51 protein-coding genes and 1 riboswitch (2 of these 52 running past the window's edge) are annotated in these 56,988 nt (G+C 72.2%); of the genes, 34 read left to right on the top strand and 17 right to left on the bottom strand.

All coding sequences use genetic code 11. The features are described from left to right. On the bottom strand, positions 1 to 278 hold the 5' portion of the coding sequence (gene idi, locus ACIQF6_RS25255; RefSeq protein WP_400898743.1) for an isopentenyl-diphosphate Delta-isomerase. Its footprint begins 334 nt before the window's first position; 278 of the gene's 612 nt are visible here — the first part of the coding sequence; the start codon lies at positions 276 to 278; its stop codon lies off the left edge, out of view. A 420-nt stretch (positions 279 to 698) separates the two neighbouring features. Between idi and ACIQF6_RS25260 the strand changes: the two genes are divergently transcribed. The 15 genes from ACIQF6_RS25260 (at position 699) to ACIQF6_RS25330 (ending at position 17,850) form a co-directional block, all read left to right on the top strand. Continuing rightward, positions 699 to 1,454, top strand: coding sequence for a sugar phosphate nucleotidyltransferase (locus ACIQF6_RS25260; RefSeq protein ID WP_400898745.1), 756 nt, complete (start codon positions 699 to 701; stop codon positions 1,452 to 1,454). Beyond that, a complete protein-coding gene (locus tag ACIQF6_RS25265; RefSeq protein WP_400898747.1) occupies positions 1,442 to 2,503 on the top strand; it encodes an iron-containing alcohol dehydrogenase family protein in 1,062 nt (353 codons plus the stop codon). The genes ACIQF6_RS25260 and ACIQF6_RS25265 overlap by 13 nt, the downstream gene beginning before the upstream one ends. Before the next feature lie 70 nt (positions 2,504 to 2,573). Next, positions 2,574 to 3,311 (top strand): CDP-alcohol phosphatidyltransferase family protein, encoded by a 738-nt coding sequence (locus ACIQF6_RS25270; RefSeq protein ID WP_400898870.1) that lies wholly within the window; start codon positions 2,574 to 2,576, stop codon positions 3,309 to 3,311. Continuing rightward, positions 3,308 to 4,192 carry a glycosyltransferase family 2 protein gene (locus ACIQF6_RS25275; protein ID WP_400898749.1) on the top strand — a complete coding sequence of 295 codons (885 nt, stop codon included), beginning with the start codon at positions 3,308 to 3,310 and terminating at the stop codon, positions 4,190 to 4,192. The genes ACIQF6_RS25270 and ACIQF6_RS25275 overlap by 4 nt, the downstream gene beginning before the upstream one ends. 121 nt (positions 4,193 to 4,313) lie before the next feature. Then, positions 4,314 to 5,255 carry an ABC transporter permease gene (locus tag ACIQF6_RS25280; protein WP_400898751.1) on the top strand — a complete coding sequence of 314 codons (942 nt, stop codon included), beginning with the start codon at positions 4,314 to 4,316 and terminating at the stop codon, positions 5,253 to 5,255. Continuing rightward, entirely contained in the window at positions 5,248 to 6,063 is an 816-nt protein-coding gene (locus tag ACIQF6_RS25285) for an ABC transporter ATP-binding protein (protein WP_400898753.1), read from the top strand. Before ACIQF6_RS25280 ends, ACIQF6_RS25285 begins: the two co-directional genes overlap by 8 nt. A gap of 189 nt (positions 6,064 to 6,252) precedes the next feature. Continuing rightward, the gene (hpnC, locus tag ACIQF6_RS25290) at positions 6,253 to 7,173 is read left to right on the top strand and encodes a squalene synthase HpnC (RefSeq protein ID WP_400898755.1); all 921 of its coding nucleotides are present in this window, start codon (positions 6,253 to 6,255) and stop codon (positions 7,171 to 7,173) included. 41 nt (positions 7,174 to 7,214) lie between these two features. Beyond that, positions 7,215 to 8,072: a presqualene diphosphate synthase HpnD gene (hpnD, locus tag ACIQF6_RS25295; protein ID WP_400898872.1), complete on the top strand. Its 858-nt coding sequence runs from the start codon at positions 7,215 to 7,217 to the stop codon at positions 8,070 to 8,072. Positions 8,073 to 8,166: 94 nt separating this feature from the next. Continuing rightward, on the top strand, positions 8,167 to 9,564 hold the full coding sequence (gene hpnE, locus ACIQF6_RS25300; RefSeq protein ID WP_400898757.1) for a hydroxysqualene dehydroxylase HpnE: 1,398 nt from the start codon (positions 8,167 to 8,169) through the stop codon (positions 9,562 to 9,564). Positions 9,565 to 9,650: 86 nt separating this feature from the next. Further along, positions 9,651 to 10,724, top strand: a complete 1,074-nt coding sequence (locus ACIQF6_RS25305) for a polyprenyl synthetase family protein (RefSeq protein ID WP_400898759.1) — start codon at positions 9,651 to 9,653, stop codon at positions 10,722 to 10,724. A gap of 7 nt (positions 10,725 to 10,731) precedes the next feature. Beyond that, positions 10,732 to 12,690: a squalene--hopene cyclase gene (gene shc, locus ACIQF6_RS25310; protein WP_400898761.1), complete on the top strand. Its 1,959-nt coding sequence runs from the start codon at positions 10,732 to 10,734 to the stop codon at positions 12,688 to 12,690. Further along, positions 12,687 to 13,367 (top strand): 1-hydroxy-2-methyl-2-butenyl 4-diphosphate reductase, encoded by a 681-nt coding sequence (locus ACIQF6_RS25315; RefSeq protein ID WP_400898763.1) that lies wholly within the window; start codon positions 12,687 to 12,689, stop codon positions 13,365 to 13,367. The genes shc and ACIQF6_RS25315 overlap by 4 nt, the downstream gene beginning before the upstream one ends. Before the next feature lie 3 nt (positions 13,368 to 13,370). After that, complete coding sequence (hpnH, locus tag ACIQF6_RS25320; RefSeq protein WP_400898765.1) at positions 13,371 to 14,396, top strand: adenosyl-hopene transferase HpnH; 1,026 nt, start codon at positions 13,371 to 13,373, stop codon at positions 14,394 to 14,396. Between the two features lie 126 nt (positions 14,397 to 14,522). Next, positions 14,523 to 16,439, top strand: coding sequence for a 1-deoxy-D-xylulose-5-phosphate synthase (gene dxs, locus ACIQF6_RS25325; protein ID WP_400898767.1), 1,917 nt, complete (start codon positions 14,523 to 14,525; stop codon positions 16,437 to 16,439). A 19-nt stretch (positions 16,440 to 16,458) separates the two neighbouring features. Continuing rightward, positions 16,459 to 17,850, top strand: a complete 1,392-nt coding sequence (locus tag ACIQF6_RS25330; protein ID WP_400898769.1) for an aspartate aminotransferase family protein — start codon at positions 16,459 to 16,461, stop codon at positions 17,848 to 17,850. A 3-nt stretch (positions 17,851 to 17,853) separates the two neighbouring features. Here the strand turns inward: ACIQF6_RS25330 and ACIQF6_RS25335 are convergent, their stop codons facing one another. From ACIQF6_RS25335 to fabG, 4 genes are all read right to left on the bottom strand, one after another. Then, positions 17,854 to 18,129: a DUF6343 family protein gene (locus ACIQF6_RS25335; RefSeq protein WP_400898771.1), complete on the bottom strand. Its 276-nt coding sequence runs from the start codon at positions 18,127 to 18,129 to the stop codon at positions 17,854 to 17,856. An 81-nt stretch (positions 18,130 to 18,210) separates the two neighbouring features. Beyond that, positions 18,211 to 19,170 carry a phosphatase PAP2 family protein gene (locus tag ACIQF6_RS25340; protein ID WP_400898773.1) on the bottom strand — a complete coding sequence of 320 codons (960 nt, stop codon included), beginning with the start codon at positions 19,168 to 19,170 and terminating at the stop codon, positions 18,211 to 18,213. A gap of 344 nt (positions 19,171 to 19,514) precedes the next feature. Further along, positions 19,515 to 19,706 (bottom strand): hypothetical protein, encoded by a 192-nt coding sequence (locus tag ACIQF6_RS25345; protein WP_400898775.1) that lies wholly within the window; start codon positions 19,704 to 19,706, stop codon positions 19,515 to 19,517. Positions 19,707 to 19,812: 106 nt separating this feature from the next. Beyond that, complete coding sequence (fabG, locus tag ACIQF6_RS25350) at positions 19,813 to 20,598, bottom strand: 3-oxoacyl-ACP reductase FabG (protein ID WP_400898777.1); 786 nt, start codon at positions 20,596 to 20,598, stop codon at positions 19,813 to 19,815. A gap of 508 nt (positions 20,599 to 21,106) precedes the next feature. Between fabG and ACIQF6_RS25355 the strand changes: the two genes are divergently transcribed. Continuing rightward, a complete protein-coding gene (locus ACIQF6_RS25355; RefSeq protein ID WP_400898779.1) occupies positions 21,107 to 21,907 on the top strand; it encodes a MarR family winged helix-turn-helix transcriptional regulator in 801 nt (266 codons plus the stop codon). Between the two features lie 210 nt (positions 21,908 to 22,117). Here the strand turns inward: ACIQF6_RS25355 and ACIQF6_RS25360 are convergent, their stop codons facing one another. Then, a complete protein-coding gene (locus ACIQF6_RS25360) occupies positions 22,118 to 22,993 on the bottom strand; it encodes an aldo/keto reductase (protein ID WP_400898781.1) in 876 nt (291 codons plus the stop codon). 273 nt (positions 22,994 to 23,266) lie between these two features. Between ACIQF6_RS25360 and ACIQF6_RS25365 the strand changes: the two genes are divergently transcribed. From ACIQF6_RS25365 to ACIQF6_RS25395, 7 genes are all read left to right on the top strand, one after another. Then, positions 23,267 to 23,512 (top strand): LapA family protein, encoded by a 246-nt coding sequence (locus ACIQF6_RS25365; RefSeq protein ID WP_400898783.1) that lies wholly within the window; start codon positions 23,267 to 23,269, stop codon positions 23,510 to 23,512. Positions 23,513 to 23,553: 41 nt separating this feature from the next. After that, a complete protein-coding gene (locus ACIQF6_RS25370; RefSeq protein ID WP_400898874.1) occupies positions 23,554 to 24,282 on the top strand; it encodes an amino acid ABC transporter ATP-binding protein in 729 nt (242 codons plus the stop codon). Between the two features lie 9 nt (positions 24,283 to 24,291). Next, positions 24,292 to 25,209, top strand: coding sequence for a glutamate ABC transporter substrate-binding protein (locus ACIQF6_RS25375; RefSeq protein WP_400898785.1), 918 nt, complete (start codon positions 24,292 to 24,294; stop codon positions 25,207 to 25,209). A 13-nt stretch (positions 25,210 to 25,222) separates the two neighbouring features. Then, the gene (locus tag ACIQF6_RS25380; RefSeq protein WP_400898787.1) at positions 25,223 to 25,867 is read left to right on the top strand and encodes an amino acid ABC transporter permease; all 645 of its coding nucleotides are present in this window, start codon (positions 25,223 to 25,225) and stop codon (positions 25,865 to 25,867) included. After that, positions 25,864 to 26,718: an amino acid ABC transporter permease gene (locus ACIQF6_RS25385; RefSeq protein ID WP_400898789.1), complete on the top strand. Its 855-nt coding sequence runs from the start codon at positions 25,864 to 25,866 to the stop codon at positions 26,716 to 26,718. The genes ACIQF6_RS25380 and ACIQF6_RS25385 overlap by 4 nt, the downstream gene beginning before the upstream one ends. A gap of 80 nt (positions 26,719 to 26,798) precedes the next feature. Further along, positions 26,799 to 27,626, top strand: coding sequence for a spermidine synthase (locus tag ACIQF6_RS25390; protein WP_400898791.1), 828 nt, complete (start codon positions 26,799 to 26,801; stop codon positions 27,624 to 27,626). Positions 27,627 to 27,721: 95 nt separating this feature from the next. Continuing rightward, positions 27,722 to 28,045 (top strand): hypothetical protein, encoded by a 324-nt coding sequence (locus ACIQF6_RS25395; RefSeq protein ID WP_400898793.1) that lies wholly within the window; start codon positions 27,722 to 27,724, stop codon positions 28,043 to 28,045. 112 nt (positions 28,046 to 28,157) lie between these two features. On the opposite strand, the gene ACIQF6_RS25400 is transcribed toward ACIQF6_RS25395, so the two are convergent. The 5 genes from ACIQF6_RS25400 to ACIQF6_RS25420 all read right to left on the bottom strand — a co-directional run bounded on the left by ACIQF6_RS25400 (position 28,158) and on the right by ACIQF6_RS25420 (position 34,163). Further along, entirely contained in the window at positions 28,158 to 28,571 is a 414-nt protein-coding gene (locus tag ACIQF6_RS25400) for a DUF4259 domain-containing protein (protein ID WP_400898795.1), read from the bottom strand. A gap of 69 nt (positions 28,572 to 28,640) precedes the next feature. After that, positions 28,641 to 29,378 (bottom strand): dienelactone hydrolase family protein, encoded by a 738-nt coding sequence (locus ACIQF6_RS25405; RefSeq protein WP_400898797.1) that lies wholly within the window; start codon positions 29,376 to 29,378, stop codon positions 28,641 to 28,643. Between the two features lie 324 nt (positions 29,379 to 29,702). After that, positions 29,703 to 32,591, bottom strand: a complete 2,889-nt coding sequence (locus tag ACIQF6_RS25410; RefSeq protein ID WP_400898799.1) for a hypothetical protein — start codon at positions 32,589 to 32,591, stop codon at positions 29,703 to 29,705. Positions 32,592 to 32,780: 189 nt separating this feature from the next. Next, entirely contained in the window at positions 32,781 to 33,572 is a 792-nt protein-coding gene (locus ACIQF6_RS25415) for a TetR/AcrR family transcriptional regulator (RefSeq protein WP_400898801.1), read from the bottom strand. A 51-nt stretch (positions 33,573 to 33,623) separates the two neighbouring features. After that, positions 33,624 to 34,163, bottom strand: coding sequence for an NUDIX hydrolase (locus ACIQF6_RS25420; protein WP_400898803.1), 540 nt, complete (start codon positions 34,161 to 34,163; stop codon positions 33,624 to 33,626). 90 nt (positions 34,164 to 34,253) lie between these two features. On the opposite strand from ACIQF6_RS25420, the gene ACIQF6_RS25425 reads away from it, so the two are divergent. Continuing rightward, entirely contained in the window at positions 34,254 to 35,474 is a 1,221-nt protein-coding gene (locus ACIQF6_RS25425) for a serine hydrolase domain-containing protein (protein WP_400898805.1), read from the top strand. A gap of 364 nt (positions 35,475 to 35,838) precedes the next feature. Here the strand turns inward: ACIQF6_RS25425 and ACIQF6_RS25430 are convergent, their stop codons facing one another. Further along, positions 35,839 to 36,165, bottom strand: coding sequence for a nuclear transport factor 2 family protein (locus ACIQF6_RS25430; RefSeq protein WP_400898807.1), 327 nt, complete (start codon positions 36,163 to 36,165; stop codon positions 35,839 to 35,841). Positions 36,166 to 36,425: 260 nt separating this feature from the next. Further along, positions 36,426 to 37,469 carry a terpene synthase family protein gene (locus ACIQF6_RS25435; protein ID WP_400898809.1) on the bottom strand — a complete coding sequence of 348 codons (1,044 nt, stop codon included), beginning with the start codon at positions 37,467 to 37,469 and terminating at the stop codon, positions 36,426 to 36,428. A 276-nt stretch (positions 37,470 to 37,745) separates the two neighbouring features. Here ACIQF6_RS25435 and ACIQF6_RS25440 point away from each other — a divergent pair, with 276 nt between their 5' ends. From ACIQF6_RS25440 to ACIQF6_RS25470, 7 genes are all read left to right on the top strand, one after another. Further along, positions 37,746 to 40,700 carry an ATP-binding protein gene (locus tag ACIQF6_RS25440; RefSeq protein ID WP_400898811.1) on the top strand — a complete coding sequence of 985 codons (2,955 nt, stop codon included), beginning with the start codon at positions 37,746 to 37,748 and terminating at the stop codon, positions 40,698 to 40,700. Positions 40,701 to 40,851: 151 nt separating this feature from the next. After that, positions 40,852 to 41,922: an aldose epimerase family protein gene (locus ACIQF6_RS25445; RefSeq protein ID WP_400898813.1), complete on the top strand. Its 1,071-nt coding sequence runs from the start codon at positions 40,852 to 40,854 to the stop codon at positions 41,920 to 41,922. A 313-nt stretch (positions 41,923 to 42,235) separates the two neighbouring features. Further along, positions 42,236 to 43,516, top strand: a complete 1,281-nt coding sequence (locus ACIQF6_RS25450) for an extracellular solute-binding protein (protein ID WP_400898815.1) — start codon at positions 42,236 to 42,238, stop codon at positions 43,514 to 43,516. A 113-nt stretch (positions 43,517 to 43,629) separates the two neighbouring features. Further along, positions 43,630 to 44,580 carry a carbohydrate ABC transporter permease gene (locus ACIQF6_RS25455; RefSeq protein WP_400898817.1) on the top strand — a complete coding sequence of 317 codons (951 nt, stop codon included), beginning with the start codon at positions 43,630 to 43,632 and terminating at the stop codon, positions 44,578 to 44,580. 50 nt (positions 44,581 to 44,630) lie between these two features. Further along, positions 44,631 to 45,530, top strand: coding sequence for a sugar ABC transporter permease (locus ACIQF6_RS25460; RefSeq protein WP_400898876.1), 900 nt, complete (start codon positions 44,631 to 44,633; stop codon positions 45,528 to 45,530). Positions 45,531 to 45,571: 41 nt separating this feature from the next. Beyond that, entirely contained in the window at positions 45,572 to 47,290 is a 1,719-nt protein-coding gene (locus ACIQF6_RS25465) for a glycoside hydrolase family 13 protein (RefSeq protein WP_400898819.1), read from the top strand. Positions 47,291 to 47,315: 25 nt separating this feature from the next. After that, on the top strand, positions 47,316 to 48,338 hold the full coding sequence (locus ACIQF6_RS25470; protein ID WP_400898821.1) for a LacI family DNA-binding transcriptional regulator: 1,023 nt from the start codon (positions 47,316 to 47,318) through the stop codon (positions 48,336 to 48,338). A gap of 140 nt (positions 48,339 to 48,478) precedes the next feature. Here ACIQF6_RS25470 and ACIQF6_RS25475 read toward each other — a convergent pair whose 3' ends face one another. Then, positions 48,479 to 50,419, bottom strand: coding sequence for an AMP-dependent synthetase/ligase (locus tag ACIQF6_RS25475; RefSeq protein WP_400898823.1), 1,941 nt, complete (start codon positions 50,417 to 50,419; stop codon positions 48,479 to 48,481). A 163-nt stretch (positions 50,420 to 50,582) separates the two neighbouring features. Next, the gene (locus tag ACIQF6_RS25480; protein ID WP_400898825.1) at positions 50,583 to 51,854 is read right to left on the bottom strand and encodes a transglycosylase family protein; all 1,272 of its coding nucleotides are present in this window, start codon (positions 51,852 to 51,854) and stop codon (positions 50,583 to 50,585) included. 7 nt (positions 51,855 to 51,861) lie between these two features. Next, positions 51,862 to 52,035: riboswitch (cyclic di-AMP (ydaO/yuaA leader) on the bottom strand. A gap of 108 nt (positions 52,036 to 52,143) precedes the next feature. Here ACIQF6_RS25480 and ACIQF6_RS25485 point away from each other — a divergent pair. Both ACIQF6_RS25485 and ACIQF6_RS25490 read left to right on the top strand, forming a co-directional pair. Continuing rightward, on the top strand, positions 52,144 to 52,347 hold the full coding sequence (locus tag ACIQF6_RS25485; RefSeq protein WP_400898826.1) for a hypothetical protein: 204 nt from the start codon (positions 52,144 to 52,146) through the stop codon (positions 52,345 to 52,347). Between the two features lie 166 nt (positions 52,348 to 52,513). Continuing rightward, positions 52,514 to 54,592 (top strand): hypothetical protein, encoded by a 2,079-nt coding sequence (locus ACIQF6_RS25490; protein ID WP_400898827.1) that lies wholly within the window; start codon positions 52,514 to 52,516, stop codon positions 54,590 to 54,592. Positions 54,593 to 54,673: 81 nt separating this feature from the next. Here ACIQF6_RS25490 and ACIQF6_RS25495 read toward each other — a convergent pair whose 3' ends face one another. Beyond that, positions 54,674 to 55,573 (bottom strand): sirohydrochlorin chelatase, encoded by a 900-nt coding sequence (locus ACIQF6_RS25495; protein ID WP_400898829.1) that lies wholly within the window; start codon positions 55,571 to 55,573, stop codon positions 54,674 to 54,676. A 348-nt stretch (positions 55,574 to 55,921) separates the two neighbouring features. Here ACIQF6_RS25495 and ACIQF6_RS25500 point away from each other — a divergent pair, with 348 nt between their 5' ends. Next, positions 55,922 to 56,158, top strand: a complete 237-nt coding sequence (locus ACIQF6_RS25500; protein ID WP_400898831.1) for a DUF397 domain-containing protein — start codon at positions 55,922 to 55,924, stop codon at positions 56,156 to 56,158. Positions 56,159 to 56,697: 539 nt separating this feature from the next. Here ACIQF6_RS25500 and ACIQF6_RS25505 read toward each other — a convergent pair. Beyond that, a protein-coding gene (locus ACIQF6_RS25505; RefSeq protein ID WP_400898833.1) for an ATP-binding protein crosses the window boundary here: on the bottom strand, positions 56,698 to 56,988 show its 3' portion. 234 nt of this gene lie beyond the right edge of the window; 291 of the gene's 525 nt are visible here — the last part of the coding sequence; its start codon lies off the right edge, out of view; it ends in the stop codon at positions 56,698 to 56,700.

The following is a 56,988-nucleotide window of genomic DNA, read 5'->3' on the forward strand; positions in this document are numbered from 1 at the left end:
TGCCCGCAGCAGGTGTTCGACCAGACGCCCGGCGAGTGGTACTTGCTCAGCGCCCGGCGCTGGAGCAGCATCCGTCCCTGCCGGTCGAACAGGAACACCGAGAAGGCGCGGTGGAGTCGGCCCGGCTGCTGGTGGGCCCAGTGCTTCTCGCCGGTCCCGATGGTCACGCCGTGGTCGTCGACCAGCTCCAGCATGATCTCGCCGGGCGCGGCCGCGGACGGGGCGGCGAGCTCGGGGGAGAGGTCGTCGGTCGGGCTGACAGCAGGGCTCATGGGCACAATGCCCCTTTCGGCACGTGGACCGGGGGCGGCCAACGGGCCGCCCACCCCGGTCCTTGAGGTCGGCTGCGCGCACGGCGGGACCGGACCGGCCCGGCCCGGCCGCCGACGGCGTCGGGTCCCAAGTCTGCCGCATGCCCCGGTGGGCCCGGGGCCGCGACGCACACCGCCGGGACCGCGGACCGGATGTTCGACAGAACTGTTCGATCCGTGATCGTCAGGCTTCGCCGGACGTTCACGCAGTACCCGTAGTTGATCACCCGGCCCGCCCGGGGCGCGTTCTGGCAGGTGGTCGGGGTCGCCTACCATCAGTGGAGCCGGGCGGTCCGCAGGACGCGCCCGCACGGCGCGCCGCAGCCGCGGTCGCGTCCCGGCCGGCCCGCACCGCGCCGGACGGCACCCGAGACCCTGGAGTCCCGCATGATCGGCCTCGTCCTGGCCGCCGGCGCAGGCCGCCGGCTTCGTCCGTACACCGACACCCTGCCCAAGGCGCTGGTGCCGGTCGACGGGGAGCGGACGGTGCTCGACCTGACCCTGGGGAACTTCGCCGAGGTCGGCCTGCGGGAGGCCGCGATCGTGGTCGGCTACCGCAAGGAAGCGGTGTACGACCGCAAGCAGGCGCTGGAGCAGAAGTACGGCGTCAAGCTCACCCTGGTCGAGAACGACAAGGCCGAGGAGTGGAACAACGCCTACTCCCTGTGGTGTGCCCGCGACCTGTTCGGCGAGGGCCTGCTGCTGGCCAACGGCGACACCGTCCACCCGGCGTCGGTGCAGCGCACCATGCTGGACGGCAACGACCGGCGGATCAAGGAGGGCAAGGCCCCCGGCATCCTGCTGGCGCTGGACACCGTGAAGAAGCTCGCCGACGAGGAGATGAAGGTCGTCGTCGACCCGGAGCTCGGGATGCGCCGGATCACCAAGTTGATGGACCCGCTGGACGCCACCGGCGAGTACATCGGCGTCACGGTGATCAACCCGTCCGCCGGCCCGGCCCTCGCCGACGCCCTCAAGGCGGTCTTCGAGCGCGACCCGCAGCTGTACTACGAGGACGGCTACCAGGAGATGGTCGACCGCGGCCTGGTCGTCGACGTCCAGCCGATCGGCGAGGTCTCCTGGGTCGAGATCGACAACCACGACGACCTGGCCAAGGCCCGGGAGATCGCGTGCCGGTACTGACCCGACTGGTGCCCTCGCCGGTCTTCGTCGAGGTGCGGGCCGGCGCGCTGGACGCGCTCGGCGGGATCCTCGCCGACCAGCGGCTGTCCACCGCGGGCCGGATCGCGGTGGCGATCAGCGGCGGCTCCGGCGCCCTGCTGCGCGAGCGGCTGGAGCCGGCGCTGCCCGGAGCTGACTGGTACCAGGTCGACGACGGCACCCTGGACAGCGCGGTCCGGCTGACCGACGAGATCCGCCGCGGCCACTACGACGCCCTGGTGGGCCTCGGCGGCGGCAAGATCATCGACGTGGCCAAGTACGCGGCGGCCCGGGTCGGCCTGCCGGTGGTCGCGGTCGCCACCAACCTCGCCCACGACGGCATCTGCTCCCCGGTCTCCACTCTCGACAACGACGCCGGCCGCGGCTCCTACGGGGTGCCCGGCCCGATCGGCATCGTGGTCGACCTGGACGTCATCAGCAAGGCGCCGAAACGGTTCGTGGCGGCCGGCATCGGCGACGCCGTCTCCAACATCTCCGCCTGCGCGGACTGGGAGCTCTCGCACGCCGTCACCGGCGAGCCGGTCGACGGACTGGCGGTGGCGATGGCCCGGGCGGCCGGCGAGAACCTGCTGCGGCACCCGGGAACCCTGGAGGACCCGGACCTGCTGACGACGCTCGCGGAAGCCCTGGTACTGTCCGGCATCGCGATGAACATCGCGGGCAGCACCCGGCCCAGCTCGGGTGCCTGCCACGAGATCTCGCACGCCCTGGACGTGCTGTACCCCAAGCGATCCGCCCAGCACGGTGAGCAGGTCGGTCTCGGCGCGGCCTTCGCCTGCTTCCTGCGGGGCGAGCAGGACCTGTCCGGACTGATTGTGGAACGCCTGCGCTTCCACGGCCTGCCGGTGACAGCCGATCAGATCGGCTTCACCGAGGCGGAGTTCACCGAAGCGGTGCACTACGCTCCGAACACCAGACCGGGGCGCTTCACCATCCTCGAACACCTCGACCTCTCCGCCACAGACATCAGGGACGCGTACGCCGACTATGTCCAAGCCGTCAACAGCTGAACGCCCGCCGGTTGACCTCACCCGCCGCCCGTCGATCGAGGAGCTCCGGGCGGTCATCCACCCCGAGGGCATGCTCCAGCGACGCAGCGCCGAGCACTGGGCCGGCCGCCTCTACATGCGGAAGATCTCGCTGCGGATCACCCGCATCCTGTCGACCGTCACCGCCATCACGCCCAACGGCCTGACCTACCTGATGATGCTCACCGGCATCCTGGCGGGCATCGCCCTGGTGGTCCCGGGCCTGACCGGCGCGGTCCTCGGCGCCCTGCTGATCCAGATCTACCTGCTGCTGGACTGCGTGGACGGCGAGGTCGCCCGCTGGCGCCGGCAGACCTCGCTCACCGGCGTCTACCTGGACCGGGTCGGCCACTACATGTCCGAGGCCGCGCTGCTCACCGGCCTCGGCCTGCGGGCCACCGACCTGCTGCACCGGGAGGGCTCGCACTCCGCCTGGCAGTGGGCCTTCCTCGGCACGCTGGCCGCGCTCGGCGCGATCCTGATCAAGTCCGAGACCGACCTGGTCGACGTCGCCCGGGCCCGCTCCGGGATGACCGCCGTCCTGGACGAGGCCTCGGTGCCGCGTTCGAACGCCGTCGCCAAGGCCCGCCGGGCCGCCTCGCTGCTGAAGTTCCACCGCCTGGTCGGCGCCGTCGAGGCCTCGCTGTTCATCCTGGCCGCCGGCATCGCCGACCAGGTCCACGGCGGCCTGTTCTTCACCCGCCTCGCCGTGGTGGTGCTCGCCGCCATCGCGATGCTGCAGACCGTCCTGCACCTGCTGTCCATCGTGCTCTCCAGCAGGCTGCGATGAGCGACGACTTCCGCCTCGGCGCGGTCATCATCACGATGGGCAACCGGCCCGCCGAGCTGAACGCGCTGATCGACTCGGTCCGGGCCCAGCAGGGCCCGCCGGTCGAACTCGCCGTGGTCGCCAACGGCGCCCCGCTGCCCCCGCTGCCGGAGGGCGTGCGGAGCGTCGAACTGCCCGAGAACCTGGGCATTCCCGGCGGCCGCAACGTCGGCATCGAACTGTTCGGCCCGGACGGCCGGGACGTCGACGCGGTGCTGTTCCTGGACGACGACGGCCTGCTGCCGAACACCGACTCCGCCGAACTGCTCCGGCAGGCGTTCACCGCTGACCCGTCGCTGGGCATCGTCTCGTTCCGGATCGCGGACCCGGAGACCGGCACCACCCAGCGCCGCCACGTGCCCCGGCTGCGCGCCTCCGACCCGATGCGCGGCTCCCGGGTCACCACCTTCCTGGGCGGCGCCAGCGCGGTGCGCAGCGCGGTCTTCCCGCAGGCGGGGCAGCTGCCCGCAGAGTTCTTCTACGCCCACGAGGAGACCGACCTGGCCTGGCGGGCGCTGGACGCCGGCTGGTCGATCGACTACCGCCCGGACGTGGTGCTGTACCACCCGGCGACCTCCCCGGCCCGGCACGCGGCGTACTTCCACAACGTCGCCCGCAACCGGGTGTGGCTGGCCCGGCGGAACCTTCCGGCCCTGTTGGTGCCTCTCTACCTGGGGACCTGGTTCCTGCTGACGGTGGCCCGCCGACCCGCCCGAGCGGCGCTCAAGGCGTGGCTCGGCGGCTTCCGGGCCGGCTGGAGCGAGCCCTGCGGTCCGCGCCGTCCGATGAAGTGGTCCACCGTCTGGCGCTTGACCAGGCTCGGCAGACCGCCAATCATCTGATCGCAACCGGTCGGCGCTTCCCCGCGCCGACCGGTTGCAAACCCGAGCTCCTTGCGGTTACACCCCGGTTCCGCGACCCGTCCCCCCGGTCCGCGGAATTTCGACCCCCTGAAGGACGAATGTGTCGACACTGAGTGACCCGGTCAACCTCTCCGCACCGAGGGGCACCGATGCGGGTCTGACCCCGAAGCAACTGGCGGACAAGTACGGGCTGACCGTCAGCGGCAAGCGGCCGAGTCTGGCGAAGTACATCGGCCAGCTGTGGGCCCGGCGTGCCTTCATCAGCGCGTTCGCGACCGCCCGCCTGGTCGCGCAGTACACCACCGCGAAGCTCGGCCAGCTCTGGCAGGTGCTCACCCCGCTGCTCAACTGCGCGGTGTTCTACCTGGTCTTCGGTGTGATCATGCAGAGCCGGGACTCGGTCCCGGTGTACATCGCGTGGCTGTGCGTCGGTGTCTTCGTCTTCCAGTTCTCGCAGAGCGCGATCCAGGCCGGCACCCGGTCGATCTCCGACAACCTGGGCCTGATCCGGGCGCTGCACTTCCCGCGCGCCTCGCTGCCGATCGCCTTCACCGTGATCCAGCTCCAGCAGCTGCTGATCTCGATGGTGGTGCTGGTCGCCATCGTGCTGATGAACCACGTCACGCCCGGCATGACCTGGCTGCTGATCATCCCGGCGCTGCTGCTGCAGTCGCTGTTCAACACCGGCCTGGCCATGGTGATGGCCCGGATCGGCGCCAAGACCTCGGACATCTCGCAGCTGATGCCGTTCCTGCTGCGCACCTGGATGTACGTCTCCGGCGTGATGTACAGCGTCTCCGGCTACATCAAGCACTGGCCGACGCTCTGGCAGACGATCTACTCGTGGAACCCGGCGACGGTCTACATGGACCTGATGCGCTACGCGTTCATGCCGGACAGCTTCGACAAGCACATCTACGGGAGCAAGGCGCTGACGCTCCCGCACCACATCTGGATCATGGCCGGCACCTGGGCGGTCGTCGCGTTCGTGATCGGCTTCGTGTTCTTCTGGAAGTCCGAGGAGGAGTACGGCCGTGGCTGACGCAACACTCGACACCGTGAAGGAGGCCGCGGTCGTGAGCGGCAACGAGGCCCAGGTCCCCACCGTGGTGGTGGACGACGTGCACATCGTCTACAAGGTGCACGGCGCGGGCTCCGGCAAGGGAAGCGCCACCTCGGCGCTGAGCCGGATCATCTCCCGCAAGAACTCGCCCTCGATCCGCGAGGTGCACGCGGTGCGCGGCATCAGCTTCACCGCGTACAAGGGCGAGGCGGTCGGCCTGATCGGCTCCAACGGCTCCGGCAAGTCGACCATGCTGGCGGCCATCGCCGGCCTGCTGCCGACCGCCAAGGGCGCGATCTACACCAACGGCCAGCCGTCGCTGCTGGGCGTCAACGCGGCGCTGATGAACGACCTGACCGGTGAGCGCAACGTGGTGCTGGGCTGCCTGGCGATGGGCATGTCCCCGGCCCAGGTGCGCGAGCGCTACCAGAGCATCGTGGAGTTCTCGGGCATCAACGAGAAGGGCGACTTCATCTCGCTGCCGATGCGCACCTACTCGTCCGGCATGGGCGCCCGCCTCCGGTTCTCCATCGCCGCGGCGAAGACCCACGACGTGCTGCTGATCGACGAGGCCCTCGCCACCGGCGACCAGGGCTTCCAGCAGCGCTCCAAGGCCCGGATCAACGAGCTGCGCAAGGAGGCCGGCACGGTCTTCCTGGTCAGCCACGACAACAACGCGATCCGTGAGACCTGCGAGCGCACCATCTGGATCGAGCACGGCGAGCTGATCATGGACGGGCACACCGACGAGGTGGTCCGGCGGTACGAGAAGGGCGAGCGCCCCTGACCGGGGCGCGGCCGACGGTCGCAGGGCCGGTGCCGGGGAGCGCTCCCCGGCACCGGCCCTGCGCCGTGCGGCGGGTGAAGGCGTGGAGACGGAAGCGTGTCCGAGCCGCGATGGCGGCCGGGACCGGTGTAGAACGGGGGAGTGACGGCAGTGTCGGCTTCAACCAAATCAGATAACCAGACAGCGGCGGTGACGCTGGACAAGGCGGACCTGGAGAACTTCCCGGTCGCCCCGGCCTTCCTGCCCGCCGCCTGGCGCGGCGACCTGCTGGCGGTCTACGGCTTCGCCCGGCTGATCGACGACGCCGGCGACGGCGACCTCGCCGACCCTGCCTCCGTCGCCCAACTGCTCGACGTCCCCGGCGCCCCCGGTGACCAGGGCTTCCGGCTCGCCCTGCTGGACGGCCTGGAGCGGGACCTCGACCGGGCCTTCGCCACCGCCCTCGGCGACGACCGGGCCCAGGGCGGCACCGTGCTCGGCACCGCCGCCGGCGAGCCCCGGCACCCGCTGATCCGCCGCCTGGTCCCGCTGATCGAACAGCACGCCGTCACCCCGGAGCCGTTCCGCCGGCTGATCGAGGCCAACCGGGTCGACCAGACCGCCACCCGCTGGTCGACCTGGGACGACCTGCGGCACTACTGCACGCTCTCCGCCGACCCGGTCGGCCGCCTGGTGCTCGCCCTGGCCGGCCGCGCCACCCCCGAGCGGATCGAACTCTCCGACGCGATCTGCACCGCGCTGCAGATCGTCGAACACCTGCAGGACGTCGCCGAGGACCTCGACCGCGGCCGGATCTACCTCCCGCAGGAGGACCTCGCCACCTTCGGCGTCACCGAGCAGGACCTCGCCGCCCCCGCCGCCTCGCGCGAGGTCCGGCAGCTGATCGCCTGGGAAGCGAGCCGGGCCCGGACCCTGCTCGACCACGGCGCGCCGCTGGTAGGTACGGTTCACGGGAGGCTCCGACTGCTGCTGGCGGGATTCACCGCCGGCGGGTACGCGGCCCTGGACGCCATCGCGGCGGCCGGGTACGACGTGCTCGCGCACCGGGCGAAGCCGGACAAGCGCCGTCTGGCCGGCCGGGCGGCGGCACTTTTCGCGAAGGGAAGGTGAGCGCCCGCGTGGGGGCATCACCACTGGCGTCCGCGCCGGTCATGGCGGCCTACCGGTACTGCGAGGCGGTCACCGCCCTGCAGGCCCGCAACTTCAGCTACGGCATCCGGCTGCTGCCCGAGGCCAAGCGGCTGGCGATGTCGGCGCTGTACGCGCTGGCCCGCCGGGTCGACGACATCGGCGACGGCGAGCTGCCCGCCGAGCAGAAGACCGAGGCGCTGGCCCGCACCCGGGCCCTGCTGGACGAGATCCGGGCCGGCGCGGTCGGCGAGGACGACACCGACCCGATCAAGGTCGCGCTGGCCGACGCCGCCCGCCGCTTCCCGATCCCGCTCGGCGGCTTCGACGAGCTGATCGACGGCGTCGAGATGGACCTCAAGGGTGTCGAGTACCAGACCTTCGACGAGCTGAAGGTGTACTGCCGCTGCGTGGCCGGCTCGATCGGCCGGCTCTCGCTCGGCGTGTACGGCTGCGACGACTGGGAGCGCGGCGCCGCCCACGCCGACACCCTGGGCCTGGCCCTGCAGCTCACCAACATCCTGCGCGACCTGCGCGAGGACGCCCTGAACGGCCGCACCTACCTGCCCGCCGAGGACCTCGCCCGGTTCGGCTGCCAGCAGGGCTTCGCCCTCCCGCAGCTCCCGCTCGGCGCGGACTTCACCGGCCTGGTCGCGTTCGAGGCCGAGCGCGCCCAGCAGGCCTTCACCGAGGGCCTGCAACTGCTGCCGATGCTCGACCGCCGCAGCCGCGCCGCCACCGCCGCGATGGCCGGCATCTACCACCGCCTGCTCGGCCGGATCTCCGCCGACCCGCACTCGGTGCTCCGCGGCCGGGTCTCGCTGCCCGGCTGGGAGAAGGCGTACGTGGCACTGTCCGGGCTCGCCGGAGGGCGTTCTTGATTCTCACGCCAGTTATGTCACGCTGTGTCAACAGGGAATCACGACGCACGCGCTCGTTGTTGTGCCCACAGTCCACTGCCGCCCGGGAGGACCGATGAGCACGCCGGCTCCGCAGCGGGAGCGCACCGCCGTGGTGATCGGCGGCGGCCTGGCCGGCATCACCGCCGCGCTCCGCCTCGCCGACGCCGGCGTGCGCACCACCCTGGTCGAGGCCCGCCCCCGGCTCGGCGGCCTGGCGTTCTCCTTCAAGCGCGGCGACCTGACCGTCGACAACGGGCAGCACGTCTACATGCGCTGCTGCACCGCCTACCGCGGCCTGCTCGACCGGCTCGGCGCCCAGGCCCTGACCGACCTCCAGGACCGGCTCGACGTCCCGGTGCTGGGCCTCGCCGCCGACGGCGCCCGCAGCCTCGGCAGGCTGCGCCGCTCCGCGCTGCCCGTCCCGCTGCACCTGGCCGGCAGTCTCGCCGGCTACCGCCACCTGAGCCCGGCCGACCGGCTGCGGGTGGTGCGCGGCGCGCTCGCCCTCAAGGGCCTGGACCTGGACGACCCGGCGCTCGACGAGATCTCCTTCGGCGAGTGGCTGCGCCGCCACGGCCAGACCCCGGCCACCGTCGAAGCGGTCTGGGACCTGGTCGGCATCGCCACCCTGAACGCCACCGCCGACCGCACCTCGATGGCACTGGCCGCCAAGGTGTTCAAGACCGGCCTGCTGTCCGACCCGGGCGCCGCCGACCTCGGCGTCGCCCGCGTCCCGCTCGGCGAGATCCACCACGACCGGGCCGCCGCCGAACTCGAACGCGCGGGCGTCCGGGTGCTGCTGCGGGCCAAGGCCGCCGAACTGAAGGCCGCCGAGCCCCACGCCGTCCGGCTGGAGAGCGGCGAGCTGCTCACCGCCGACACCGTGGTGCTGGCCGGCGCGCAGGACACCGCGGCCGCGCTGCTGCCGGCCGGCGCGATCCCCCGGCAGCAGCGGCTCGCCGAGTTCGGCACCGCGCCGATCCTCAACGTGCACGTGATCTACGACCGGCCGCTGATCCGCCGCCCGTTCTTCGCCGCGATCGGCTCCCCGGTGCAGTTCGTCTTCGACCGCACCGCGCACTCCGGCCTGGCCGTCCCCGGCGCCCAGTACCTGGCGGTGTCGCAGTCCGCCGCCGAGGACGAGATCGACCTGCCGGTCGCCGAGCTGCGCGCCCGCTACCTGCCGGAGCTGGCCCGGCTGCTGCCCGCCGCCCGGGACGCCCGGGTGCTGGACTTCTTCGTCACCCGGGAGCGCACCGCCACCTTCGACCCGGCGCCCGGCACCGCCCGGCTGCGCCCCGGCGCGCGCACCGACGTCCCGGGCATCCTGCTCGCCGGGTCCTGGACGGCCACCGGCTGGCCCGCGACCATGGAGGGCGCGGTGCGCAGCGGTCACGCCGCGGCCGACGCCGCCCTGGCCGGCACCGGTCGGCTGCCCGTCGACCGGGCGGACGGGCGGTGGCCCCGATGACGGCGACCCGGCAGTCCCCGACCACCGACATCGCACCCGGCCGGCCGCCGTTCGCGGCCGGTCAGACGTACCGAGAGGGAACACACGTGGAGGCACGCACCGGCTCGACGGTCAGGGACACCCCGACGGTCCTGGACCTGCTGGCGCGCGGACGCACGCTCTGCACGCCGCCGATGCGCGCGGCCGTCGCCCGTCTGGCCGCGCCGATGGACACCGTCGCGGCCTACCACTTCGGCTGGATCGACCGCGACGGCAGTCCCGCCGCGGGCGACGGCGGCAAGGCGGTGCGCCCCGCGCTGGCCCTGCTGTCGGCCGAGGCGGCGGGCGCGGACGCGCAGGTGGGCGTACCGGGCGGCGTGTCGGTGGAACTGGTCCACAATTTCTCCCTTCTCCATGATGATCTGATGGACGGTGACGAGACACGTCGGCACCGGGCCACCGCCTGGACGGTGTTCGGCCCGGCGCAGGCCGTGCTGGTCGGCGACGCGCTGGCCACCCTCGGCACCGAGGTCCTGCTGGACGCCGCGGTGACCGGCGGGGCCACTCCGACCGATGCCGCCCGCGCGGTCCGTCTGATCACCACCGCGACCCGGCGGCTGATCGACGGTCAGGCGCTGGACGTCTCGTTCGAACAGCGGGACGTGGTGACGGTCGAGGAGTGCCTGACCATGGAGGGCGGCAAGACCGGCGCCCTGCTGGCGGCCTCCGCGGCGATCGGTGCGGTACTGGCCGGCGCCGACGACCGGATCTCCGACGCGCTCCAGCGGTACGGCTACCACCTGGGCCTGGCCTTCCAGGCGGTGGACGACCTGCTGGGCATCTGGGGCGCCACCGAAGTGACGGGCAAGCCGCACTGGAGCGACCTCCAGTCGCGCAAGAAGTCACTGCCGGTGTGCGCCGCGCTGGCCGAGGGGGGCGCCGCCTCCCGCGAGCTGGCCGCACAGCTGGCCGACCCGACCGGCCGCGGCGAGGAGAGCGAGCAGCAGCTCGCCGCCCGCGCCGCGCTGATCGAGCAGGCCGGCGGCCGGGCCTGGACGCAGGAAGAGGCCCGCCGCCAGTACGACACCGCCCTCGCCGCGCTCGGCGAGGTGCCCATGGCCGACGAGGTGCGCGAGCACTTCGTCGCACTCGCCGAATTCGTGGTGGTCAGAGAGAGGTGACGTAAGAGTGACAGCAACCGCGGGTGGAAGGCTCGGACCCCAAACCTCAGTTGCAGTAACACGATCTGACGATTCCTCACCCGCGGCGGCGCTCAGCCGGGCCACCGCACACCTGCTGTCACTCCAGCACGCCGACGGCTGGTGGAAGGGCGACCTGGAGACCAACGTCACCATGGACGCCGAAGACCTGCTGCTCCGCCAGTTCCTCGGCATCCGCACCGAGGAGCAGACCCGGGCCACCGCGGCCTGGATCCGCTCCCGGCAGCGGGAGGACGGCACCTGGGCCACCTTCCACGGCGGCCCGCCCGAACTGTCCACCACCGTCGAGGCGTACGTCGCCCTCCGGCTCGCCGGGGACGCCCCGGACGCCGCACACATGCGGGCCGCCGCCACCTTCGTCAGGGAGAGCGGCGGCATCGCCGCCACCCGGGTCTTCACCCGGATCTGGCTCGCCCTGTTCGGCTGGTGGCCCTGGGAGAAACTCCCCGAACTGCCCCCCGAAGTGCTGTTCCTGCCCAGTTGGGCGCCGCTGAACATCTACTCCTTCGGCCAGTGGGCCCGCCAGACCATCGTCCCGCTGACCGTGGTCTCCGCCCACCGCCCGGTCCGCCCGGCCCCGTTCGGCCTCACCGAACTGCACACCGACCCGGCGGACCCGTACCCGAACCGGCCGCTCGCCCCCGCGCACAGCTGGGACGGCCTCTTCCAGCGCCTCGACCAGCTGATGCACCGCTACCACCGGCACGCCATCCGGCCGGTGCGCCGCCTCGCGCTGCGACAGGCCGCCGCCTGGATCATCGAACGGCAGGAGGCCGACGGCTGCTGGGGCGGCATCCAGCCGCCCGCCGTGTACTCGCTGATCGCCCTGCGACTGCTCGGCTACCGTCTCGACCACCCCGTCATGAAGGCCGGACTGGCCGCCTTCGACGGCTTCACCGTGCACACCGAGGACGGCAAGCGCTGGATGGAGGCCTGCCAGTCCCCGGTCTGGGACACCTGCCTGGCCGCCATCGCGCTGCGCGACGCCGGACTGCCCGGCGACCACCCCGCCCTGGTCCGGGCCGGCGAGTGGATGCTCGGCGAGGAGATCACCACCCGCGGCGACTGGGCGGTCAAGCGCCCCCGGCTCGCCCCCGGCGGCTGGGCGTTCGAATTCCAGAACGACACCTACCCCGACGTCGACGACACCGCCGAAGTGGTGCTAGCACTGCGCCGGATCGACCACCCCGACCGGGCCCGACTGACCGGCGCCGTCGGACGCGCCGTCGACTGGAGCCTCGGCATGCAGTCCAAGGACGGCGCCTGGGGGGCCTTCGACGCCGACAACACCAGCCGGCTCCCCAACAAGCTGCCGTTCTGCGACTTCGGCGAGGTCATCGACCCGCCCTCCGCCGACGTCACCGCGCACATGGTGGAGATGCTCTCCGAGACCGGCCGCACCCGCGACCCCCGCACCCGGCGCGGCGTCGCCTGGCTGCTGGAGCACCAGGAGGCCGACGGCTCCTGGTTCGGCCGGTGGGGCACCAACTACATCTACGGCACCGGCTCCGTGGTGCCCGCCCTGATCGCCGCCGGACTCACCCCCGGCCACCCCGCGATCCGCCGCTCCGTCCGCTGGCTGACCGGCCGACAGAACACCGACGGCGGCTGGGGCGAGGACATGCGCTCCTACGAGGACCCGGCCACCTGGGCCGGCCGCGGCGACTCCACCGCCTCGCAGACCGCCTGGGCCCTGATGGCGCTGCTCGCCGCCGGTGAACGCGACACCGAGGCGGTCGAACGCGGCATCGCCTGGCTGACCCGCACCCAACGCCCCGACGGCAGCTGGGACGAACCGCAGTTCACCGGCACCGGGTTCCCCTGGGACTTCTCCATCAACTACCACCTGTACCGCCTGGTGTTCCCGGTCACCGCCCTCGGCCGGTACCTGCACGACGCGCCGCTCGGCCGGGGCGGCCACCGATGACCGCCCCCCTGCTGGTGCTCTGCGCGCTCGCCCCCGAGGCCTGGGCGCTGCGCGGCGGCGACTGGTCCGGCTCGGCCGGCGGCCCCCCGGTGCTGGCCCGCACCGGCATGGGCCGCCGGGCGGCCGGCCGCCGGGCCGCCGTGCTGCTGGAGGTCGGCGGCTACGGGGCGCTGCTGGTCGCCGGGTTCGGCGCCGCGGTCGGCCCCGGGGTGCGCCCCGGCGAGGTGATCGTCGCCGACCAGGTCACCGACGCCGAGGGCCGCGTCCACCCGCTGGTCGCCGCGCCCGCGCTGGCCACCGCCCTGGAGGAGGCCGGGCTCCGCGCCCACCTGGGCACCCACCGCACCGCCGACCGGGTGGTGCGCGGCGCCGAACGGGCCCGGCTGCACGCCGAGGGCGCGCTCGCCGTCGACATGGAGGCCGCCGCGGTGCTCGCCGCCCGCGCCGAACACGCCCCCGACCTGCCTGCCGCGGTGCTGCGGGTGGTGGTCGACACCCCCGAGCGGGAACTCGTCCGCCCCGGCACCCTGCCCGCCGGGTTCCGCGCCTGGCGGGCGCTGCGGGCCGCCGTCCCCGCCCTCACCGCGTGGCACCGGCAACTGAACGCCGCCCCCCGTCCGCCGACCGCCCCACCGCCCTCGACACAGCCCTCGACGCTCCCTCAGGAGGCGAGCTAAGCCATGGCCATGCCGCTGCGTCAGACCCTCCGCGTATCCACCTACCTCATGCAGCAGAAGCTGAAGCGCCGGGACAAGTTCCCGCTGATCGTCGAGCTGGAGCCGCTGTTCGCCTGCAACCTGAAGTGCGAGGGCTGCGGCAAGATCCAGCACCCGGCCGGGGTGCTCAAGCAGCGGATGCCGGTCGCGCAGGCGGTCGGCGCGGTCCTGGAGTGCGGCGCCCCGATGGTCTCCATCGCCGGCGGCGAACCGCTGATGCACCCGCAGATCGACGAGATCGTCCGGCAGCTGGTGGCCCGCCGCAAGTACGTCTTCCTGTGCACCAACGCACTGCTGATGCGCAAGAAGCTCGACCTGTTCACCCCGTCCCCGTTCTTCACCTTCGCCGTGCACATCGACGGCCTGGAGCAGCGGCACGACGAGTCGGTGGCCAAGGAGGGCACCTTCGCGGAGGCCGTCGAGGCGATCAAGGAGGCCAAGCGGCGGGGTTTCCGGGTCACCACCAACTCGACGTTCTTCAACACCGACACACCGCAGACCGTGGTCGAGGTGCTGGACTTCCTGAACGACGAACTCAAGGTCGACGAGATGATGATCTCCCCGGCCTATGCGTACGAGAAGGCCCCCGACCAGGAGCACTTCCTCGGCGTCGAACAGACCCGCGAACTCTTCCGCCAGGCCTTCTCCGGCGGCAACCGGCGCCGCTGGCGGCTCAACCACAGCCCGCTGTTCCTGGACTTCCTCGAAGGCAAGGTCGACTTCGAGTGCACCGCCTGGGGCATCCCCAACTACTCGCTGTTCGGTTGGCAGCGCCCCTGCTACCTGATGGCCGACGGCTACGTCCCCACCTACCGGGAACTCATCGAGAAGACCGACTGGGACAAGTACGGCCGCGGCCGCGACCCCCGCTGCGACAACTGCATGGCCCACTGCGGGTACGAACCCACCGCGGTGCTCGCCACCATGGGCTCGCTCAAGGAGACGATCCGCGCCGCCCGGGAGACCCTCGCCGCGCCCAAGGCGGTCTGAAGCACCGTCACCGGCCGCCCGCAAGCCACCGCGCGGGCGGCCCCGCGCCGACAGGCGACCGCGACCGCAGGGCCGCAGGCTGGACACCGACCGTCCACCCACCCGAACAGCCGTGAGGGGTACGCCATGCCACTGCTGAGCCGGATCACCGGGCCCGCCGACCTGCGCCGACTGCACCCCGAACAGCTCCCGCCGCTCGCCGCCGAGATCCGCCACTTCCTGATCGACAACGTCACCCGCACCGGCGGCCACCTCGGACCCAACCTCGGCGTCGTCGAACTCAGCATCGCCCTGCACCGGGTCTTCGACTCCCCGCACGACCGCATCCTGTGGGACACCGGCCACCAGGCCTACGTGCACAAACTGCTCACCGGCCGACAGGACTTCGGCCGGCTGCGCGCCAAGGACGGACTGTCCGGCTACCCCTCGCGCGCCGAGTCCCCGCACGACCTGATCGAGAACTCGCACGCCTCCACCGCGCTCGGCTATGCCGACGGCATCGCCAAGGCCAACCAGCTGCTCGGCGTCGACCGCTGCACCATCGCCGTGATCGGCGACGGCGCGCTCACCGGCGGCATGGCCTGGGAAGCCCTCAACAACATCGCCGAAGCAGAGGACCGCCCGCTGATCGTCGTCGTCAACGACAACGAACGCTCCTACTCGCCCACCATCGGCGGCCTCGCCCACCACCTCGCCACACTGCGCACCACCAAGGGCTACGAACGCTTCCTCGCCTGGGGCAAGGACGCCCTGCAGCGCACCCCCGTGGTCGGGCCGCCGCTGTTCGACGCGCTGCACGGCGCCAAGAAGGGCTTCAAGGACGCCTTCGCCCCGCAGGGCATGTTCGAGGACCTCGGCCTGAAGTACCTCGGCCCGATCGACGGCCACGACATCGCCGCCGTCGAACAGGCCCTGCGCCGGGCCCGCAACTTCGGCGGGCCGGTCATCGTGCACTGCCTGACCGTCAAGGGCCGCGGCTACCGGCCCGCCGAACAGGACGAGGCCGACCGGTTCCACGCCGTGAACCCGATCGACCCGTACACCTGCCTGCCGATCTCGCCGTCCGCCGGCGCCTCCTGGACGTCCGTGTTCGGCAAGGAGATGCTCGCGCTCGGCGCCGAACGCCCCGAGCTGGTCGCCGTCACCGCCGCCATGCTGCACCCCGTCGGACTCGGCCCGTTCGCCAGGGCCTACCCCGGGCGCACCTTCGACGTCGGCATCGCCGAACAGCACGCCGTCGCCTCTGCCGCGGGCCTGGCCACCGGCGGGCTGCACCCCGTGGTCGCGGTGTACGCGACGTTCCTGAACCGGGCGTTCGACCAGGTGCTGATGGACGTCGCCCTGCACCGGCTCGGCGTCACCTTCGTGCTCGACCGGGCCGGCGTCACCGGCAACGACGGGGCCTCGCACAACGGCATGTGGGACCTGTCGGTGCTGCAGGTCGTCCCCGGGCTGCGGATCGCCGCCCCGCGCGACGCCGCCCGGCTGCGCGAACAGCTGCGCGAAGCCGTCGACGTCGAGGACGCCCCCACCGTGGTGCGCTTCCCCAAGGGCGAACTCGGGCCCGAGGTGCCCGCGATCGACCGGACCGGCGGCACCGACGTGCTCGCCCGCACCGGCCCCGCCCCCGACGTGCTGCTGGTCGCCGTCGGCCCGATGGCCCTCGCCTGCCTGGACGCGGCCGCACTGCTCGCCGCCGACGGCATCACCGCCACCGTCGTCGACCCGCGCTGGGTCAAGCCCGTCGACCCCGCCCTGGTCGAGCTGGCCGCCGCGCACCGGATGGTGGTCACCGTCGAGGACAACGGCCGCACCGGCGGCGTCGGCGCCGCCCTCGCGCAGGCCATGCGGGACGCCGAGGTCGACACCCCGCTGCGCGACCTCGGCATCCCGCAGGAGTTCCTGGCGCACGCCTCGCGCGGCGAGATCCTGGAGGAGATCGGACTCACCGGCACCGGCGTCGCCGCCCAGACCGCCGCCCACGCCCGCCGCCTGCTGCCCGGGACCGGAACCCGCCCCGGCGACCGGGTCCCCCGGGTGTGACCGATTGGAGTGAACCCGCGTGACCCAGGCCGAACCGCTCGACCTCGCCGCCCTGCTCGCCGCCCGCGGCGCCGAACGCTACGAGCTGCACGCCCGCCACCTCAATCCGCAGCTGCCGCGGATGCTGCACACCATCGGCTTCGACCGGTTCTACGAGCGCGCGAAAGGCCCGTACTTCTACGACGCCGAGGGCAACGAGTACCTCGACATGCTGGCCGGCTTCGGCATCTTCGCGCTCGGCCGCCACCACCCCGCCGTCCGGGCCACCGTCCAGCAGGCGATGGACCTGGAGACCGCCGACCTCACCCGCTTCGACTGCTCCCCGCTGCCGGGCCTGCTCGCCGAACAGCTGCTCGCCCACGCACCCGGCCTGGACCGGGTGTTCTTCGGCAACAGCGGCACCGAGGCGGTCGAGACGGCGCTCAAGTTCGCCCGGTACGCCACCGGGAAGCGCCGCGTCCTGTACTGCGAGCACGCCTTCCACGGCCTCACCACCGGCTCGCTGTCCGTCAACGGCGAGAGCGGCTTCCGCAAGGGCTTCGACCCGCTGCTGCCGGACACCGCGATCCCGCTCGGCGACCTGGACGCGCTGAAGCGGGAGCTGAAGAAGGCCGACGTCGCCGCGCTGATCGTGGAGCCGATCCAGGGCAAGGGCGTGCTCGCCCCGCCGCCCGGCTGGCTGGCCGCCGCCCAGCAGCTGCTGCACGACCACAGGGCGCTGCTGATCTGCGACGAGGTGCAGACCGGCGTCGGCCGCACCGGCACCTTCTTCGCCCACCAGGCCGAGGACGGCGTGCAGCCCGACCTGGTGTGCGCCGCCAAGGCGCTGTCCGGCGGCTACGTCCCGATCGGGGCGACCCTCGGCAAGTCGTGGATCTTCGAGAAGGTGTACTCCTCGATGGACCGGGTGCTGGTGCACTCCGCCAGCTTCGGCTCCAACGCGCAGGCGATGGCCGCCGGCCTGGCCACCCTGCACGTGATGCGGCAGGAGCAGGTGGTGGAGAACGCCGCGCGCGTCGGCGAGCTGTTCAAGGCCCGCCTCACCGCGCTGGTCGACCGCTACGAACTGCTCGCCGAGGTGCGCGGGCGCGGGCTGATGATCGGCATCGAGTTCGGCCGGCCCAAGTCGCTCAAGCTGCGCACCGGCTGGACAGCCCTGCAGGCCGCCCGCAAGGGCCTGTTCGCGCAGATGGTGGTGGTCCCGCTGCTGCAACGGCACCGGATCCTCACCCAGGTCTCCGGCGACCACCTGGAAGTGATCAAGCTGATCCCGCCGCTGATCATCACCGAGAAGGACGTCGACCGCTTCATGGACGCCTTCACCGAGGTGATGGACGACGCCCACCGCGGCAGCGGCCTGATGTGGGACTTCGGCCGCACCCTGGTCAAGCAGGCCGTCGGCTCCCGCTGACCGCTACAGCTCGGTACGGCGGCGGCGCACCACGACCCACAGGTCCGCCGCCGCCACCAGCATCAGCACCCCGCAGGCCACCGCGAACACGGTCAGCGTCCCGCTGCTCGGCGCACCGTCGGGCGACGCGAAGCACGCCCAGAGCGCGAAGCCCGCCGTGCACAGCGCGAAGAACGGCAGGAACAGCATCGACAGCAGGAAGCGCAGCTTCAGATCGCTGCGCGCGGTGGCCGGCTCCGTCCCGCTCCGCCAGACCCTCGGAGTCTTCGTCCGCCGCATGCGCCACCGCCTCCCTCGTACCCTTCCAGCGTAGGACTGTCGGGTTCGGGGAGGCGGAGTGATGGACGACCTGCTGGACGACTACCTGGGGCTGCCGGTGGAACGCGCCCGGGCGCTGGCCGTCGAACGCGGCTGGCGCACGGTGCGGGAGCTGGCGCCGGAGGCGCTGCTGACCATGGAGTACCGGTCGGACCGGCTCAACCTGACCGTCCGGGGCGGGGTGGTGGAACGCGCCTGGGCGGGCTGAGGGCGCACCGACAGCGGCCGGCCGGCCCAGTGCGCGGTGGCCGGCTTCGGCCGGCGCACGGGGGCGGGGCGGGCGAAGCGGCCCTCGCGGTGCCAGACCGCGAGCACCCGTTCGTCCAGCGCGGCGATCGCCGGCTCGGCCAGCGGCAGCGACAGCAGCACCAGCGCTCCCGCCGCCCAGCCGGCGAACACGTCGGAGATCCAGTGGGTGCCCAGGTAGACGGTGGTCAGCCCGATCGAGGCAGCGGTCAGCGCGGCCAGCACCGTGCCCGTCCGCCGCCAGCGCACCGCGAGGTAGGCCAGCACGCCCCAGGTGACCACGGCGTTGGCGGTGTGCCCGGACGGGAAGATGGTGCCGCCGGAGAACAGCTCGGGCGACCCTATGTAGTGCGCGTAGTGCGGACCGAGCCGGCCGGTCAGGATCTTGACCCCGCCCACCGTGACGTTCAGCAGCAGCAGCGCCATGCCCATCACCAGCAGCGGCCGCGACGAGTGCGTGCGGTAGCAGCGCCAGCCCAGCCACAGACAGGCCGCGATCGCGGTCGGGCCGCGCTGCCCGGCGATCACCCAGATGTCCAGGTACGGCAGGGCCTGCGGCCACTGCTTGTACGGGCGCAGCTGTTGCAGTGCCCAGTCGAGGTCGACCAGCGGCGAGTCGCACATGATGGCGAGCACCACCGCCAGGTAGAGCACCGCCGTGATGCCGAAGAGCAGGGCGTGCCGCCGACTGATCGAGGAGAGTGCGGATTCGGTCGTTTCGGTGACGGAATCGCGCTCGGACTGGATCGGAATCATGCGCGACGCGGTCGATATCCGCGGCGCGGGGGATTCGGGCTTGGCTGGCACGCCTTCGACATTACCGGCTGGCCCGGAGCGGCCCGGGCTATTCGGAGTATCTGTCACCCGCCGGTGATCGGTTGTCCGCACTTTCCCCATACGGGCAGTTCAGCGGCTGCGGGGCGGGCGGGAAAGCCTCGGGGAGTGGGCCAAATCACCCTCCCGCGCGCTCCCGGGGGCCGTTTCCGGAGAGATTCTCCAATTGCCGGACGGGTGGTGCGGGAACGAAAGAGGCGGCCGATTTCCCGTGACGCAGGTCACTTCCGGGAAATCGGCCGCCGGGTCGGGCGGCGCCGGACGGCTCAGGGCAACACCTTCTCGACGGCTGCCGCGCCGTGCTCCTCCATGTCCTTCTTCGCCTTCGCGAGCCGCTCCTCCGTGACGTCGCGCCCCGAGGCCATCACCAGGTCCTCGGGGTCGACCGGGTGCTCGGCCCCGGTGTGCAGCAGCTTGTCCGGAGTCGGCTTGGAGTCGCTGTCCGTGGAATCGGTCATCAAGATCCTCCGTGGGTGCGCCCGCTGCCGGGGGACGGCGGCGGGAGGTCTGCACGTCGAGTCTGGACCCGCGCCGTGGGCGGCGCACCACGAACCCGCCGCCCGACTAGTCGAGCGGGCCGCCCGCCACGTAGATGACCTGGCCGGAGACGAAGCCGGCGCCCTCGGAGGCGAGGAAGGAGATGGTGTGCGCGATGTCGTCCGGCACGCCGACCCGCTGCACGGGGATCGCCGAGGCGGCGGCCTGCTTGAACGCCTCGAACTCCATGCCGACCCGGGCCGCGGTGGCCGCGGTCATGTCGGTGGCGATGAAGCCGGGGGCGACGGCGTTGGCGGTGATGCCGAACTTGCCGAGCTCGATCGCCAGGGTCTTGGTGAAGCCCTGCAGGCCGGCCTTGGCCGCGGAGTAGTTGGCCTGGCCGCGGTTGCCCTGCGCGGAGGAGGAGGACAGGTTGACGACCCGGCCGAAGCCGGCGGCCACCATGTGCTTCTGCACCGCGCGGGTCATCAGGAAGGCGCCCTTGAGGTGCACGTTCATGACGGTGTCCCAGTCGGACTCGGACATCTTGAACAGCAGGTTGTCGCGGAGCACGCCCGCGTTGTTCACCAGCACCACGGGGGTGCCCAGTTCGGCGGCGATCCGGTCCACCGCGGCCTGCACCTGCTCGGCGTTCGAGACGTCGGCGCCGACGGCCAGCGCGCGGCCGCCCGCGGCGACGATCGCCTCGGCGGTGCCCTTGGCGGTGGACTCCTCCAGGTCGACCACGGCGACCGCGTAGCCGTCGGCGGCCAGCCGGAGCGCGGTGGCGGCGCCGATCCCACGGGCCGCACCCGTCACCACGGCCACCCGCACCGGAACATCGGCGGTCACGGACGTGCTCTGCTCGGTCATCTTCGTACTCGTCTCTCTCGAAATCGGACGACGGGACCGGACCGGGCCGGTGACCCGCGGATGAGAATTGAATGAGGTGCGCTGGGCGCAGCGCGGCAACCCTACCGGCGAGTAGAAATTCCGACCAGAGGCAGCGCCGCAGGTGACAGAGGGTGAGGGGGAGCGGCGGCCGAGCGGGTGAACCAGGTTGGTCGTGGTCCCGACATACGGGGGAAATATGCCAACTTTGCCGAACCTGCGACTACTCTGCGCCCCTACCTGCCGGTCCAGGCCGACCGTTTGTATAGTGTGCGCCAGCAGCCACCGGCTGCACGGCCGACACATCCTTACTCACAGCAGGATGCTCACTCGCCGTTACTGCCCCGCTCGGGTGTCCCACACACACCCCGAGCGTGACACCGGGACGGATTTCATGGTGCTGGGGGAGATCCCGACAACCCGTGTGCCCGGCCGACTGCAGCAGTCGCCCGGGCACCTCATCCGCGTGGCCCAGCAGGTTCACACCCGCTTGTGGTCCGAATACGTCGGTACCGAGCTGACGGCCCCGCAGTTTGCGGTGCTGCTGGTACTGGCACTGGAGCCCGGAGCCGACCAGCGCACGGTCGGTGAACGGGCTTCGCTCGACAAGGCGACGATGGCCGAGATGGTCGCCCGGCTGGTCCGGCGGGGCCTGGTGCTCCGGCGCCGGGACCCGGCCGACGGCCGTCGCAAGCTGCTGGCGCTCTCGCAGAGCGGCGCTCAGGCGGTGCGCGAGGCGACCGGCGGCGTGGTCCGGGTCCAGCGGACCCTGTTCGAGTCGCTCAGTCCGGACGAACAGCTGGAACTCGTCCGGACCATGGCACGGATCGCCCGGCTGGAGCCGGCCGCCGTCGCCGTGATGGCCGACGCCCGGCCGACGCTGGACGCCCAGCGGGCCATCGGCTACCTGATCCGGGTCGCCCAGCAGGTGCACACCAAGCTCTGGTCGGAGAAGGTCGGCACCGAACTGACGGCCCCTCAGTACGCCGTGCTGGACGCGCTGGAGACCGAACCGGGCGCCGACCAGCGCACGGTCGGCGAGCTCGCCTCGCTCGACAAGGCGACGATGGCCGAGATGGTCAGCCGGCTGGTGCGGCGCGGCCTGGTGCTGCGCCGCCGCGACCCCTCGGACGGGCGCCGCAACCTGCTCTCGCTCTCCCCGACCGGCCAGGAGCTGCTGCACCGCTCCACCGCCGGGGTCCGCGAGGTCCAGGAGGCACTGCTCGCTCCGCTGGAGCCGCACGAGCACGCGCCGGCGCTGGCGTTGCTCGCGAAGGCGGCTCGGCTGTAACGATTCTGCAAAGCGCCGACCAATTTTCGGGCGGCGATCGCGCCCCGGCGGGCACGCGGCACCGCTCGGGACGCTCCGGAAGGGGCCGACACCACCTCAGGTGTCGGCCCCTTCCGGGTTGTTGTGGCTTGTTCCGGTCGTCACGCTCCGTACTGACGAAGCGTCAGTTCACGCCGACGCGGGGCCGGCGACGGAGCGCTTGACGGACCGTCAGTTCCAGTCGAAACCGGCCGGGTCGGGGCCGATCCGCTTGCCGGTGTCGACGGTGGCGATCGCCGCGAGGTCCTCGGCGTCCAGCTCGAAGCCCGTCACGTCCAGGTTCTCCCGGATGCGGGCCGGGGTGACCGACTTCGGGATGGCGATCACGCCGCTCTGCAGGTGCCAGCGGAGCACCACCTGGGCCGCCGAACGGCCGTGCTTCTCGGCGATCTTCAGCAGCGCCGGCTCGGCGAGCAGGTCGCCGCCCTGGCCCAGCGGGCTCCACGCCTCGGTGGCGATGCCGTGCTCCGCGTGGAAGGCGCGCAGCTCGGCCTGCGGGAAGTACGGGTGCAGCTCGACCTGGTTCAGCGCCGGGACCACCGAGGTCTCCTTGAGCAGCAGCTCCAGGTCCGTGACGTGGAAGTTGGAGACGCCGATCGCGCGGACCCGGCCGTCGGCCTGCAGCTGCTCGAAGGCGCGCCAGATGTTCAGGAACGACGGGCCGTGCATCGTCCGCGGCCAGTGGATCAGGTACAGGTCCAGCTGCTCCAGGCCGAGCTTGGCCATCGACTCGTCGAAGGCGCGCAGCACCCGGTCGCGGCCCTGGTCGCCCGACCAGTCGACGGTGCCGGAGTTCCACAGCTTGGTGGTGACGAACAGTTCGTCCCGGGCCACGCCGGACTCGGCGATCGCCTGGCCGGTGCCCGCCTCGTTCTCGTAGATCGCGGCGGTGTCGATCGAGCGGTAGCCCGCCTCGATCGCGGTGCGCACCGCGGGGACCGCCTCCGCGTCCGGCACCTGCCAGACGCCGAAGCCGAGCTGCGGGATCCGGACGCCGTTGTTCAGCGTGATCGAGGGGATCGGGGGAACTGCGGAGGTGCTGGTCACGAGAGAGGGGTGCCCTTCGGTCGATCATGGTGGGTTACTGCACAGATGTGTCCAAGAGGGCGGCAACCGGGGCGAACGGCGGAGTATTCCCGAGGGGACTCCCGAGGGGACCGGGATCGCCCAATGGACAGAACGCCGTGGGGGCGGGGTTAAGTGTCACGGAGGGCCCTGTGATCTGCGTCACGGACGGGTGTCGGGGCCGAACGGGTGAATGGGCTGGTCCGGCGGTGGTGGTGCGGGGGAGGGCGTGCGGGCCGGGCGCAGACTGCCAGGGTGACAAAGACTTCAGGTTCCCCGTCCAGCGGGCAGCGCGGTGAGATCGGCGGCGTTCCGACCCGCTGGATCGGCATCGGCGTCATCGTGGTGCTGGCGCTGTGGTTCCTGTTCGCCAACCTGGACAAGGTGAAGATCCAGTTCTGGGTCTTCACCGTCACCTGCCCGCTGTGGATCGCGCTGCTGGCGACGCTGATCGCGGGAACCGCGCTCGGCTGGCTGCTGAAGGGCCGGCGCAACCGGTGACGGCGTCGCAGGAGGCCGCCGGGCGGCCGGCCGGAGAGCCGCTGATCGAGCTGCGCCGGGTGAACAAGCACTACGGGCAGCTGCACGTGCTCCAGGACATCGACCTGACGGTGGGTCGGGGCGAGGTCGTGGTGGTGATCGGCCCGTCCGGGTCGGGGAAGTCCACGCTGTGCCGGGCGATCAACCGGCTGGAGCCGGTGGAGAGCGGCGACATCCTGATCGAGGGTCAGCCGCTGCCCGCCGAGGGCAAGGGCCTGGCGAAGCTGCGCGCCGAGGTCGGGATGGTGTTCCAGTCCTTCAACCTGTTCGCGCACCGGACGGTGCTGCAGAACGTCACGCTCGCCCAGATCAAGGTCCGCAAGCGCGGCAGGGCGGAGGCCGAGTCCAAGGGGCGGGCGCTGCTGGAGCGGGTCGGGCTGGCCTCGCAGGCGGACAAGTACCCGTCGCAGCTGTCCGGCGGGCAGCAGCAGCGGGTGGCGATCGCCCGGGCGCTGGCGATGGACCCGAAGGCGCTGCTGTTCGACGAGCCGACCTCGGCCCTCGACCCCGAGATGATCAACGAGGTGCTGGAGGTGATGCGCTCGCTGGCCGCCGAGGGGATGACCATGGTGGTGGTCACCCACGAGATGGGGTTCGCGCGCTCCGCCGCCAACCGGGTGGTGTTCATGGCGGACGGGCGGATCGTCGAGGACCGCGTCCCCGAGGAGTTCTTCGCGGACCCGCGCAGCGAGCGCGCCCGGGACTTCCTGTCCAAGATCCTGAAGCACTGAGGCGGCGCGGTGAACCAGCGGTACATCCTGCGCGCGCCCGCGCTGTTCGCCCTGGCCGTGACGGTCGCGCTGGCGGCGCTGTCCGGCTGCGGCAAGGAGGGCACCCCGCCGCCGAAGGGCCCGCAGCCCAGCGCGCTGCCCAGCTACCCGGTGCGGACCGACGACATCACCGGCTCGCCGACCCTGGACGCGGCCCGGTCGCGCGGACACCTGGTGGTCGGCGCCAAGGAGGACCAGCCGTACCTGGGCCAGAAGAACCCGGCCACCGGCGAGTACTCCGGCTTCGACATCGAGATCGCCAAGATGGTCGGCGCCTACCTGGGCTTCGGACCCGGACAGATCGAGTTCCGCACCATCGCCTCCGCCAACCGGGAGACCGCGCTGCAGAACGGCCAGGTCGACTACTACGTGGGCACCTACACCATCAACGACAACCGGAAGAAGCTGGTCGGCTTCGCCGGCCCGTACTTCATCGCCGGGCAGGCGCTGATGGTCCGCAAGAACGAGACGAAGATCAACGGCCCGCAGGACCTGGCGGGGCGGAAGGTCTGCTCGGCTGCCGGGTCCACCCCGTACCAGCGGATCCAGACCGACTACCCGAAGGCCAAGCTGGTCGGCTACGACACCTACTCGGCGTGCGTGGACAACCTGATCAGCGGTCAGGTCGACGCGGTCACCACCGACAACGCCATCCTCCAGGGCTATGTGGCCAAGGTCCCCGACGAGTTGAAGATGGTCGGCGAGCCGTTCTCCACCGAGCCGTACGGCATCGGCGTCCCGAAGAACGACACCGTGCTGCGGATGGCGATCAACGACGCGCTGCAGCTGAACATGGACAACGGCAACTGGAAGAAGGCCTACGACGCGACGCTGGGCCTCTCCGGGGTGCCCGCGCCGCCGCCCCCGGCCATCGACCGGTACAAGTGAACAGGGGGCGCGGATGAACGTCCTGACCAGCAACTGGTCCACCTACTGGCACGGCTTCCTCGGCACCCTCTGGCTGACCCTGGTCAGCGCCGCGATCGCGCTGGTGCTCGGGGTGGTGATGGCGGGCTTCCGGGTGTCGCCGGTGAAGCCGCTGCGGGCGATCGGCACCGGGTGGGTGACGGTGCTCCGGAACACCCCGCTGACCCTGCTGTTCTTCATCGTGGTGCTGGGCCTGCCCCGGTTCCACATCACGCTGCCGTTCTTCACCTTCGCGGTGCTGGCGCTGGGCTGCTACACCTCGGCGTTCGTCTGCGAGGTGCTGCGCTCCGGCGTGAACACCGTGCCGACCGGGCAGGGCGAGGCGGCCCGCAGCCTGGGCCTGACGTTCGGGCAGACGCTGAGCCTGGTCATCCTGCCGCAGGCGTACCGCTCGGTGGTCGCCCCGCTGGGCAGTGTGATGATCGCGCTGGCGAAGAACACCGCGATCGCCGGCTCGTTCAGCGTGATCGAACTGCTCGGCACCTACCGGACCATCAACGAGCTGGGCTACAGCATCATCTGGACCTTCGTCTGGATCGCGGTCGGCTACCTGATCATCACGCTGGCGATCAGCGCCGTGTTCAACGTACTGGAGCGACGGGTGGCGGTGTCCCGATGACGGTGGAGTCCTCCGCGCTGTACGACATCCCCGGCCCCAAGGCGCTGGCCCGGCACCGGCTGTACGGCATCCTGACGCTGGTGCTGCTCGCCGCGCTGGTCGGCTGGGTGATCTGGATGCTGTTCCACACCGACCAGTTCACCTACCAGAAGTGGATGGCCTTCGAGTACAAGGGCGTTCAGGAGCTGCTGCTGCGCGGCCTCGGCAACACCCTGAAGGCGTTCGGCTGGACGGTGCTGTTCGCGCTCCCGTTCGGCGCGCTGTTCGCCGCCGGACGGCTCTCCGACCACCGGGCGGTGCGCTGGGTGTCCACCGTGGTGGTGGAGTTCTTCCGGGCCATGCCGCTGCTGGTGATGATCTTCTTCATCTTCGTCGCCCTCAAGGTCGAACCGCTGTGGGCGCTGGTGGCCGGCCTCACCCTGTACAACGGCTCGGTGCTGGCCGAGGTGTTCCGGGCCGGGGTGCTCGCCGTCCCCAAGGGGCAGCGGGAGGCCGCGTACGCGCTCGGGCTGCGCAAGACCCAGGTGATGTCGTACGTCCTGGTGCCGCAGGCCGTCCGGTCGATGCTGCCGACCATCGTCAGCCAGCTGGTGGTGGCGCTGAAGGACACCTCGCTGGGCTTCCTGATCACCTTCGAGGAGTTCCTGCACGCCGGGAAGCTGATCGCCACCAACCTGGACTACGACCTGCCGTTCATCCCCGTGGTGATGGTGATCTCCCCGATCTACATCGGCATGTGTCTGCTGCTGTCCTGGCTGGCCAAGTGGCTGGAGCGGCGGGCCCGGCGCAGCCCGCGCGAAGGGGCGACGCCGGTCGCCGCGGCCGCGCCGGTGCCCGACGCGCAGGGGTAGCGAAAACCGATCGGCCCCGGCCGGGGTGATCGGCTAGGGTCGGATCGCCCTGTGACCGTGCGCACACCAGGAGTTGCCGGATGTCCGTGCTGCCCAGCCGTCAGAACCTGCCCGAGGCCGAAGTGATCGACCGCCGGGAAGGGCCGTACGGCGAGGTGGTGCTGCGGCGGCGCGGCGAGCAGTACGAGATCATCGCGAACGGCTGCTTCCTGATGGACACCGCCGACGGGCGCTCCGAACGGCTGCTGATCCGGGCCGCGTTGGACGAGCTGGCGGTGGACGGGCTGGCGCTGGACGGGGCAGCGGACGGAGTGGCGGGCAGGGCGGCGGACGGAGTGGCGGCGGGCAGGGCGGTGGGCGAATCGGCCGGGGGAGCGTCTGTCGGGGGAGGGCCGGCAGGGGGAGTGTCCGTCGGGGGTGGCCCGAGTGTGCTGATCGGGGGGCTCGGGGTCGGCTTCTCGCTGGCCTGTGCCGCGGCCGAGCCGCGGTGGGGGCGGATCGCCGTGGCCGAGCGCGAGGGCGCGATCATCGACTGGCACCGGACGGGCCCGCTGGGCGCGTTCTCCGCCGGTGCGCTGGACGACCCGCGGGTCGAGGTGCTGCACACCGACCTGGTGGCGTACCTGGCCTCCGCCGCCGAGCGCTACGACGCGCTCTGCCTCGACATCGACAACGGCCCCGACTGGACGGTCACCGAGGAGAACGACGCGCTGTACGGCCCCACCGGCCTGGCCAACGCCGCTGCCCGGCTCCGGCCCGGCGGCGTCCTCGCGGTGTGGAGCGCCCAGCCGTCCACCGCCTTCGAACAGGCGCTCCGGGACGCCGGGTTCACCGACGTCCGCACCGAGGAGATCGCCGTCGAACGCGGCGTGCCCGATGTGGTGCACCTGGCCCGCCGCGCCGGCTGACCCGGGGCTCGGCCCCGGCCCGACTGCCGGAATCGTGTCGAACATGTGTGCGTGAAGCGTTCACAGCGGCGCTTCAGTGCGGCATGATCATCATCATGGCGGACGAGAAGACCGACCTCCTGGCGTGCCTCTGGGACGAGTTCAGCGCCATGCGGTTCCCCACAGGCTGGTACGACCAGGAGCCCGAAGGCACCTGTCTGGTCACCCTGAACACCGTCCTCACCGGCTTCGCCGCCAACGTCCTCGACGGCCCGGCCCTCGGCGCCCGCCACCGCGAGCACCTGCGCAGCCGCATCGCCCTCCTCGCCGACCTCCTGCCGGTCTTCGGCACCGACAGCTACGCCTCCCGGTATTTCGTCACGCTGTACCGGATGGCCGCGCTGGCCGAGGAGGTCGACGCCGAACGAGGACCCGCCTGAGCCGGTCGCCTCTCGGCCTGAGCCGGTCGTTTCTCGGCCCGGGTCGGTCGTTTCTCGGCCCGGGTCGGGTCGTCGCCCGCCCGGGTCGGTCGCCGTTCGGACCGAGTGTGCGTCAGGCCGCGGACAGGACGGCGCGGAGCCGCTTCACCTCGGCGCGCCAGGCCGGGCCCTCGTCCGACTCGTCCCAGAGCTCGGCGAGTTCGGAGTCCTCGGAGAGCACTCCCGTCAGTGCGGTCACGGCGAGTCGGCGGGTCTCCGGGCCGAACAGCGGCAGCGGCTGCTCCGGCCCGTACGCGGTGTCGATCGGCGTGCCGCCCGGGCACTGCGCGGCCACCAGCGCCGCCGCGGCGATGATGCGGTCCCCGTCCTCGGCGTCCAACTCGTCGAACTCGCCGTCCTCGTCGACGGCAGTGCCGAACACGGCGCGGACCAGGTCCTCGCGCTGCTCAGGGGCAGTGTCGTCCAGCTCGCCGGCGAAGTCGGCGGCGTTGTCGTTGCCGAACGGACCGATGTCCCAGGCACCCATGATGATCTCCTTCGGATGGGGTGATGGAGATCTTGACACGGGGTGCCGACAGCCCAGGTCGGCCAGTGCTCAGAGCGTGCGGGCGAGGAGGGCGAGCAGGCGGTCCCAGTGGAGCTGGAGAGCCGCGGCGTCGAAGGCGTAGGTGTCGGCCATGGTGAAGCCGTGGACGGTGTCGGGGTAGATCTCCGAGGTGTGGGTGACCCCGGCGGCGTCCAGGCCGCGGTTGAGCCCGGCGAGGGTCTCGGGGGTCAAGTCGCTTGCGGCATGGCCGAAATGGACCTCGGCGGTGAGATCGGCGAAGAGCTCGGGCCCGTCCGCCGCCACCGGGGCGTGGAACGCGGCGAGGGCGGCGACCCGGTCCGGGTGGGCGGCGGCGGTGCGGACGGCCTGGAGGCCGCCGATGCAGTAGCCGGTCACCGCGACCGGTCCGGCGGCGACCTCGGGCCGGGCGGTGAGGAACCGCAGGTACGCGTCGGCGTCGAGCAACGCGCGGTCGCGGGTGTGCGCCGAGATCAGCGGCATGACCCGGCCGAAGACCTCGGAGCGGGTCTCCGCCCCGATGTACGCGGGGAGTTCGACCACCGGGGCCGGGCCGTGCCGGTAGAAGATGTTGGGGACGAGCACGTAGTACCCGTGAGCGGCCAGCTCACAGGCCAGCTCGCGCAGCACGGGCCGGAGCCCGAACCCGTCCGGGTACATCAGCACACCCGGGTGGCGCCCGCCCCCGGCGGGGAAGGCGACGAGAGCGTCGGCGGTGCCGTCCGGGGTGGGGATCGTCAGCGATTCGGTACGTGACTGAGTGGACATCTGTTCCTCCGGCCGTGGTTGACGTTGTCGATGCGGTGGTCAACGCGACGGAGGCGGAGCCCGCGCGGTCGGCGGAAGGCCGGCTGCGGGTCGGGCGGCGCTCAGCGGAGCGCCGGGTCGCCGATTCGTGAGTGGCGCAGGGCCGCCGTCCCGGTCGTCATGGTCCAACAACCTAGTTCATCGGTGGAGTCGGAACCAGTTGTCGGTGCTTTGGGCTGGCGGCAATTAGCGGGTTGGGTGCGGGAGTTGACGATGCATGGGGCGCGGTTCGAGAAATGCCGAACGGCGAGCCCGGGGCCGGGCTCGCCGTTCGTGGGGTGCGGGTCAGCCGAAGGGGCTGGCGGCCGGCGGGGGCGGTGAGGCCTGGGGGGCCGCCGCCGGGGCCGGTGCGCCGAAGGGGTTGAAGTCGGCCGGGGGGACCTTGACCAGGCGGCCCTTGGTGGGGTCGGCCGCGTCCGCTTCGGGCTCCGCGTCGGCGGTGGTCTGCGCGGGCGGGGCCGGGGGCGCGAACGGGTTGAAGTCGGCCGGGGGCACGTTGACCAGGCGGCCCTTGGTCGGATCGGCCGCCTGCGGCGGATCGGCCGGGGCGGGAACCACCGGCGGAGCGGTGGGCCGGGGCGGAATGTTGGAGGACTTGCTGGTCACGGTGCCGAACGGGTCGGCCGGCTCGGAGGACAGCGTCGTCCCGAACGGGTCTGCGGCGGCCGCCCGGGCGGGTGCGGGTGCGGCGACCGGGGCGGGGGCCGGTGCGGCTGCGGCGGGGGCGGGGGCCGGGGCGCCGAAGGGGTTGAAGTCGGCCGGGGGGACCTTGACGAGGCGGCCCTTGGTGGGGTCGGCCGCGTCCGCTTCGGGCTCCGCGTCGGCGGTGGTCTGCGCGGGCGGGGCCGGGGGCGCGAACGGGTTGAAGTCGGCCGGGGGCACGTTGACCAGGCGGCCCTTGGTCGGGTCGGCCGCCTGCGGGGCCGGTGCCGGTGCGGGGGCTGCCGGGGCAGCGGGGGCGGCGGCGAAGGGGTCCGGGGCGGCGAAGGGGTCGGGTGCGCCGAAGGGGTCCGCCGCGGGTGCGGCGGGTTGGGCCGGTGCGGCTGCGGCGGGGGCCGGGGCCGGGGCGCCGAAGGGGTTGAAGTCGGCCGGGGGGACCTTGACCAGGCGGCCCTTGGTGGGGTCGGCGGCTTCCGGTTCGGGCTCGGGTGTGGGCGCTGCGGCGAAGGGATCGGGTGCGCCGAAGGGGTCCGCCGCGGGTGCGGGTTCGGCCGGCGCGGCTGCGGCGGGGGCCGGGGCCGGTGTGCCGAAGGGGTTGAAGTCGGCCGGGGGCACGTTGACCAGGCGGCCCTTGGCCGGGTCCGCCTGCGGCGCGGGTGTGGGCTCGGGCGCGGGCGCTGCGGCGAAGGGGTCCGGGGCGGCGAAGGGGTCGGGTGCGCCGAAGGGGTCCGCCGCGGGTGCGGCCGGTGCGGCTGTGGCGGGGGCGGGGGCCGGTGTGCCGAAGGGGTTGAAGTCGGCCGGGGGGACCTTGACGAGGCGGCCCTTGGTGGGGTCGGCGGCTTCCGGTTCGGGCTCGGGCTCGGGTGTGGGCGCTGCGGCGAACGGGTCGGGTGCGCCGAAGGGGTCCGCCGCGGGTGCGGCCGGTGCGGCTGCGGTGGCGGGGGCAGGGGTCGGTGCGCCGAAGGGGTTGAAGTCGGCCGGGGGCACGTTGACCAGGCGGCCCTTGGTCGGGTCCGCCTGCGGGGCAGGTGCGGGTGTGGGCGTGGCCGTAGGTGCGCCGAACGGGTCGGCGGGCGCAGCGGGTTGGGCCGGGGCGCCGAAGGGGTCGGCGGGTGCCGCGGCTGTGGCGGTGGCCGGGGCCGGTGCGCCGAAGGGGTTGAAGTCGCTCGGGGGAACCCGGACCGCGGTGCCCTTGGTGGGCTGCGCCGGGGTGGCCGGCGTCTGGGCCGGTGCGCCGAACGGGTCGGCGGAGGCCAGTACCGGGGACGGCTGCTGGGCCGGCGGGTCGGCGGGCGCCGGGGTGGCGAAGGGGTTGAAGTCCGAGGGCGGGACCCGCACCGAGGTGCCGGACGGGTCGGGCGCCGTGGCCGGCATCGGCGGGACGACGGGCACGGACGGCGCGGCGGACTGCGCCGGAACGCTCGGGGCGTGCGCGGGGACGGCCCGGCCGACCGGCACCGGCGCGGGGATCACGGCCACGCCGTCCCAGGCGAGTTGGACCGAGCAGAGCAGGTCGGCGAAGACCGAGGTGTAGAGATCCCAGTCCTCGGTGTCGGAGGTGGTCAGCTGGACCGTCAGGACCGTCGCCCCGTCCGGCATCGGCACGAACGCCTCGACCACCGAACTGTGCACCACGCCGCCGGGGCGGTCGTCGCGCAGTTCCTTCAGGGCGGGCATCGCCCGGTTCTCCACCAGCACTGCGGCCGGGCCGGCCGGCAGCAGCACCGTCCAGACCTCGGAGGACGGGCGCTCGGTGGAGAGCTCCACCGCCAACTCCTGGATCGGCTGCGCGCACGGCACGGTCGACACCACCAGCGAGACCCGTGAACGGCGGCCGTTCACCAGCAGCGCGGCGACACCCGCGTAGGAGATGTTCGCGGCGGCGAACTGCTCCGCCAGCAGGGCCGCCACCACGGCGAAGTCGTTGCGCTCGGCCGGGGACGTGCCGGAGAACAACTCCTCGGCGGTCTCGGCGAGATGGGCCGAGAGGGCGTTGCCCGAACCACGCACCGTCAGGGTGTGGAAGGCGGGCGGGACCACCATGCGAGCCTCGACGCCGGAGCCGGTCGACAGCTCGTCCGGGGCGACCGTGGCGCGGGGTTCGGCCAGCTCCGCGAGGGCCTGGGTGAAGCCGGCCAGCGGCCCGCTGTCCACCGCGGTCGGTTCGGCGTGCACCCGCAGCGCGGAAGCTGACGGGACGTCGGTCAGGCCCAGGACGGAGGCGGCGAAACGCTGCGTCAGAACGGGGACGGCCTCGCGGCCGGCGCCCGCGTTCGGGCGGCGGTTGGCGGAGACCTCTATGACCGTGCCGAGCTTCGGGACGGAGAGCAGGCCGGGGCCGATCTGGCTGATCCGCAGGCCGAACAGGGCCTTGGCGGCCGGGTGTTGGGGCCGGCGGAACGCGGTGAGCGCGTCGGCGGGGTAGTGGGTGGCGCGGCTGCCGAGAAGTGCGGCGGACGCCGCGTCCAGCGTGGCCGTGATCCGGTCTGCGGCGGCGAAGCCTTCCTGCGTCATTCGCCGAGCCCCCTCGTTCTCGGGTGTGGACAGTTCAGGCACTTTTTATCAGACGTGAACGACGCAGGAAGAAGGGTCGTTCGGGGTCGGGCGGTTGGTGGTGCGGGTGGTGCGGGTGGGGCGCGGGGGAAGGGCCTGCGGCGGGGGTGTCGGGGGAGGGGTGTGTCCGTGGGGTGGGGTGAGGGTGGGTCAGGAGTTCGGTGGGGTGGCGAGGTGGAGGAGGGTGGTGGCGAGGGCGGGGTTGGCGAGGGTGGTGGTGAGGTCGCGGACGAGGCGGGCGGTGGGGCCGTCGGGTTGTTCGGTGGAGAAGAACTCGGTGAGGAGGGGGGCGAGTTCGGGGTCGCGGGTGGCGGCGACGGCGAGTGCGGCGACCAGGTCCTGGACCAGGTGGAGTTGCAGGGTCTCGGCGGGGACGGGCTTGTCGGCGAGCCAGTCGAGGGAGCTGATCTCGGCGTTGGCGATCCAGGCGCGGACGGTGCGGCGCAGGGTGGGGCTGGGGTCGGCGAGGCCGAGGTGGCAGAGGATCTGTTCCTGGGCGGCGTGCCGGACCTGGTCGATGACGGCGTCGGCGTCGGCGCTGGCGGCGACCGAGCCGCCGCGCAGCAGCGCGGTGAAGCCGGCCTCGTGGGACTGGACGAAGTCCAGGTAGCGGCCCATGACGCGGAACAGGCGCTCGGAGACCGGGCCGTCGGCGGCCTCCTCGAAGCGTCCGGCGAGCTCCTGGCCGGCCCGGCGGAGGGCCTCTTCGTAGAGCGCCTGCTTGCCGGGGAAGTAGTGGTAGACCAGCGGGCGGGAGGCTCCGGCGGCGGCCGCGATGTCGTCGATGGAGACGTCCTCGGGGGCCCGGTCCGAGAACAGTTCCAGGGCGACCGCGATGAGTTGTTCGCGGCGTTCGTCGACGGTGAGCCGCCGCCGGGGGGTGCGGGCGGCGGGCTGCTGTTCCTCCGCGCGGGGTGCCACGGACGGCATACGGGAAGCCATGCGGCCCACCCTAGTTCGTCGGGGTGGCACGGGACAGTACGAACCGGGTGGTCAGCCGGTGGTGCGCAGTTCGAGATAACGGCGCCAGGCCTCCCGGCCGTCGGGGACGAACTCCCAGGTGGTGAGGCGGTCGGCGAGTTCGTCCTCGGTGAGCCAGGTGTGCCAGGCGACCTCCTCGGCCTGCGGGGAGACCGGGCCGTCCCAGTCGGCCTCGTGGACGTCGGACCACCAGCTGAACCGTTCGCCGTCGGTGTAGCGGAAGCGGAACAGCGGGCGGGTGCGGATGCCGGTGACGCCGAGTTCCTCCTCGGCCTCCCGGACGGCGGCGTCCAGGTAGCTCTCGCCGGCGCCGACCACGCCGCCGACGAAGCAGTCGTAGGCGCCGGGGGCGAACACCTTGGTGTCGGTGCGGCGGTGGGTGAAGATCCGGCCCTGCGGGTCGCGGACCAGCACGAAGACGCAGCGGTGCAGCAGGTTGTCGCGGTAGACCTCGGAGCGGGGCGCGCTGCGCAGCACCCGGTCGTGCTCGTCGACCACGTCGACGAGTTCGTCCGAGGGGGAGGCGGCGGAGTCGGGGGCGGGAGTAGTCATGTCCGCCATTCTGGCCCGGGTCGGCCGGGGGGACCCGGGAGCTGCCGCTCCGGCGGCAGGCCCGCGGAGGGCGGTGCTTAAGGTGGGTGGGTGGAGATCCAGGGATTCACGGCGGACGGATTCGCGCCGGTCAGGGCGGCTTTCGAGGGCAACTTCCGGCAGTACGGGGAGCTGGGTGCGGCGTTCGCGCTGTACCTGGACGGCCGGAAGGTGGTCGACCTGTGGGGCGGTGACGCCCGACCGGAGGTGGGCGGCAGGCCCGCTCCGGCGGTGGCCTGGGAGGCGGGCACCGCGCAGGTGCTGCGGTCGGTCACCAAGGGGCTGACGGCTGCGACGGCGCTGCTGCTGGTGCAGCGCGGGCTGCTCGACCTGGACGCCCCGGTGGCGGCGTACTGGCCGGAGTTCAAGCAGGCCGGCAAGGAGCGGATCCCGGTGCGCTGGCTGCTGTCGCACCAGGCGGGGCTGCCCGCGCTGGACGTGCCGCTGCGGATCGAGGACGTGCTGGCGTGGGACCCGGCCGCGGCGGCCGTCGCCGCGCAGGCCCCGGCGTGGGAGCCTGGCACCGCGCACGGCTACCACCCGCTGACGTTCGGCTGGCTGGTCGGCGAGGTGGTGCGGCGGGCCGGCGGGCGCAGCGTCGGGCAGTACTTCGCGGAGCAGATCGCCGCGCCGCTCGACCTGGACCTCTGGATCGGGCTGCCCGCCGCCGAGTCCGGCCGGGTCGGCCGGCTGGTCGACCTGCCCGCGCCGGAGGCGGCCAGGACCGGGCCGGGCGGGATGCGGATGCGCCCCAAGCAGTCGGTGGTGGACGCCTACCGGGACCCGCGCTCGCTGACGGCCCGGTCGTTCGCCTCGGTGCGCAGCAGCGTGGACCTGAACGACCCGGCGGTGCAGGCCGTCGAGGTGCCGGGCGCGGCCGGCATCGGCACCGCCCGTTCCGTGGCCCGGTTCTATGCCGGGCTGATCGGACCCACTGAGGCGGCGGACGGCTCCGGGCAGCGGCGGCCGGCGCTGTTCGAGCAGGCCACCCTGGCCGAGGCGGCGGGCCCCGCGGTGCACGGTCCGGACCGGGTGCTGATCGTCAACACCACGTTCGGCCACGGCTTCTTCCGGCACGGCGGCAGCTCGCCGATGGCGTCCCCGGCGAGTTTCGGGCATCCGGGCCGCGGCGGCTCGCTGGGCTTCGCCGATCCGGAGCTGGGCATCGGCTTCGGCTACGTCACCAACGGCATGCAGCCGGGCGTCACCGGGGACATCCGGTCGCGGGCGCTGATCACGGCCGTCCGGGAGTGCCTGGCCGGTCGGGGCTGAGCCCTCGGGCCCGGGCCGGTCGGGCCTCGGACGGTCGGCGGCCGGGCGGGGCTGGGCGGGGCTGGGCTGGTTGAGCCTGAGTCGGGAGTGTTCGGCCGTTCGGGCCCGGGTCGGGAGTGTCCGGCTGTTCGGGCCTGGGCTGGTTGGGCCTGTGCTGGTTGGGCCTGGGCTGGTTGGGCCTGAGTCGGGAGCGTCCGGCCGTTCGGGCCCGGGCTGGTTGGGCCTGGGCTGGTTGGGCCTGGGCGGTCGGGGCAGGGCCGGGAGTGTCCGGCCGTTCGGGCCCGGGTCGGTCGGGCCTCGGGCGGTCGGCGGCCGGGCGGGGTGCGGATGGGCCCCGGCCGTCGACCGTCCGTCAACGGGCCGGTCAGGCCTGGCCGGTGTCGAAGTGGCTGACCCGGCCGTCCGGGTCGACGGTGAACTTCCAGGCGGTGCGCATCTCGCCCCAGGCGTCGTTGCGGAAGTCGGCGACCAGGGCGCGCCCGCCGGACTTCTCGGTCTGCACCTCGATGTGTCCGTGCGAGGAGAAGATCTCCCGGTCGACCCAGTCCGCCAGGTCGCGTTGGGAGCCGTCGTCGGACATCGTGGCGTCGTCCGTGAGGGCGGCGAAGAAGGCGTCCCGGTTGCCCGAGTTGACGGCGCCGAGCAGTCGGCGGACGGCCGGGTCGGAGAGCTTGTCGACGGCGATGGTCATGAGGGGTTCACTCCTTGGCGGTGGAACGGTGGATCGGACCCGACGGGTCGGACACTGACCCGACGTGACCACGCCGGACCGCCGTTTGCCAGCTCTTCTGGGCCGGTCGGAGCCGGTGCGCCACCGCTGCGGGCACGCTTCGGCCCCGGGCGCGTGCCGCGGGCCGGGGCCGGGGGAGTGGTGTGGTGTGATGTCCCGATGCGCGGATTCGCGCCCCGTTCGGGGAGGCGCGGTGCGGCTGTCGGACCGTCAGCGGGCCGTCACCAGAGCTGCTCCCACCACCAGGCGATCTCGGGATAGGGCGGCGGCGTGAGCCGGCCGTCGGCGGGGCGCTCGGCGCGCTCGGCGACCGGGACGACGCCCGGTACGCGGGGGGTGTAGCGGGCGGAGGTGAATCCCCACTCCAGGTTTCCGCTCACCAGGTTGGACAACTGCTGGATGTAGCGCCTCAGTTCGGGCCCGGCGCGGCGGCCGGCGCGGTCCGACAGGCGGAGGAACAGGCACATCGTGCGGTCGTGCAGCGCGGCGGCCTCCAGCAGGGCCTGGTCGCGGCTGCAGCCCAGATGTCGTTCCAGCGAGTCGACGATGTTGCTCTCCAGGGCGCCCTGGCTGTCCTCGCGTTTGTACGAGTAGACGTCGGCGGCGACCAGCACCAGGAACTTGGCGGCCTCGGTGAGGGCGTGCACCCGCGGCGAGTCCAACTGGGACTGCGGGACGGCGGTGCGCTCGCAGACCTCGATGATCTCGATGCAGGAGCGGCTGCCGCGGTCCAGCGGACCTATCGTCAGGTACTCGGACAGCGTCATCGGCCGGCCCTGGGCCCGGAAGGCGGTGACGGCGGCGGCGCCCATGAAGGACTCCAACTGGCTGTCCGCCCACCGCTTCACGGCCACCGCGGGGGCCCAGTCCCGGGCCCGGCGGAACACGTCGCGCACCGACGCGACGTAGATGTCCGACTCCTCCGGATGGGAAGGCGTGGAATTGATAACGGCCAGTAATGTGGCTGCTATCGTGAGTACACGGGACGGGTCCCGGCTCAGTCTGCCGGTGTCCCACTCGTCGTCCAGCGTCAACATGCTGCACAACCACTGCGAGACCAGTTCCAGCCCGGTGATGCCCTCGGCGTCCCTGGCGATCCGGCAGACGAATTCGTGTGCGCCGATGGCCAGGAGGCGGCGGCGGCGTTCCGCGTCGTGGCTGAAGCCCATGGCGTCGAGCCAGAGTTCGGTGCTCTTGCCGACGGCCTCGTGCGCGGGGTGCAGGGACGAGGGGATGGGGCAGAAGAGCGGGGGTATGGCAGCCAATGTTTCTCCAGAGCGGCCTGATGTGCTGGTGTGTCACGTCGGTTCGGGCTCGCGCCCGGCGTCGGTCTTCCCCAGCAAAGATCGAATACACCTGAGAAACCGGAAAGAGTTAATCCTAACGCTCCATCAGAGGCCTTGTCCGGTACGGCACTTGGCTCTGACCAGGTGATCCGACCACCCTTCGGGTCCACCGCCTGCGGGAACGCGGCCCGCGCGGCCCTTGACGGCGCTATGGTCGGAAACGGAGTGCGGGAGAGGCGAGTCGGAAGGACGGACGTGGCCGAAGAGCAGAGCGGGCCGCAGGAATCGGCGGCCGGTGAGGGAGCAGCCAGGCAGCGGCTGTGGGAACGCGACAGTGAACTCCAGTCCGCCGAACAGGCCGTGGACAAGCTGTGCCGGGAGTTCGCCGCCGGCGGCACCAAGATCGGTGAACTGCTGCTGTTCTCCGGGCCGCCCGGGATGGGCAAGACCACCATGCTCGAACAGGTCCGCCGGATCGCCGGAGCCCGCAAGGACCCCACCGTGCTGTTCGCCCGGGGCAGCGAACGGCAGAAGAAGGAACCGTTCCGCGTCCTGCGGCAGTTGCTGCTGCCCGTCCTCGGCGACCTCGACCAGGACGAGCGCACCGAGGTGTTCGGCAACTGGTACAACATCGTCGCGCCGGCCGTCGGCCTGGCCCCGCCGTCCGACGAGGTCGAGCGGATCGACCCGCAGGGCGTGCACGACGGCCTCGACTTCGTCATCACCCAACTCGCGCCCCGGCGCGCCCCGTTGGTCGTGGTGATCGACGACCTGCACGCGGTCGACCAGGAGTCGCTGGCCTGGCTGGCCTCGTTCGCGGTACGCGCCCGCGAACTCCCGGTGCTGCTGGTCTTCGCCTACCGCCACGAGTTCGACGAGGCGGCCCGCCCGCTCGTCCTGCAGATCCAGGAACGCGCCGAGCGCCGCCACGAACTGCACCCGCTCAACCCGCTGTCGATCGCCGAGATCGTGCACACCGAGTTCTCCGATGCCGACGACGCGTTCTGCCGCCAGGTGTGGGCCGTCACCGCCGGAGCCCCGTACGACACCGTCGCCCTGCTGCGCGAGGTGCGCGACCAGAACCTCGAACCCGTCGAGGAGAACTCGCCCCGGCTGCGCGACCTCGCCGCGGCCGCCCGCGGTCAGGGCCGCGACTACTGGCTCGACAAACTCGGCCCGACCATCATCCAGTTCGCCTGGGCCGCCGCCCTGATCGGCACCGAGATCAACGAGGAACTGGCCGCCACCATCTGCGCCCAGGGCCCGGCGCAGGCCGCCCAGTCGGTCCGCGAGCTGCGCCGGCTGCGGGTGCTCACCAGCCAGCCCAACGGCAAGCTCGAATTCGTCCACCCGCTGATCGCCACCTCGATCTACCAGTCGATCCCGGAAGCCACCCGCACCGGCATGCACGGCGTCGCCGCCACCGCGATCGAGGACCGGGGCGGCTCGCTGCTCGCCGCCTCCCGGCACCTGCTGGAGACCCACCCCGGCGAGGGCGACGACCGGATGGTCCGCAAACTGCGCCGGGCCGCCGCCGAGAACCTCGCCATCGGCGCCCCCGAAGCCGCCCGCCGCTGCCTGGAACGCGCCCTGGCCGAGCCGCCGGACGAGGACGACCGGGCCGAGGTGCTGTACGAACTCGGCAGCGCCGCCCTGCTCACCGACCCCGACGCGACCGCCAACCAGCTGCGCCGCGCACTCGACATCGAGGACGGCCTCAGCCCCGACCTGCGGGTCGAGGCGGTGTTCCGGCTGTCCGAGGTGATCGCCCACGGCGGCGACCTGACCGGAGCCGCCCGGCTCTGCCTGACCGAGGCGGAGAACACTGCCGAAGGCCTCGGCAGGGTCCGGCTGATGACCGCCCACCTGCTGTACACCGCCCTCCAGCGGGACGAGGACAACGGCCCCGAGCGGGCCGACCGGGTCACCGCGCTCGCCGCCCAGGTCGAGGAGGAGAGCGAGGCGTCCCGGCCGGTGCGCGCCCTGCACGCCTGGGACCTCGCCCTCAAGGGCGGCCCCACCGCCGAGGCGCTGCGGGCCGCCGAGGACGCCCTGGTGCTGGGCCGGCTGCCGCGCAGCCTCGGCTGGACCAACACCACCTGGAACTTCGAACTGCCCGCGCTGCTCGGCCTGTGCTTCGCCTACAACGACGAGATCGCCCGCGCCGAGAAGCTGTTCAGCTCCGCCATCCTGGAGTTCGAGATCGCCGGGTGGAGCGGCGCGCACCGCGGCTTCGCCTACTTCCTGATGGGCTTCGCCCGGCTGCGCCGCGGCTTCCTGCCGGAGGCCGAGGACTTCCTGCGCCGGGGCCTGCGGATCGCCGACCGGATGGGCACTGGCCTGCCGCTGCAGTGGAACCTGGTCGGCTCGCTGATCGACACCCTGCTGGCCCGCGGCCGCGACCGGGAGGCCTGGGAGATCGCGCAGAAGTACCGCTTCTCGCCGCCGTACCACCAGACCGCGCTGGTGCTGCCCGACGTCGCCACCATCTACGGCAAGCTGCTGATCTCCCGCGGCGACTACGACATGGCGGTCGAGGTGCTCGCCGAGACCGGCATGCGGCTGGACAAGCGCGGCTGGCGCTCCACCGTGCACGCCCCGTGGGCCGGCCACCTGGCGGTGGCGATGGCCCGCCGGGATCTGCCGTCCGCCCGGAAGAACGGCGACGACGCGGTCGCCCGGGCCCGGGAGTCCGGTTCGCCGTCGGCGATCGGCAGCGCGCTGCGGCTGGCCGCCAGCGTGTGGGAGGGCCCGCGCGCCGTCGAACTGCTCCAGGAGGCGGTCGCGCTGCTCGGCCGTTCCCCGGCCAGTTATGAGCACGCGCATGCGCTGGTCGACCTCGGGGCCGCCCTGGTGCAGGTCGGCCGCAGCCTGGAGGCCGCGGAACACCTGTACCAGGGAATGGAGTTGGCCAAGCACTGCGGCGCCGACGGCCTGGAGGTGCGGGCCCGCAACGTGCTCTCGGCGTCCGGTCTTCAGCCCAGCCGGGCGCTGGTGCCCGCCAGGGTCACCCTCAACCCGCAGGAGCTGGAGGTCGCCGAACTGGCGGTGCTGGCCCTGCCGCCGCAGCGGATCGCCGAACAGCTGAAGCTGCCGGTGTCGGTGGTCAAGCAGCGGCTGGCCGCCGTCCACCGCAAGCTCGGCACCGGGCCGGAGGGCCTCGCCGACGCCCTCGGGATTCCCGTCGACCGCCCCGGGCAGCCCGGCTGACGCTCCGACAAGCTGACGAACCGACGGTCCGACAGGCCGACGGTCCGACCGGGCGAAGGCCGCCCCGGCGCGCGGGAGCGGGTCACCGACCCGCCCGCCGGGGCGGGCTACGCTGGCCGAACAGGGTGATCACGAACCGAGGAGCAGCCCCATGACCGTGTCGGACCGGCCCACCGAGGTGCACCGGGCACCGTACGACCTGTCCGGGGCCGGGATGGGGCTGGAGCGGTGGACGCTGCGCTCCGACCGGATCGAGGCCTCCGTCATCACGCTCGGCGCGGCGCTGCACACCCTGACCGCGCCGGACCGCACCGGCACGCCCGCCCAGGTGCTGCTGACCACCGAGGACGTCGGCGCCCTGCTCGGCCCGGCCAAGCACTACGGCGTCACCGTCGGCCGGTACGCCAACCGGATCGCCGACAGCCGGATCACCCTGGACGGCGAGGACCACCCGCTGCTGCCGACCGGACACGGCGTCACCCTGCACGGCGGCCCCGACTCCTTCTCGCACCGGGTGTGGGACGCCGAGGAGATCCCCGGCGGGGTGCGGATGCACCTGCACTCCCCGGACGGCGACCAGGGCTTCCCCGGTGCGCTGGACGTCTGGACGGACTTCACGCTGGACGGCGCCGACCTGACGATCTCCTACCGGGCCGTCACCACCAGGCCCACGGTGGTCAACCTCACCAACCACGCCTACTTCAACCTGGCCGGCGAGGGCCGCGGCGACGTGCGCGGCCACCTGCTGACCATCGACGCGGACGCCTTCACGCCGGTCGACGAACGGCAGGTCCCGTACGGCCCGTTCGAGCCGGTGGCGGGCACCGGGTTCGACTTCACCGCCGCCCGGACGATCGCCGAGGGCCTCGCGGAGGGGCATCCGCAGCTGAAGCTCTCGCACGGCTACGACCACAACTGGGTGCTGCGCGAGCGCCCCGCGGACGGGCCGCCGGTGCGGGCGGCGCTGCTGGCCGACCCGGGCAGCGGGCGGACCCTGGAGGTGCTGACCACCGAGCCGGGCCTGCAGGTGTACACCGCGAACGGCTTCGACGGCAGCGTCACCGGCCCGTCCGGGACGGCGTACGGCCCGTTCGCGGGCGTCGCGCTGGAGACCCAGCACCACCCGGACTCGCCGCACCAGCCGTCCTACCCGTCGACCGAGCTGCGGCCGGGGCAGGAGTTCCGCTCCAGCACGGTGTTGCGGCTGGGCACCGCCGGCTGACCGCAGCAGCGCACCGAAAGAGGGCCCCGGGAGCTTCCCGGGGCCCTCTTTCCGCTGCTCGGCGGGGGTGTGGCTGCAAGGAGTTTCCGCAAGGCCACGGATGGTCAAGACGCGCGGCGGCAACTCTAAGGACACGTCGATGTAACGATCACCGTCATCTTGCGGAAACTTGCTGCAAGGACTTTCAGGCGTGCGCGCCCCGCTGTTACGTTCCTGCTCAAGCCCGACGGCCTGCAACGGCGCAGTCGGCCCGGGACAGCCATTATGCGCGGTCCTCCCCCACTCGGGCACCCTCATCTTTCAAGGAGTTTCCATGCGGCGTGGTATCGCGGCCTCCGCTCTCGTTGCGGCTCTTGCGGTCACCCTTGCAGCGTGCGGCAGCAGCGGCTCCGGCTCGGACGCCAAGGGCGACGGACCGGTCACCATCACCTACTGGGACACCTCGAACGCCACCAACGAGGCGCCGAACTACCAGGAGCTGGTCAAGAAGTTCGAGGCCGCCAACCCGAACATCAAGGTCAACTTCGAGAACGTGCCGTTCGACCAGGCGCAGAACAAGCTCGAGACCGCGATGGGCGCCAAGGGCGCGCCGGACGCCTTCCGCTCCGAGGTCGGCTGGACCTCCGCCTTCGCCAAGGCCGGCTACCTGGAGCCGCTGGACGGCACCCCGGCGCTGACCGACGCCTCCGTCTTCCAGCCCTCGCTGATCCAGCAGGCCAAGTTCTCGGGCAAGACCTACGGCGTGCCGCTGGTCACCGACACCCTCGCCCTGATGTACAACAAGGAGCTGTTCGCCAAGGCCGGCATCACCGCCGCGCCGACCACCTGGGACGAGCTGAAGACCGACGCCGCCCAGCTGAAGGACAAGGCGGGCGTGGACGGCTTCTGGCTGAAGGCCGCCGACGGCTACTACGCCATGCCGTTCCTGTACGGCGAGGGCACCAACATGGTGGACGCCGCCGGCAAGAAGATCACCGTCAACTCGGCGGAAGCGGTCAAGGCCATCGAGACCTACAAGTCGATGTTCACCGCCCCCGGCACCGTGAAGGCCGACGTCACCACCGACGCCTACGCGCACATGATGGACGCCTTCAACAGCGGCAAGGTCGCGGCGATCATCCAGGGCCCGTGGGAGGTCACCAACGTCTACAAGGGCTCCGCCTTCGCCGACAAGAAGAACCTCGGCATCGCGGCCGTCCCGAACGGCTCCGCCGGCAAGGGCGGCGCCCCGACCGGTGGCCACAACGTCTCGGTCTACGCCGGCTCCGACGCCGCCCACAAGGCCGCCGCCGAGAAGCTCGCCGCGTTCCTGACCTCCGCCGAGAGCCAGACCTTCCTCGCGCTGAAGAACGGCACCCTGCCGACCCGCAGCGACGCCTACACCGCCGAGGTCAAGGCCAACCCGGGCATCGCCGACTTCCAGGCGATCCTGACCTCCGCCCAGCCGCGCCCCGAACTGCCCGAGTACGCCTCGCTGTTCGGCTCCTTCGGCACCAACCTCGGCAAGATCGTCCAGGGCCAGTCCGACACCAAGGCCGGCCTGGACGCCACCGCCACCGACTACGCGAAGCTCCTGCCGGACTTCGCCAAGTAAGTCGGAACCAGCTCGCCCGGCCCACACCTGACGGTGGGCCGGGCGCGCTCCGTCAGACCCACAGCACCAGTCGCCGAGGCAGGCGGCGGACCTCCCGGAGAAGGTGTCAATCCATGGCAGTTGCGGTCGTTCAGCGCATCAGGCTGTCGTACTCGAAGTACTGGTACGCGTACGCGATGGTCGCGCCCGTCGTGGTCGTCCTCGGGGTGCTGGTGGGCTACCCGCTGGTGCGCGGGTTCTACCTGACCCTGACCAACGCCACCAGCCTCAACGTGGGCCGCCAGATCGGCGTCAACCACATACCCGACAGTTTCGACTTCGTCGGCCTGGACAACTACGCGGACGTGCTGTGGGGGCCGACCGCCTACGACCGGTTCTGGTCGCACTTCATCTGGACCGTCATCTGGACCGTGATCTGCGTGGTCCTGCACTACAGCATCGGTCTGGGCCTGGCGATGCTGCTCAACCGCAAGATGCGCGGCCGCAGCCTGTACCGGCTGGTGCTGGTGCTGCCCTGGGCGGTGCCGACCTTCGTCACCGTCTTCTCCTGGCGGCTGATGCTCGCCGACGGCGGCGCCGTCAACGGCCTGCTGTCGATGCTCCACCTGCCCGAACCCGGCTGGCTGTCCGAGCCGTTCGCGCAGAAGTGCGCCGCGATCATGGTCAACACCTGGGTCGGCGTGCCGTTCATGATGATCTCGCTGCTCGGCGGGCTCCAGTCGATCCCGGCCGAGCTGTACGAGGCCGCCGAGATGGACGGCGCCAGCGCCTGGCAGCGGTTCCGCTACGTCACCCTGCCGGGCCTGCGGACTGTCTCGTCCACCGTCGTGCTGCTCGGCGTGATCTGGACCTTCAACCAGTTCGCCGTCATCTACCTGCTGTTCGGCTCCGGCGCCCCCGACGCGCAGATCCTGGTCACCTGGGCCTACCGCCTCGGCTTCGGCCAGCAGCCCAAGGACTACGCGCAGTCCGCGACCTACGGAATCCTGCTGCTCTCCATCCTGATCGTCTTCACCACCTTCTACCGCCGCTGGCTGGCCCGGAACGAGAAGGCCAACGGATGAGCGCCGCCACCGAGCCGCAGCCCAAGGACCACGACCAGGCAGGTAGCCCCATGACCCTCACCGCCGACCGCCCCGCCGCCGACCCGGCACCCGCAGAACGAGCCGTCAAGGCCCGTCCGCGCGGCGAGTCCTCCCGGCTGGCCTCCGTGCTCTCGCACGGCACCCTGATCATCGCCAGCCTGATCGCGCTGTTCCCGGTGCTGTACATCGCGTACATCTCGCTGGGTCCGGACGACATGGACTACCTGCACCCGGCGAAGATCATGGACAAGGCCACCTTCGCCAACTACGGCCGAGTGCTCAGCGACACCAACTTCCTCAGTTGGTTCGGCAGTTCGGCGATCGTGGCCGGCGGCACCACGCTGTTCGGCGTGCTGATCGCCGCCTCCACCGGCTACGCGGTCTCCCGGATGCGCTTCCCCGGGCACCGCCAGCTGATGTGGATCCTGCTGGTCACCCAGATGTTCCCGATCGCGGTGCTGATCGTGCCGATGTACTACATCCTGTCCAGCCTGCAGATGCTGGACAGCTACACCGGTCTGGTGCTGGTCTACTCCGCCACCACCGTGCCGTACTGCGCCTGGCTGCTGAAGGGCTACTTCGACACCATCCCGGTGGAGATCGACGAGGCCGGCCGGGTCGACGGGCTGTCCCCGTTCGGCACCTTCTGGCGGCTGATCCTGCCGCTGGCCCGCCCGGGCCTGGCGGTGGCCGCGTTCTACTCCTTCCTGACCGCCTGGGGCGAGGTCGCCTACGCCTCCACCTTCATGCTCTCGTCCAGCAAGTACACCCTGGCGGTCGGCCTGGCCTCGTTCGTCAGCGAGCACGACCACCAGTGGCAGCTGATGGCCGCCACCTCGGTGCTCATCGCGATCCCCGCCGCGGTCGTCTTCTACCTGGTGCAGCGCCACCTGGTGACCGGCCTGACGGCCGGCGCGGCCAAGTCCTGAACCTCCGTCACCTTCCACAGCACCCAAGGGATGACTGTCCAATGACCCAGAACCTGGCCGACGCCTCCCGGCCCGCCGCCGTTCCCGCCGCTCGGACGACTGCTGCGACCACCGGGGCCTCCAGAGGCGGCTGGTGGCGGGACGCGGTCATCTACCAGGTGTACCCGCGCAGTTTCGCCGACGGCAACGGGGACGGCATGGGCGACCTGCCCGGCATCCGCAGCCGCCTGCCCTACCTGCGCGACCTCGGCGTGGACGCGGTGTGGCTCTCGCCGTTCTACGCCTCCCCGCAGGCCGACGCCGGCTACGACGTCGCCGACTACCGTGCCGTCGACCCGATGTTCGGCACCCTGCTGGACGCCGACGGGCTGATCCGCGACGCCCACGACCTGGGCCTGCGGATCATCGTCGACCTGGTCCCCAACCACTCCTCGGACCAGCACGAGTGGTTCCAGCGGGCGCTGCGCGAAGGCCCCGGCACGCCGCTGCGCGAGCGCTACCACTTCCGCCCCGGCAAGGGCGAGAACGGCGAACTCCCGCCCAACGACTGGGAGTCCATCTTCGGCGGCCCGGCCTGGACCCGCAGCGCCAACCCCGACGGCACCCTCGGCGAGTGGTACCTGCACCTGTTCGCCCCGGAGCAGCCCGACTTCAACTGGGACAGCCCCGCGGTCGCCGACGAGTTCCGCTCCATCCTGCGGTTCTGGCTCGACATGGGCGTCGACGGCTTCCGGATCGACGTCGCCCACGGCCTGGTCAAGGCCCCCGGCCTGCCCGACCTCGGCGGCCACGACCAGCTGAAGCTGCTCGGCAACGACGTCATGCCGTTCTTCGACCAGGACGGCGTGCACGCCATCTACCGCAGCTGGCGCAAGATCCTCGACGAGTACCCCGGCGACCGGATCGGCGTCGCCGAGGCCTGGACCCCGACCGTCCAGCGGACCGCCAACTACGTCCGCCCCGACGAGCTGCACCAGGCGTTCAACTTCCAGTACCTGGGCACCGATTGGGACGCCGGCAAGCTGCGCGAGGTGATCGACCTCTCGCTCGACTCGATGCGCCCGGTGCAGGCCCCCACCACCTGGGTGCTGTCCAACCACGACGTCACCCGGCACGCCACCCGGTTCGCCAACCCGCCCGGCCTGGGCACCCAGATCCGCACCGCCGGCGACCGCGAACTCGGCCTGCGCCGGGCCCGCGCCGCCACCCTGCTGATGCTCGCGCTGCCCGGCTCCGCGTACATCTACCAGGGCGAGGAGCTCGGCCTGCCGGACGTCACCGACCTGCCCGACGAGGTCCGCCAGGACCCGTCGTTCTTCCGGCAGGCCGGCCAGGACGGCTACCGCGACGGCTGCCGGGTGCCGATCCCGTGGTCCGGCACCGAGGCCCCGTACGGCTTCGGCCCGGTGGCCGGTGGCCCGAGCTGGCTGCCGCAGCCCGCCAGTTGGGCCGAGCTGTCGGTAGAGGTCCAGACCGGTGACCCGACCTCGACGCTGGAGCTGTACCGCGCCGCGCTGGCCGTGCGCCGCGAGCAGCCCGCGCTCGGCGCCGGCGCCGACGTCGAGTGGCTGGCCGCCCCCGAGGGCCTGCTGATGTTCCGTCGCGAGTCGGCCGAAGGGTCGTTCGTGTGCACCGTGAACACCACCGGCGAGAGCGTCGGCATCCCGGCGCCCGGCCGTCTGCTGCTCTCCTCCGCCGTCGTGACGGAGGCGGAGGACGTCGAACTGCCGGCCGACAGCACCGCATGGTGGGCGGTCTGAGGTGGCCGCAGTAGGCTCTGGGATCGTGACTACGGCGCGACTCTCCGACATCGCGGCGCAGGCGGGGGTCAGTGAAGCCACCGTCAGCCGCGTACTCAACGGTAAGGCGGGCGTCTCCGCGACCACCCGACAGACGGTGCTGGCCGCGCTGGACGTGCTCGGCTACGAGCGTCCCACCCGGCTGCGCCAGCGCAGCGCCGGGCTGATCGGTCTGATCACCCCGGAGCTCAGCAACCCGATCTTCCCCGCGCTCGCCCAGGTCATCGAACAGGTGCTCAGCCGGCACGGCTACACGCCGGTGCTGTGCACCCAGACCCCGGGCGGCTCCACCGAGGACGAACTGGTGGAGATGCTGGTGGAACGCGGGGTGGCCGGCATCGTGTTCGTCTCCGGACTGCACGCCGACACCACCGCCGACCACGACCGGTACGCCAAGCTGTCGGGCCGTCAGGTCCCGTTCGTGCTGATCAACGGCTACAGCGAGAAGATCGCCGCGCCGTTCATCTCCCCGGACGACCGGGCCGCGATGTGGATGGCCGTCCAGCACCTGGTCGAACTCGGCCACGACCGGATCGGGCTGGCGGTCGGTCAGAAGCGGTTCGTCCCCGTGCTGCGCAAGATCGAGGGCTTCACCGCCGCGCTCCAGCAGCTCACCGGGCGCACCGCCGAGCAGGCCGCCGAGCTGATCCACCACACCCTGTTCAGCGTGGAGGGCGGGCATGCGGCCGCCCAGGCGCTGCTCGACAAGGGCTGCACCGCGATCGTCTGCGGCTCGGACATGATGGCGCTCGGTGCGATCCGCGCGGTGCGCCAGCGGGGCCTGTCGGTGCCGCAGGACGTCTCGGTGGTCGGGTTCGACGACTCGCCGCTGATCGCGTTCACCGAGCCGCCGCTGACCACGGTGCGCCAGCCGGTCGAGGCGATGGCCACCGCCGCCGTCGACGCCCTGCTGGAGGAGGTCGGCGGAAACCCGGCGCAGCGCTCCGAGTTCATGTTCCAGCCGGAGCTGGTGATGCGCGGCTCCACCGGGTCCGGCCCGCGCAACTGACCGTCCGAGTCGATGACTTGCGGCCCTCGTTCCTCACGGAGCGGGGGCCGCAGGTGTGTCGGGCGCCATCGGCTGTACACGGCTCGCCGGCCGAACGCGGCACGTCGGCCGAACACGGCCCGTCAGCTGAACACGGCCCGTCAGCTGTACAACTGCTCGATGTCGCGCCGGTAGGCGGTGCAGACGGCCTGCCGGCGGACCTTCAACGACGGGGTGAGCAGGCCGCGTTCCTCGGTGAAGTCGCCGCCCACCACGCGCACCCGGCGGATCGACTCGGCGCGCGAGACGGTCGAGTTGACGGCCTTCACCGCCTCGGCGAGCGAGGCCAGCACGGCGTGGTGCACCGGGATCGCGCTGGTCATCCCGGCGGCCGCCGGGTCCGTCCCGGCGGTGGCGGTGGCGCTGGTGTTCGGCGGGCGCATCCGGAGGAACTGCTCCACCGCCTCCGGGTCCAGGGTGAGCAGCGCACCCACGTACGAGCGGCCGTTGCCGACCACCAGCGCCTGGCTGATCAGCGGGTGGGCGCGCAGCCGGTCCTCCAGCGGGCCGGGGGAGACGTTCTTGCCGCCGGAGGTCACCAGGATCTCCTTCTTGCGGCCGGTGATGGTCAGGTAGCCGTCCTCGTCCAGCCGCCCCAGGTCGCCGGTGGCGAACCACTGCTCGCGCCCGGGTCTCTCCGCCCCCAACTCGTAGTAGCCGTCGAAGATCTGGCCCCCGCTCAGGAACACCTCGCCGTCCGCGGCGATCCGCACCGCGCTGCCCGGCACCGGCGGTCCGACGGTGCCCGGGCGGGGCCGCAGCGGCGGGTTCACGGTGGACGGGCCGGTGGTCTCGGTCAGCCCGTAGCCCTCGTAGACCAGCACGCCCGCGCCGGCGAAGAACAGCAGCAGCTCCGGATCTATCGACGAGCCGCCGCTGATCGCGTACCGGATCCGGCCGCCCATCGCCTGCCGCACCCTGCGGTACACCAGGGCGTCGTACAGGCCGTGCGCGAGACGCAGCGAGAGCGGCGCGGGGCTGCCCTCGCCGGCCAGCGCGGCCAGTTCGGCGCGGGCGTAGCGCACCGCGATCCCGGCCGCCCGGTCGAAGACCCGCACCGCGCCCTTCGCCTGCGCCTCGGCCCGCCCCAACTGGTGGATCTTCTCGAACAGGTAGGGCACGCCGACCAGGAAGGTGGCACCGAACGCGGCCAGGTCGGGCCGGAGTTCGTCGGGCTTCAGGGACGGGCTGTGGCCGAACCGGATCCGGCCGAAGACGCACGTCACCTGGATCATCCGGCCCAGCACGTGCGCCAGCGGCAGGAACAGCAGGGTGGACGGAGTCTCGCCGGTGGCCGCGGTGAACACCGGCTCCAGCATGGCGTGGCAGTTCGCCGCCTCGGTGAGGAAGTTGCCGTGGGTGAGCAGGCAGCCCTTGGGGCGTCCGGTGGTGCCGGAGGTGTAGATCAGGGTGGCCTCGCTGTCCGGGCCGAGCGCCGCGCGCCGCTGCTCCAACTCCCCGGCGGGGACGGCCTTTCCGAGCTCGCCGAGGGCGGTGACGGCGTCCTCGTCCAGCCGCCACAGCGGGACGGCGCCGCCGGTGCGGGCGATCGCCACGGTCAGCGCCTCGGCGGTGTCGGCGTCCTCCGCGACCGCCAGCACCGCGCCGGAGTCGCGGACGATCCACTCGGCCTGCTCGATCGAGGACGTCGGGTACACCGGGACCAGGGACGCGCCGGCCGCCCAGGCCGCGAAGTCCAGCAGCGTCCACTCGTAGCGGGTGCGCGACATCAGGACGATCCGCCCACCGGGCCGCACCCCGGCGGCGATCAGTCCGCGGGCGGTGGCCGCCACCTCCTCGGCGAACTGCCGGGCCGTCACCTGCTGCCAGCCGCCGTCCGGCCGGCGCCTGGTCAGCACCTCGGCGTCCGGGGCCTGTTCGGCGTTGCGGAAGGGCAGGTCGGCGAGGCTCCCGGCGTCCGGCGGCGGGACCAGGTGCGGAGTGCGGGCCTCGACGACCCGGCCGTCGGCGCGCAGGACTTCGACGGGCGCGCGGTCGCGGAGATGCTCGGCGCGGGCGGCCCGGGCGAGGGGGTGTGCCATCGGCGGACTCCCTTGGGTGGGTGAGGGTCCGCCCAGGGTAGGGACTCGGCCGCGAACTTACTAGACGGTAAGTTCCTTGAAAGTAACGGAGATTGTGCAAAAAGGCCGCGGCCCCCGGAGCCGACCAGGTCTCCGGGGGCCGCAGCCGTCACTGCGCGGGGTGTCAGACCCGACCGGCGAAGTCCGGCGCCCAGTTGGCGATGGTCTCGGTCTTCACGCCCGACTTCGGGTTGGCGGCCTCGACGTACTTGCCGTCGCCGATGTAGATCGCGACGTGGTACACGCCCGAGTTGGAGCCGTTGTTCGACCAGAACAGCAGGTCGCCCGGCTGCAGGCTGTTCAGCGAGACCCGGGTCGCGTAGTCGGCCTGGTCCGCGGCGACGCGCGGCAGGCTGATGCCGGCCTGGCGGAACGCCGCCTGGGTCAGGCCCGAGCAGTCCCAGCCGCCGTTGCCGGTGCCGCCGTAGATGTACGGCTGACCGACCTTCGACAGCGCGAAGTCGATCGCCGCGGCCTTCGAACCGGTCGCCTTGACCGCGGTGGTGGCGGTGGAGGTCGTGGTCGTGGTGGTGGCGGCGGGCTTGGCCGGGGTGGCCGGGGTGGCCGGCTTCGCCGGGGCGGGGGTGCTCGGCGCCGGCGTGTTGGAGGACTGGCCGCCGGAGCGGTTGCCGTTCCAGTTCGAGCCGGTGGCGGGCTTGGTGGACTGCTGGGTCGGGGTCTGGGCGACCGCGACGTTGCCGAGCGCCAGCTTCTGACCCGGGTAGATCATGTCCGGACCCTCGGAGAGGACGGAGCGGTTCAGCTCGTACAGCTTCTGCCAGCCGCCCTCGACGTTCTGGTGCTGGGCGATGGCGGACAGCCAGTCGCCGGCCACCACGGTGTAGCTGCCGTCGGCCTGGGGGGCCTGCTGGGCGGCCTGCGGCTGCGCCTGGGGCTTGGCCTGGGGCTTGGTCTGCTGGGTCTGCTGCGGGGCCTGGGACTGCTTCGGGGCCTGCGGCTGGGCCGGAGTCTGCTTCTGCGTGGTGTCCTGCGAGGTGGACGGCTTGGCGGAGGTGTCGACCTGCGGGGCGGCGCCGCCCTTGGTCAGGCCGGCCTGGACCGAGCACACCGGCCAGGCGCCGGGGCCCTGCGAGGCCAGCACCTTCTCGGCGACGGCGATCTGCTGGTCCTTGGTGGCCAGGTCGGCGCGCGGGGCGAAGGCGGTGCCACCGAAGGCGGCCCAGGTGGAGGCGGTGAACTGCAGGCCGCCGTAGAAGCCGTTGCCGGTGTTGATCGACCAGTTGCCGCTGGACTCGCACTGGGCGACCTTGTCCCAGGTGGCCACGGACGCGGCGGAGGCGGTGCCGGCGGCCAGGCCGGGAACGGTGAGGCCGATGCCCACGACACCGGTGGTGGCGATCAGGCGGCGGGCACGCTTGGTGCTGATGGGCAGCATGAAGATGCGATCCTCTCCCACGCCTGCGAGGTGAGCTGTCGGATTCGGGCTGGAGTTGCCCGGCCGCGCACACCGGTGACGGTGCGCACGGCTTCACCCCAAGCCCCGGACCGGTCCGTCAGGACCGCCCCAGGGCGACTTACCTGGTTCCCCCGCCCCTGCCGCGGTGCGTTTTTGCATGAGCCGGCACACCCGGCGGCAGGACTCGGCGTTCCGGGTGAGCTGGGTCCGTGTGACCACGAACGTGGGCAGGAGATTAAGCGGATTTAAGGACGATTAGCAAATGCCTGTGACGGCCGTCACCGGGCCGGGAAATGGTGATCAAGGAATTCCGGGCGAACTCCGCCGCATTTCGGGAGAACTGCTGCCCCGTCAGGGAATTGGTGATCTTGTGCCCGTTTTGGTAGGTTATGCCGCTTGGTGGGTAAATGTTCATCTTCGCGGCATTCGTGATCGCATCACTGGGGTGTTTTGCCCAGTTCTGTCCACCTGATGTTGACGGTCCGTGAAATCCAGCCCGCCCTCATTTCTGTCGAACTGACGAATGACGATACGTCAGAATGCTTAACCGCCTCGGAAGTCGCCGATATCTCCGGGGCCGCCACTTATGCTGCCCCCGACGATTCGGAGTCCCTGCGTGCGTTCGGGAGGCGGCCATCGTGGAGCAGAGCGTGAACGGGCGGCATCGGCGGCCCCTGCTGGGGCGGCGGCGGATGCTGACCTGGCTGGCCGTCGGGACGGTGACGGCGGTCGGCGGGGGAGTGGTGCTGCGGCAGTCGCTGGCCGGGGCGGCGGTGACACCGGGGGGCCCGCAACCGATCCAGGGCTCGCCCGTCCACGGGCAGCCGGCCCAGGCGGCACCGGCGCAGGCTCCGCCGGTGCTGGACGAGAGCGGACGGAAGTGGTCCGATGCCAAGGGCTGGGGCGGCAAGGTGCCCGGGCCGGGCAGTGCCGTGCGGATCACCGACAAGGTGGTGCTCGACACCGACGCCCGGGTCGGCTCGCTGCTGATCGACACCGGCGGCTCGCTGGTGTTCGCCAAGGACCGCTCGCCGACCCTGGAGAGCGGCGGCAACGTCGAGGTCCGCGGCATCCTCGCCCTCGCCCCCGACTCGGCGCACACCCACACGCTGCGCTTCCCCGACATCGACGAACGCCGCTTCCAGGGCGGTGGCATGACCGTCGTCGACACCGACACCGGCCTGTGGGTCACCGGCCGCGGCTACCTGCGCCTGGACGGCGCGCCCCGCACCGCCTGGGTGCGGGCTGCCGGCGGGTTGAAGGCCGGCGACACCGCGGTGCGGCTGGCGGCGGCCCCCGAGGGATGGCAGGTGGGCGACGAACTCGCCGTCACGCCGACCGCGCCGCCCTCCGCCGACGACTTCTCCAGCGCGTACGACCTGGTGACGGTCCAGCGGATCGACGGCCCGACCGTCACCCTCGCCGCACCGCTCCAGCACGCCCATCCGCAGGTGAACGCCGGCGGCGGCGCGGTGTTCGGCGCGGAGGTGCTCAACCTGACCCGCAACGTCCGGATCGAGGGCGCCGAACAGGGCCGGGCCCACGTCCACCTGACGTCCAGCCGCCCGGCCGACCTCCGGCACGCCGCGCTGCGGTACGTCGGGCCGCGGGCGGTCGGCAAGGAGAGCTGGAACGGGCAGCCCGTCACCGAACCGGTGCTCGGCCGGTACGGGCTGCACTTCCACATGCTGCTGGACACCTCCCGCGGCACCGTGGTCGAGGGCGTGGTGGTCCGCGACGCCGGCAGCCACGCGTTCGTGCCGCACAACAGCCACGGCATCACCTTCCGCGGCTGCATCTCCCACAACACCTGGGAGGACGCGTACTGGTGGGACGGCCCGGTCGACACGCGGAATCCGCAGGTGCCGTCCGACGACATCGCCTACCAGGGGTGCGTCGCCTCCCGGACCGTGTTCGAGCCCAACCCGCGCGGCTACCGGCTGACCGGCTTCAGCCTCGGCGCGGGCACCGGCTCGTCGGCACGGGACTGCGTGGCCGTCGGCGTGCAGGGCGCCACCGGCGCGTCCGGGTACGAGTGGCCGGAGAACAGCGAGGGGGTGTGGACGTTCGAGAACTGTCTGGCGCACAACAACCTGGAGGACGGCATCTTCGTGTGGCAGAACTCCGAACACGCCCACACCGTGACCGGGTTCGCCGCCTACCACAACGGCGGCTGGGGCATCGAGCACGGCGCCTACCTGAACGACTTCGCCTACAGTGCCTCGGTGCTGTACGGCAACGCCGCCGGCGGGATCGCCGTCCACGCGCTCGGCCGTGACAGGGGCACCGGGTTCGACGGGCTGCTGATCGACGCCGCCGGGCAGTCCGACTACGCCGTGGCCACCCTCAAGCACCAGCTCGACGGCGAGCCGGTGACCCTGAGCCGCAGCCGGCTGACCGGCTACCGCAAGGCGGGCGTGGCGTTCCGGGCCACCGCCGACGGCAAGCCCGACGACATCGCGGTGCTGGACTGCGAGTTCGGCGACGGGCCCGAGCTGTGGCTCGACCCCGACGCGCCCGCGCCCAAGCAGATCCTGTTCCGCAAGGCCGGGCAGTCGCAGACCGTCGCGCTCACCAAACCCGCGCCCGGACTCGCCGCCGGGCCGTGGAACGCCGCCACCGGCCCCGCGAACGCGCCCACACCGCCCCGGCAGGTCGCGCTGCCCGCGCTGAAGTTCACCGACAGCGCTCCGCGGACCGGACGCGTCACCGGCTGACGTCCCGGCGGACATGAAAGCGCGGCGGGCGGGAGCGCGTCGATGCGCTGCTCCCGCCCGCCGCGGTCCTCGGACGGCGCGTCAGCGCGCCGCGTGCGCCCCCGGCGTGGTGCGCTGCTCGGCCGCGGCGGCCGCCGCGGCCTCCAACTGCTCCTGGGTGGGTTCGGGGAGCGCCGCCAGGTAGCTGGAGGCGATCAGCTGAGCGACCGTCGGGTAGGCGCCGATCGGGGCGGCGCTCGGGCAGCCGGTCTCCTCGGCGGCGGCGGCCAGCAGCTCCGGGTCGGCCTCCGGGCCGATCACCAGCGGGGCCAGCGCGGGGCGCTCGCAGCCGGTGGCCTTCAGGTGGTTGACGGCCGCGGCGACCGAGCCCGGCACGTCCAGCGCGGCCGGGACCACCGGCACGGCGAGGCGGGCGGCCAGCAGCACACCGGTGATGCCGGCGGCGGCAGCGGCCTCCTCGCCACCGGTGGTGGTCAGCACCACGCCGTCGGCGGCGGTGGCGATCGCGAACAGGCGGGCGCGGTCGGCGCGGGCCAGGTCCGCCTCGGACAGCCGCACGTGCACCGCCTCGGCCAGCAGCGGGTGCGGGCCCAGCGGGTCCAGCACCGCGGCGCCGGTCTCGGCGGCCGCCTTGTACAACTCCGGCAGGAACTCGTGCGGCCCGGGAACCAGCGGCAGCACCACCGGCGCGGCCAGGCCGGCCTCGGCCGCCGCGGTCAGCAGGTCGGCCACCGTCGGAGCGTCCTCGCCGCCCAGGTAAGCGGCCGTCACCTCGATGCCCGGCTGGTCGCCGCGCACGATGGACAGCAGCTCTTCGACGACCGGGCGGGTCTCCGGCCCGGCGACGGCCGGAACCGCCAGCACCAGGGCAGGCGAGCCGGCCATGATCTCGGGGCGCTCGGGACGGCGGTGGCGCCCCCGCGCACGGGAGCCTGGCGTACGGACGGGCAGTGGCGCGCCCGGGATGGCTGCGGTGCTCATGCGCCAGATCGTAGGTCATTGCCCAGCGCACCTTGCAGCCGGATACCGACAGTGGGCGGCTTTCCGCCAGGAAGTGACGGTCATCACAGCGGCAGTTGTGACTGGCTGTGAGGCGCGAGGCGGGCGGTGATGATCGACAACGCGCTGACGGCCGTGTGCGGACGGTCATGGCGAGTTGGTCGATTTGATCGACTGTGTCCCCTTACGCACCGTCAATTACGGCCCTGTGAAGGGTTGGTGACAGCATCGGCACGGTCTTTTGCACGGGAAATATCCCATGCTGATGCACGTGCAGCCGAGCTATCATCACGTCAAGTGAGGCATTCACCAGGGTCTGGGGAGAAATCAATGGGTGAGGCGTACAACGGCATGGCGGCGGCGGACCTCGACGTGGTCTGGCAGAAGAGCGGCTACAGCAACTCGAAGGGCAACTGCGTGGAGTTCGCCGCGCTGCCGAACGGCGACGTCGCGATGCGCAACTCGCGCTTCCCCGACGGGCCAGCGCTGGTCTACACCCGCGCGGAGATCGACGCCATGCTGCTCGGCGTGAAGGACGGGGAGTTCGACCACCTGGGCAACCCCTGACGGTGTGTCAAGGACGATGCCCCTCGGGCCGTCGTGGGAGATCCCACGACGGCCTCTGTGTTTTTCGGCTTCCTGCTTCAGTTTCAGCGACGCCCGGCCGGCGGCTGCCGGTTCCCGGTTCGGGCGCCTGGCTGTGGGCGTTCGGTTCGGGGCTTCCCGCTCCGGGGCTTCCCGCTCCGGGGCTCCCGCTCCGGGGCTCCCGCTCCGGGGCTCCCGCTCCGGGCGTTCGGTTCGGCGCTTGCGGCCCCGGGCTTCCCTCTTCGAGGCCGGGCTTCCCTTTTTGTGGCCGGGGCCGGGGCCGGGGCCGGGGCCGGTCCGGTCCGGCTTTGGACTTCGGCGGCCCGGCACCTCGGCGGCCTCGGGCCGGGGCCTCGGGCTGTTCGGTCTCGGGGCGCGGTGGCCTCCGGCCGGCCGGCCGGTGGTCTGGCGGTGCGGTCGGCGGTCGGTGGGGCCGGAGGGTGGCGCAGTCGGGTCGGAGGGCGGTGCGGTCGGCGTCGGGTGCAGCAGAGGGGGAGCGGCGCGTCAGGCGGAGCGGCGCGTCAGGCGGAGCGGCGGTGCCGGCCGAGGTTGGGCAACGGGGCTTCGGCGGCCGGCTCCGGCTCGTGGGCGTCGAACACGGCCCACACCACCTTGCCCGCGCCTGCCAGCGGGTGCCAGCCCCAGGAGCGGGAGAAGGAGTCCACCAGGTGCAGTCCGCGGCCGGACTCCGCCACGAAGTCGGCCTCCCGGGCGATCGGGCCGGCGCTGGACGGGTCGCTCACCGCGCACACCACCTGCGGGGCCCGGTGCACCAGGCTGATCCGGATCGGCAGTGAGCCGACCGCCAGTTG

The sequence above is a fragment of the Kitasatospora sp. NPDC092948 genome (assembly GCF_044754805.1).
GTDB lineage: Bacteria > Actinomycetota > Actinomycetes > Streptomycetales > Streptomycetaceae > Kitasatospora.

Excerpts from the sequence above, each read along its gene's own strand:
- ACIQF6_RS25260 (WP_400898745.1), top strand. The coding sequence starts at position 699 with ATGATCGGCCTCGTCCTGGCCGCCGGCGCAGGCCGCCGGCTTCGTCCG.
- ACIQF6_RS25270 (WP_400898870.1), top strand. The coding sequence starts at position 2,574 with ATGCTCCAGCGACGCAGCGCCGAGCACTGGGCCGGCCGCCTCTACATG.
- ACIQF6_RS25275 (WP_400898749.1), top strand. The coding sequence starts at position 3,308 with ATGAGCGACGACTTCCGCCTCGGCGCGGTCATCATCACGATGGGCAAC.
- hpnD (WP_400898872.1), top strand. The coding sequence starts at position 7,215 with ATGGCGGCCTACCGGTACTGCGAGGCGGTCACCGCCCTGCAGGCCCGC.
- hpnE (WP_400898757.1), top strand. The coding sequence starts at position 8,167 with ATGAGCACGCCGGCTCCGCAGCGGGAGCGCACCGCCGTGGTGATCGGC.
- ACIQF6_RS25315 (WP_400898763.1), top strand. The coding sequence starts at position 12,687 with ATGACCGCCCCCCTGCTGGTGCTCTGCGCGCTCGCCCCCGAGGCCTGG.
- hpnH (WP_400898765.1), top strand. The coding sequence starts at position 13,371 with ATGGCCATGCCGCTGCGTCAGACCCTCCGCGTATCCACCTACCTCATG.
- dxs (WP_400898767.1), top strand. The coding sequence starts at position 14,523 with ATGCCACTGCTGAGCCGGATCACCGGGCCCGCCGACCTGCGCCGACTG.
- ACIQF6_RS25335 (WP_400898771.1), bottom strand. The coding sequence starts at position 18,129 with ATGCGGCGGACGAAGACTCCGAGGGTCTGGCGGAGCGGGACGGAGCCG.
- ACIQF6_RS25340 (WP_400898773.1), bottom strand. The coding sequence starts at position 19,170 with ATGATTCCGATCCAGTCCGAGCGCGATTCCGTCACCGAAACGACCGAA.
- ACIQF6_RS25345 (WP_400898775.1), bottom strand. The coding sequence starts at position 19,706 with ATGACCGATTCCACGGACAGCGACTCCAAGCCGACTCCGGACAAGCTG.
- fabG (WP_400898777.1), bottom strand. The coding sequence starts at position 20,598 with ATGACCGAGCAGAGCACGTCCGTGACCGCCGATGTTCCGGTGCGGGTG.
- ACIQF6_RS25380 (WP_400898787.1), top strand. The coding sequence starts at position 25,223 with ATGAACGTCCTGACCAGCAACTGGTCCACCTACTGGCACGGCTTCCTC.
- ACIQF6_RS25385 (WP_400898789.1), top strand. The coding sequence starts at position 25,864 with ATGACGGTGGAGTCCTCCGCGCTGTACGACATCCCCGGCCCCAAGGCG.
- ACIQF6_RS25390 (WP_400898791.1), top strand. The coding sequence starts at position 26,799 with ATGTCCGTGCTGCCCAGCCGTCAGAACCTGCCCGAGGCCGAAGTGATC.
- ACIQF6_RS25395 (WP_400898793.1), top strand. The coding sequence starts at position 27,722 with ATGGCGGACGAGAAGACCGACCTCCTGGCGTGCCTCTGGGACGAGTTC.
- ACIQF6_RS25400 (WP_400898795.1), bottom strand. The coding sequence starts at position 28,571 with ATGGGTGCCTGGGACATCGGTCCGTTCGGCAACGACAACGCCGCCGAC.
- ACIQF6_RS25405 (WP_400898797.1), bottom strand. The coding sequence starts at position 29,378 with ATGTCCACTCAGTCACGTACCGAATCGCTGACGATCCCCACCCCGGAC.
- ACIQF6_RS25410 (WP_400898799.1), bottom strand. The coding sequence starts at position 32,591 with ATGACGCAGGAAGGCTTCGCCGCCGCAGACCGGATCACGGCCACGCTG.
- ACIQF6_RS25415 (WP_400898801.1), bottom strand. The coding sequence starts at position 33,572 with ATGGCTTCCCGTATGCCGTCCGTGGCACCCCGCGCGGAGGAACAGCAG.
- ACIQF6_RS25420 (WP_400898803.1), bottom strand. The coding sequence starts at position 34,163 with ATGACTACTCCCGCCCCCGACTCCGCCGCCTCCCCCTCGGACGAACTC.
- ACIQF6_RS25430 (WP_400898807.1), bottom strand. The coding sequence starts at position 36,165 with ATGACCATCGCCGTCGACAAGCTCTCCGACCCGGCCGTCCGCCGACTG.
- ACIQF6_RS25445 (WP_400898813.1), top strand. The coding sequence starts at position 40,852 with ATGACCGTGTCGGACCGGCCCACCGAGGTGCACCGGGCACCGTACGAC.
- ACIQF6_RS25450 (WP_400898815.1), top strand. The coding sequence starts at position 42,236 with ATGCGGCGTGGTATCGCGGCCTCCGCTCTCGTTGCGGCTCTTGCGGTC.
- ACIQF6_RS25455 (WP_400898817.1), top strand. The coding sequence starts at position 43,630 with ATGGCAGTTGCGGTCGTTCAGCGCATCAGGCTGTCGTACTCGAAGTAC.
- ACIQF6_RS25460 (WP_400898876.1), top strand. The coding sequence starts at position 44,631 with ATGACCCTCACCGCCGACCGCCCCGCCGCCGACCCGGCACCCGCAGAA.
- ACIQF6_RS25465 (WP_400898819.1), top strand. The coding sequence starts at position 45,572 with ATGACCCAGAACCTGGCCGACGCCTCCCGGCCCGCCGCCGTTCCCGCC.
- ACIQF6_RS25475 (WP_400898823.1), bottom strand. The coding sequence starts at position 50,419 with ATGGCACACCCCCTCGCCCGGGCCGCCCGCGCCGAGCATCTCCGCGAC.
- ACIQF6_RS25480 (WP_400898825.1), bottom strand. The coding sequence starts at position 51,854 with ATGCTGCCCATCAGCACCAAGCGTGCCCGCCGCCTGATCGCCACCACC.
- ACIQF6_RS25495 (WP_400898829.1), bottom strand. The coding sequence starts at position 55,573 with ATGAGCACCGCAGCCATCCCGGGCGCGCCACTGCCCGTCCGTACGCCA.
- ACIQF6_RS25500 (WP_400898831.1), top strand. The coding sequence starts at position 55,922 with ATGGGTGAGGCGTACAACGGCATGGCGGCGGCGGACCTCGACGTGGTC.